Source organism: Streptomyces sp. NPDC050617 (assembly GCF_040654795.1).
GTDB lineage: Bacteria > Actinomycetota > Actinomycetes > Streptomycetales > Streptomycetaceae > Streptomyces.
In genome coordinates this window covers 286,952-344,622 of the sequence record NZ_JBFAIS010000006.1, presented here as the reverse complement: position 1 = coordinate 344,622, position 57,671 = coordinate 286,952, and the positions used below count along the sequence as shown (strand labels likewise).

Genomic DNA, 57,671 nt, shown 5'->3' with positions numbered 1-57,671 from the left:
CTCCGCGAGCCGTCCGGCGGCGTCCGGGTCGCCGCAGACCACCGCGGTCAGCAGCCCGGCCGGGGCCCGCAGACCGCTCGACGGGTCGTACAGATCGCCGGTGAGCCGCTCGCCGTCGAGGCCGGGGCCGTCCGCCCCCTGGTCCCGCCCGGTCGGGTCGGTGTCGCGCTCCAGCGCCAGCACCCGGGCCGCGCGCTGGGCGGACGGCCGGGAGAAGGAGTAGGCCATCGCGATCTCCTCGAACTGCCGCAAGGGGAACAGCAGGAAGGTGACCGTGCCGTAGACCGTGACCAGTTCGCCGACGCTGATGCGCCCGTCCTGGGCGAGCCCGACGCCGTACCAGACCACGCCGATCAGCAGCAGGCCCGGCAGCGCGACCTGTACCGCCGCGATCAGCGCCCACATGCGGGCGCTGCGCACCGCGGCCCTGCGCACCTCCTGGGAGGCGCGGCGGTAGCGGGTCAGGAACAGCTCCTCGCCGCCGATGCCGCGCAGCACCCGGAGCCCGGCGACGGTGTCGGTGGCGAGTTCGGTGGCGTGCCCCGCCTTCTCGCGCTGTTCGTCGGCCCGTCGCGTCGCGCGCGGCAGCAACGGCAGGACGGCCAGCGTCAGCACGGGCACCCCGATCGCCAGGAGCCAGCCGATCTCCGGCTCGTAGATGATCAGCGCCACGCAGACGGCGACCGTGGTGACCAGGGCCGCGGTGAAGCGGGAGAATGCCTCGACGAACCAGCCGATCTTCTCCACGTCGCCCGTGGAGACGGCCACCACCTCGCCCGCCGCGACCTGCCGGGTCAGCGCGGAGCCCAACTGGGCCGCCTTGCGGGCGAGCAGCTGCTGCACCCGCGACGACGCGAGAATCCAGTTGGTAACTGCTACTCGGTGCAACATGGTGTCGCCCAGCGTCGTGAGGACGCCGATCAGCGCCATCAGGCCGCCCGCGAGCGCCAGTCGGGCGCCGGAGCGGTCGGACACCGCCTGCACGGCGACGCCCACGGCGGTGGGGAAGAGGGCTACGGCGATCATGTGCAGCGTTCCCCAGAGGGCCGCCTTGATCTGGCCGCCCAGTTGGTTGCTGCCCAGCCACAGCAGGAAACGCGGACCGGAACGGACGTCCGGTCGGCCGGGATCGGTATAGGGAAGGTCTTTGATCTGCATGGCGTCTCACGGGTAGCGGTGCGCTGGCGGGTGGCCGTGAAAGGTTCGCCGTATTCGCCGTGCGAATTCAACTGGTTATCCGCGGTGAGCGGGACAACGCGCCAAGGTCCCGCCCCCGGCCGTACGGGACCGGGGCCCGGCCGGAGCGACCGGCCGGACCCCGCGCCCTCACTCCTCGGGCTTGTGCGAGTCCATCCCCAGCCGCTTGTTCCGCCACAGGCCGCGGGTGAAGTCGGGGAACTCCTGCGGCGCGCTCTTCGCCTTGATGGAGGCGTTGCTCAGCGGTACGGGCGCCGTCCAGGTCGCCGCGTCGTACACGTCGAAGTCCGGTACCAGGCCCAGCCGCAGGGACTGCATGAGCCGGAAGATGAGGATGTAGTCCATGCCGCCGTGCCCGCCGGGCGGGTTGGCGTGCTCCTTCCACAGCCAGTGGTCCCACTGGGCGTACTTCCCGAAGTCGCCCCACTGGTCGTCGGTGTGGTCCGGCTCGATGTAGATCCGCTCCGGATAGTCCTCGAAGAGCCCCTTCGTGCCGCCGAGGCTGTTGACCCGGCTGTAGGGGTGCGGTGTCGAGACGTCGTGCTCCAGCCGGATCACCCGGCCCTTGGCGGTCTGGATGAGGCTGATGGTCCGGTCCGCCTCGATATACGACTCCTTCCAGCTGGGGTCGCGCGGCGGCATGTGCTCCTTGCGGTAGGCGGCGAGCCCCAGGGAAGGGGAGCCGACGCTGGTGATCCGCACCGCGCGGTCACCCCGGTTGACGTCCAGGTAGTTGGCGACCGGGCCGAGGCCGTGGGTGGAGTAGATATCGCCGCGCAGCCGGGTGTGCCACTGCCGCCGCCACCCGTTCTCGTAGTAGACGGGATCGAACAGCAGGGAGCGCAGATCGTGGTTGTAGGCGCCCGCGGCGTGCAGCAGATCACCGAAGAGACCCGCGTGCGCCATGCGCAGCACCCGCATCTCGTTCCTGCCGTAGCAGCAGTTCTCCAGCTGCATACAGTGCCGCCGGGTGCTCTCGGAGACGTTTACGAGCTCCCAGAGCTGGTGCATCTCCATCGCCAGGGGGCACTCCACGCCGACGTGCTTGCCGCTGAGCATCGCCGTGCGGCACATCTCGAAGTGCCAGTCCCAGGGGGTGGCGGCATAGACGAAGTCCACGTCCCCGCGGTCGCAGAGATTCTCGAAGTCGTCCTCGCCGTTGGTATAGAGCGCCGGTGCGGGCTGGCCCGCTGCGGTCACCTTCGCCGCGGCCCGCGCGGCCTTCTCCTTGACCACGTCGCAGAGGGCGACGACCCGCACCCCCGGCACCGCGAGAAACAGATCGATCATGCTGCCGCCGCGGTTGCCGAGGCCGATGATCCCGACCCGGACCGTGGAGCGGCGCTCGAACGGCACTCCGATCATCGTGGGGCCCCGCCGCCTCGGCTCGGCGGGCAGGCTCTCCGCCGACAGGGCGGCGGGCGCGGGCGCGCCCCGTGCCGCGGATCTGCTGTCGGCGGCGGCGCTCTGGGCACTCAATCCGCCGAGCCCCAGACCGGCGCCCGCGGCGCCCGCCGTCCAGAGCAGGGAGCGGCGGCTGGGACCGGGTCCTTCGCCGTGGTTCTGCGGTGCTGCCTCGTTCATCGACCCTCCAGGGATCTGACGGTGCGTGGCTTGCGCAGGAACATCGGTCAGGACCATGGCGGTTGGGGCGCCCGGTGCGCAAGAGGCCCGACGTGCGGACGAAGCCGTTTCGTCCAGCGGGCGACGGCGAGCGGCGGTCCCCGTCGTATCCTCGGCGGTACACCTTGACGTGTTCACCGCCGGGCGGCAGTCTCCGTCCCAGAACCCCCACGGTGGTCTGGCGCGTGGCTGCCTTCGAGGGCACCCGCCGTGCCCGTACACCGAAGGAGTCCCACGTGTACCTGCGCACCCGCGTCCTCCGCGGCGCCGTGGCCGGGCTGACCGCCGCCGCCTGCCTCGCCGCCATCGCCCCGGACTCCTCACGGGCCGCGCCGGCGGGCGGAAAGAGCGTCACGGCCACCCTCTTCGAGTGGAAGTACGACGCCGTGGCCCGTGCCTGCACCGCATCGCTCGGCCCCGCGGGCTACGGCTACGTCGAGGTGTCGCCCGCCTCCGAACACATCCGGGGCGACCAGTGGTGGACCTCCTACCAGCCCGTCGGCTACCGCGTAGCGGGACGGCTCGGCGACCGGGACGCCTTCGCGCACATGGTCGCGGCCTGCCACGCGGCAGGCGTCAAAGTGATCGCCGACGCCGTCGTCAACCACATGTCGGCGGGGTCCGGCACCGGCACCGGCGGCACGCAGTACTCCAAATACGACTACCCCGGCTACTACCAGATCCAGGACTTCCACGGCTGCCGCAAGGACATCGACGACTACCGCGACCGCGGCGACGTACAGAACTGCCAGCTCGTCGGCCTCGCCGACCTCGACACCGGCAGCGACTACGTACGCACCACCATCGCCCGCTACCTGGACGACCTGCGCTCCCTCGGCGTGGACGGCTTCCGCATCGACGCCGCCAAACACATCGCCGCCGCCGACCTCGCCGCCGTCAAGGGCAAGATGGCCGACCCCGGATTCTGGGTGTCCGAGGCCATCTACGGTGCGGGCGAGGCCGTACAGCCCGACGAATACACCGGCATCGGCGACGTCGACGAGTTCCGCTACGGCACCCACCTCAAGTCCGCTTTCCGCGGCGGCGACCTGACGAGCCTGAGGAACATCGGCGACGCCAAGCTGAGCAGCGACAGCGCCCGTACGTTCGTCGACAACTGGGACACCGAGCGCAACGGCTCCACCCTCACCTACAAGGACGGCGCCGCCTACACCCTCGCCAACATCTTCATGCTCGCCTCGCCCTACGGCTCGCCCAACGTTTACTCCGGGTACGCCTGGACCGACAGGGACGCGGCACCGCCCGACGGCGGCGCGGCGCGCTGCGACAACGGCGCCTGGACCTGCACGCACGCCCGGCAGGACATCACCGGCATGGTCGGCTTCCGCAACGCCACGGCCGGCGCCCCGCTCACCGACTGGTGGGACGACGGCCGCGGCGCCGTCGCCTTCGCCCGCGGCGACAGGGGCTTCGTCGCCCTCAACAACAGCGACACCACCCTGACCAGGACCTTCGCCACCGGACTGCCCGCCGGCACCTACTGCGACGTCGTCGCGGCACGGCCGGACGACTGCGCGGGCAGCACGGTCACCGTCGGGGACGACGGCAAGGCGACCGCCACCGTGGGCGCCGAGAGCGCGCTCGCCCTGCACATCGGCGCCCGGACCTAGCCGCGACGGCCGCGCCCACCCGCCGTCCCTCCGGCGTCAGACGCCGGAGGGACGCGTCGCGCGCTCCAGTTCCAGCAGCACCGAGTAGTAACTGCGGCCGGTGGCGTGGTCCATGCCGATCTCGCACATCCGGTTCGCCGACAGATGGGCGTCGTACGGGCGCGACGTCACCTCCGCCGCCTCCCGCTCCGTCGCCGACTGCGTCAGCTCCTTGTGCAGCATGCCGCGGTCACCGGCGAAGGCGCAGCACCCCGCGTCGTCCGGCACCACCACCTCCCGCGCGCACGCCTCGGCGACCGTCACCAACTGCGCCTCGTCCCCCAGATGCCGCATGGAACAGGTGGGGTGCAGGACGGCCGAATCGACGGTCCGCAGCACCGTCAGATCGGGCAGCAGCTCCTCCGCCGCCCACACCACCGAGTCGACCACGGTCAGCTCCGCGTGCAGCTTCCGGTTGTCCTCGGTCAGATACGGCACCACCTCATGGGCGATCCCCAGCGTGCACGACGTGGCGTCGACGACCAGCGGCAGCCGGCCCCCGGCCGTCCAGCCCCACGCGGCCTCGACGATGCGGTTGGCCATGACCGCGTTCCCCTCGTCGTACCCCTTGGAGTGCCAGATCGTCGCGCAGCACGTGCCCGCCACGTCCCCCGGAATCCACACCGGCTTCCCGGCGCGCGCCGAGACCGCGACCACGGCCTCCGGCAGCGAGGGCCCCGCGTGCCCCGCCGGCTCCCCGAAGATCCGGTTGACGCAGGCCGGGTAGTAGACGGCGACCGCGCCGACCCGCCGCGTGGCGGGCAGCCTGCGGGCCGCCGCCCCCGGGATCTCCGGCAGCCATTCGGGGACCAGATCGGGCCGTACGGCCTTGCGCGCGGCGCCGGTCACCGACTCCAGCAGCCGGTCGCTGATCTGCTGCGCCGCGCCGACCGCGAGCCGCGCGGACTTCTCCACCACCTTGAAGCGCTTGGCGACGAGCGCGGCCGTGCGCTCCTCGCGCGGCGAGTGCCGCTGGTGCCGGAAGTCCTTCATCATCGCGCCGGTGTCGATGCCGACGGGGCAGGCGAGCTTGCAGGTCGAGTCGCCGGCGCAGGTGTCCACGGCGTCGTAGCCGTAGCTCTCCAGCAGGCTGTCGGTGACCGGCGAGCCGGGGGACTGGCGCATCATCTCCCGGCGCAGCACGATCCGCTGGCGCGGCGTCGTCGTCAGGTCGCCGCTGGGGCAGGTCGGTTCGCAGAACCCGCACTCGATGCACGGATCGGCGACCTGCTCGACCCGCGGAATCGTCTTGAGGCCGCGGAGGTGCGCCTTCGGGTCGCGGTCGAGCAGGACGCGCGGGGCGAGGATGGTGTGCGGGTCCAGAAGCTCCTTGATCCGCCACATCAGACCGGTCGCCCGCGGCCCCCACTCCAGCTCCAGGAACGGGGCGATGTTGCGGCCCGTGGCGTGCTCGGCCTTCAGGGACCCGTCGAAGCGCTCCACGGTGAGCGCGCAGAAGTCGTCCATGAAAGCGGCGTACCGGTCGACGTCGGAGGGCTCCGCCGCGTCGAAGGCGAGCAGGAAGTGCAGATTGCCGTGGGCGGCGTGGCCCGCCACGGCGGCGTCGAAGCCGTGCCGCTCCTGGAGCTCCAGCAGCGCCTCGCACGCCTCGGCCAGACGCGACGGCGGCACCGCGAAGTCCTCGGTGATCAGCGTCGTGCCGGACGGGCGGGAGCCGCCCACCGCGGTGACGAACGCCTTACGGGCCTTCCAATAGCCGCTGATGACACCGGGGGCGCGGGTGAAGGCGTTGGTGACCGAGGCGACGGGCGCGGTGAGTTCGAGGCCGCCGATGGCCTCGTTCGCGACCCGCTCGCACTCCGTGAGGGCCGCCTCGTCAGGAGCGCGGAACTCGACCAGCAGGGCTGCCGTCTCCTTCGGCAGCTCCGCCCAGTCGGCCGGCACGCCCGCGACGCTCACGGAGGCGCGCAGGGTATTGCCGTCCATCAGCTCCACGGCGAGCGCGCCCGCCTCGTTGAACAGCGGCACGGCCGCCGCTGCCGCCTGGAGCGTGGGGAAGAAGAGCAGGGCGGTGGAGGTGAGCCGGTGCAGCGGCAGGGCGTCGAAGACCACCTCCGAGATGAAGCCGAGCGTGCCCTCGGAGCCGACCATCAGCCCGCGCAGGATCTCCACGGGCGTCGAACCGTCCAGGAAGGCGTCCAGGCGGTAGCCGTTGGTGTTCTTGATCTCGTACTTCGCGCGGATCCGCGCCGTCAGCGCGGCGTCCGCCTCGATCTCCGCCTTGAGGGCCAGCAGCCCCTCGCACAGCTCCGGCTCGGCGTCCGCCAGGTCCGCGTCGGCCCGCGGATCGCCGGTGTCCACGATGGTCCCGGACGGCAGCACGAGCGTCAGGGAGCGGACCGTGCGGTACGAATTGCGGGTGGTGCCAGCCGTCATGCCGGAGGCGTTGTTCGCGACGACGCCGCCCACGGTGCAGGCGATGGAGCTCGCCGGGTCCGGGCCCAGCACCCTGTCGTGCCGGGCGAGGGCGGCGTTGGCCCGTACGACGGTCGTGCCGGGCTGGATACGGGCCCGCGCGCCGCCGTCCAGGACCTCGACGCCCGCCCAGTGCCGGTGCACGTCGACGAGGATGTCCTCGCCCTGCGCCTGTCCGTTGAGCGACGTGCCCGCGGCCCGGAAGACCACCTCACGGCCCTTGCCGTGGGCGTAGGAGAAGACGGCGGAGATGTCGTCCACGTCCTCGGCGAGGACGACGACCTGCGGCGTGAAGCGGTACGGGCTCGCATCCGACGCGTAGCGCACCAGGTCGGAGACCTTCCACAGCACCTTCTCCGGGCCGAGCAGCGCCTCCAGGTCGCCGCGCAGCGGCTGCGGCGTGCCCTGGGAACGGTCGCTCGCGACGCGGTCGGGGGAGGGGCCCCGCGTCGTGGTCGGCCGGAGTGCGTCGGGGTCGGGCTCCAGCAGCGGCATGGTGCTCTCCTAGTGGTGCGTCTCGGCGTCGGCGACTGGACGCGAGCGTCGTGCGTGGTGTCGAAATGCCGGGTTTCAGTCTCGGGGTCTCGGAATGGTCGGACCAGCTCATGGTGCCGGGTGGCGGAGCCGCGCCCGGTGCCGGGGTGTTCTCCCGGCGCGCGGCGGCAGCGCGACGGGGGTCAGCAGTAGCCGTTCGGCCCGGCCATCAGCTGGGCCAGCAGCCCGCTCAGCACCTCGCGCTGCTCGGCGTCCAAGGGGGCCAGAATGTCCTCCGCGGCCGTCCGGCGCGCGTCGCGCAGCGCGCGGAGCGTCGAGCGGCCGCGGTCTGTGAGCTCGATCCGGATGACGCGGCGATTGACCGGGTCCGGCGCCCGGCGCACCGCCCCGGCCGCCTCCAACGCGTCGACCAGGGTGGTCACCGCGCGCGGCACGACCTCCAGCCGCTCGGCGAGGTCGGCCATCCGGGGCGGTTCGTCGCCGCAGTGCGCGACGGCGCGCAGCAGCCGGGACTGCGCGGGGGTGATGCCCACCGGTTCGAGGAGGCGGCGCTGTGCGCGGTGGAGTCTGCGGTTGAGGCGCAGCAGCTGTTCGGCGAGTTGGCCGGTCGGGTCGGGGGCCGTCATGATCACAGGGTACAGGACTCAGTGCATTGTGAGTATAGGTAACAATGAGCTATGCTCGGCGAGCCTTCGTCTCCATGCCTATGAATCCGCATCCCTGTGAAGGAGCCCATGCCCCGCGACGCCATCGAATGGACGCCCCCGCCCGCAGACCCGGAGCAACCCGCCCAGCTGCGGCGCATCCTCCGGCTCTTCCGCCCCTACCGCGGCCGCCTCGCCCTCGTCGGGCTGCTGGTCGCCGCCTCCTCCCTGGTCTCGGTCGCCTCGCCGTTCCTGCTCCGCGAGGTGCTGGACGTCGCCCTGCCGCACGGCCGTACGGGCCTGCTCAGCCTGCTCGCGCTCGGCATGATCGCCGCCGCCGTCGTCAACAGCATCTTCGGCGTCCTGCAGACCCTCATCTCCACCACCGTCGGCCAGCGCGTCATGCACGACCTGCGCACCGCCGTCTACGCCCAGCTCCAGCGGATGCCGCTGGCGTTCTTCACCCGCACCCGCACCGGCGAGGTCCAGTCCCGGATCGCCAACGACATCGGCGGCATGCAGGCCACCGTCACCTCCACCGCCACCTCGCTGGTCTCCAACCTGACCAGCGTCGTCGCCACTGTGGTGGCCATGCTCGCCCTGGACTGGCGGCTCACCGTCGTCTCACTGCTCCTGCTGCCGCTGTTCGTATGGATCAGCCGCAGGGTCGGCCGCGAGCGCAAGAAGATCACCTCGCAGCGGCAGAAGCAGATGGCCGCCATGTCCGCGATGGTCACCGAATCCCTCTCGGTGAGCGGCATCCTGCTGGGCCGCACCATGGGCCGCGCCGACTCCCTCACCAAGGGCTTCGCCGCCGAGTCCGAGCGCCTCGTCGACCTCGAAGTGCGCTCCAACATGGCCGGCCGGTGGCGGATGTCCACCATCGGGATCGTCATGGCCGCGATGCCCGCCCTCATCTACTGGGCCGCGGGGATGGCGCTCCAGCTCGGCGGGCCGGCCGTCTCCGTCGGCACCCTGGTCGCCTTCGTCTCGCTCCAGCAGGGCCTGCTCCGGCCCACGGTCAGCCTGCTCACGACCGGCGTGCAGATGCAGACCTCGCTCGCGCTCTTCCACCGCATCTTCGAATACCTCGACCTGCCCGTGGACATCGACGAGCCCGCGGACCCCGTCCACCTCCGAACCGTCCGCGGGGACGTCCGATTCGAGAACGTCTCCTTCTCGTACGACGTGAAGGACGCGGACGACCCCGAGGCGTTGAAGGACGCGAAGGACGCGAAGGACGCGAAGGGCGCGAAGGGCGCGAAGGGCCCGGAGAACGCCGACGCCGATGCCGCCGGCAGCGGCACCGACACTGGCAGTGCGGCCACGGCTCTCACGCTCAGCGGGATCGATGTGAGCGTCCCGGCGGGCGGCAGCCTGGCCGTCGTCGGCCCCACCGGCTCCGGCAAGAGCACCCTGAGCTACCTGGTGCCCAGGCTCTACGACGTCACGGGCGGCCGGGTCCTGATCGACGGGGTCGACGTCCGCGACCTCGACTTCGACACGCTGGCCCGTGCGGTGGGCGTGGTCTCGCAGGAGACCTACCTCTTCCACGCCTCGGTGGCCGACAACCTGCGGTTCGCCAAGCCCGACGCCACCGATGACGAGATCGCGGCCGCCGCGAAGGCGGCGCAGATCCACGACCACATCGCCGCGCTGCCCGACGGCTACGACACCATGGTCGGCGAGCGCGGCTACCGCTTCTCCGGCGGCGAGAAGCAGCGCCTGGCCATCGCCCGGACCATCCTGCGCGACCCGCCCGTGCTCATACTCGACGAGGCCACCAGCGCGCTGGACACCCGTACCGAGTCCGCGGTCCAGGAGGCGATGGACGCGCTCTCCGCCGGGCGCACGACCATCACCATCGCGCACCGGCTCTCCACGATCCGCGACGCCGACCAGATAGTCGTGCTCGACGGCGGCCGCATCATGGAGCGCGGCACCCATGACGAACTGCTTGCGCGGAACGGCCGGTACGCGGCCCTCGTACGGCGCGACACACAGCTCGCCCCGGCGGCCTGACCCCTGCGGGCCGCGGCATCCTTGCGGGCCACGCGCGGAGCGCCGTGCGGCTTGAGCGGCGCGCGGCGCGACCGGCGAGCCGGGCCCGAGCGCGCCGCGGCCCGGGCAGGACCGTCATCCCGGTCCTCTCGTCCGCGTTAGCGGACGGGCGCGTCGGGGGAGTAGCGGATCATGACGAGTACCGATCACATAGCGGCCGGGCGCGGCGAGCCCTCCGGCACGCGTCCCGGCTCCGCATTCCGCCAGCTCGCGGCGGCCTCCGTCGGCAACGCCGCCGAGTGGTACGACTGGTACGCGTACTCATTCCTCGCCGTCTTCTTCGCGGACCAGGTCTTCCCCAAGGGCTCCGGAAACTCCCTCGTCCCGCTGCTCTCCACCTTCGCCGTCTTCGCCGTCGGCTTCTTCATGCGGCCCGTGGGCGGCCTGCTCATGGGAGCCGTCGCCGACCGGCACGGCCGCCGCAGCGCGCTCACCGTCACCATCCTGCTCATGGGCGGCGGCAGCCTCCTCGTCGCCCTCACCCCCACCTACGCCGCCGCCGGCGTCCTCGCCCCGGTCGTCCTCGTCATCGCGCGGCTGATCCAAGGGCTGTCGGTGGGCGGCGAGTTCGCGGCGTCCACCACCTTCCTCGTCGAATCGGCGGGGCCGGGCCGGCGCGGGCTGTTCTCCAGCTTCCAGTACGTGTCCACCACCATCGGCCAGCTCCTCGCCTCGGGCGTGGCCGCGCTCCTCACCCATCTGCTCACCGACGGGCAGATGGGGGACTGGGGCTGGCGCATACCGTTCCTGGTCGGAGCGCTCATCAGCCTCGTGGGCTTCTGGGTCCGGCAGGGCGCGCACGAGACGCGCAGCGCGGAGCAGCGGGCCGCCGCCCGCCCCGCCCTCTTCGAGGCGCTGCGCCGCCACCCCCGCGAATCCCTACTGATCTGCGGCATTACCGCGGGCGGCACTATCGCCTACTACACCTGGACCACCTACCTGCCCACCTACGCCGAGGTCAACGCGGGCTTCGACAAGGGCGACGCGCTGCTCGTCGGCACCATCTCGCTCGCCTTCTTCGCGCTGCTCCAGCCGCTCGGCGGAATGCTCTCGGACCGCATCGGCCGCAAGCCGCTGCTCATCACCTTCGCCGTGGGGTTCGCCGCCCTCGCGGTGCCGTTGCTGCACGCGGTCACCGACGCGTTCCTCTCGCTCCTGCTGGTCCAGTGCGCGGGCATGGTCCTGCTCACCGGCTACACCGCGGTGGCCGCCGCCGTGAACGCGGAGGTCTTCCCCGCGCGCGTACGGGCCGCGGGCATCGGCTTCCCGTACTCGCTGACCGTCGCCCTCTTCGGCGGCACCGCCCCCTACGTCGGCACCTGGTTCAAACAGGCCGGCCACGCCGGGGGCTTCCCCTGGTACGTGGCCGGGCTCTGCCTGGTCTCGGCCTGCGTGTACGTCGTCCTGCCGGAGACCGCGAAGCGGCCGATGGAGCGCTGAGCGCCCCGCGCCAGGCCGCCGGCCAGGTCAGTCGAGGCCGTCAGCCGAGGCCGCCGCGGTCGATCAACTGGCGGACGATGACGCCCCGCTGGATCTCGTTGGTACCCTCGCCGACGATCATCAAGGGGGCGTCGCGGAAGTACCGCTCCACATCGAACTCCGTCGAGTAGCCGTAGCCGCCGTGAATGCGCACCGCGTCCAGCGTGATGCGCATCGCGGTCTCCGAGGCGAACAGCTTGGCCATGCCGGCCTCCAGGTCGGCGCGGGCCCCGCTCTCGTACGTACGGGCCGCGTGCAGCACGAGTTGGCGCGCGGCGGTCAGCGAGGTGGCCATGTCCGCGAGGTAGTTGCCGATCGACTGGTGCTTCCAGATCGGCTTTCCGAAGGTCTCGCGCTGCCGCGCGTAGGCCAGGGCGTCCTCGAAGGCCGCCCGGCCCACGCCGACCGCGCGCGCCGCGACCTGGATGCGGCCGATCTCCAGGCCGCGCATCATCTGCCCGAACCCCTCGCCCTCGATGCCGCCGAGCAGCGCGTCGGCCGGTACACGAAAGCCGTCGAAGGCCAACTCGCAGCTCTCGACGCCCTTGTAGCCGAGTTTCGGCAGATCGCGGGAGACCGTGAGGCCGGGGCCGGGCTCGGCGAGCAGGACGCTGATGCCCCGGTGCGCGGGGTCGGCGGCGGGGTCGGTCTTGACGAGCAGGGCGAGGAGCCCGGCCCGGCGGGCGTTGGTGATCCAGGTCTTCGCGCCGTCCACCACGTACGAACCGCCTCGCGCGCCGCCGTCCGGGCCGTCCTCGCGCCGCGCCGTGGTGCGCAGCGCCTGAAGATCGGAGCCGCCGCCCGGCTCGGTGAGCGCCATCGCGGCCCGTACCTCCCCGGTCGCCAGCCGCGGCAGCCACCGCTCGCGCTGCTCCTCGGTCCCGTAGCGCAGGATCAGCGAGCAGACGACGGTGTGGCCGCCCATCGCGCCCGCCAGGCTCATCCAGCCGCGGGCCAGTTCCTCGGTGACGAGTGCGTAGCAAGGGGTGCTCACGCGCGCCGGTCCGTAGGGCTCGGGCACGGCGAGGCCGAAGACGCCGAGGTCCTTCATGCGGTCGATCAGCTGTCCGGGATAGGCGTTCGCATGCTCCAGCTCGCGGGCCACGGGGCGGACATCGCGGTCGACGAAGTCGCGTACGGTCGCGACGATGTCGCGTTCCTCCTGAGAGAGCGTGTCGGTCATGCGTGCAGTGTGCACGGTACGACGCGGCGGCGCCGCACCTCCCTGGGACGGGGAGATGCGGCGCCGCATGGGGGAGAGCGTCCGTCAGACGAGCCAACCCACGAAGTGGACGATGCCGGCGAGCAGGTTGGTGATGATGTTCATGGTGTTGCTTCTCCTTGGTGCAAATGTGGGACCAACATCCGGCTCGTCATGGGGACTTGAGCCGGATGCGCGATAACGGTCTGCAGCCCGTCGCTTGCGCACCGTAAGCATCACGCGTCGCAGAGTGCTTTCGCAATCTCTCCCGGCACGATCACGCGTTCTAGCGAACGTCCGGCCGCCTGTTCGTGTGTTCGTCTTGTTCGGCGGTCCCTGTCGGGTGCTCGTCGGGACCCGGGTCCGCGCCGAGTTCGGTGGCCGCCGGGTCGAGTACGCGCGCGAGGAAGGACCGCGTACGGGCGTGCCGGGGATCGCCCACGACCTGCTCCGGCGTGCCCTCCTCGACGATCACGCCGCCGTCCATGAACACCACCCGGTCCGCGACCTCCCGCGCGAAACTCATCTCGTGCGTGACCACGAGCATCGTCATGCCCTCGTCGGCGAGCGAGCGCATCACCGCGAGCACCTCGCCCACCAGCTCCGGATCGAGCGCCGACGTCGGCTCGTCGAACAGCATCAGCTCGGGGTCCATGGCCAGCGCCCGAGCGATGGCCACCCGCTGCTGCTGGCCGCCGGAGAGCTGCGCCGGATACGAGGACTCCTTGTCCGTGAGCCCCACCCGCCCCAGCCGCTCCCGCGCCACCCGCTCCGCCTCCGCCTTGTCGCGGCGCAGCACCCGCCGCTGGGCGATGGTCAGATTGCCCAGGGCCGACAGATGCGGGAAGAGGTTGAACGACTGGAAGACCATGCCGATGCGCCGCCGCACCCGGTCGATGTCCACCTCCGGATCGGTGATCTCGACGCCGGCCACCGTCACCGACCCGGACGTCGGCTCCTCCAGGAGATTCACGCACCGCAGCAGCGTCGACTTGCCGGACCCGGACGGCCCGATCACGCACACCACCTCGCCGCGCGCCACCCGGAAGTCGATGCCGCGCAGCACCTCCAGATCGCCGAACGACTTGCGCAGCCCCCGGACCTCGATCGCCGTGCCCGCCTCGCCGCTCGCCGTGCCGCTCATGCCACTGCTCTCCACGCCGCTCGCCCCACCGCTTTCCACGCCGCTTGCCATGCCGTTTTCCATGCCGCTCACCTCGCCCTCGCCGTACGGGCTTCGAGCCGCCGCACGAGATGGCCGAGCGGCAGCGTGATGACCAGATAGCAGAGCCCCGCGATCAGGATCGGGGTGAGGCTGCGGTTCTGATTGAGGGCGTCCCGGCCGAACTTGGACAGTTCGTACTGGTCGAGCGAGAGACCCAGCAAATACACCAGCGAGGAATCCTTCGTCAGCAGGATCAGCTCATTGGTCAGCGGCGGCAACACGATCCGGAATGCCTGCGGAATCACGATCGACACCATGGCCCGGCTCTGCGACATGCCCAGCGAACGCGCCGCCTCCGTCTGCCCCTTGGGCACCGCCTGGATCCCCGCCCGTATCGTCTCCGCCATATAGGCCGCGCCGACCAGGCCGAGAGCCAGCATCACCGTCGCGTACTGATTGATGGCCACCTGGAAGGCGAGCGGAACACCGAATCCCAGGGCGATGAAGACCAGCAGTGTGGGAATGCCGCGGAAGAACTCGATATAGGCGACGGCCAGCCAGCGATAGGGCGGCACCTCCGAGAGCCGCATAAGAGCCAGCAGGAGCCCGAGAGCCAGCCCGAAGCCGAAGCCGAGCAGGGTGTAGATGACGGTGTTGACCAGTGCGGTGGTGATGATGTCGGGGAACTGGGCCTTCGCGACCCCGCCGTCGAAGAAGGCGCGCCGGATCTCTCCCCAGTCGGCGGCGAAGACCAGGGTGAGCAGGACGGCGACGAGCACGGCGTACTGGACGGCGCGTATCGCGCGGGACCGCTTTCTGCGGGACATGGCCATGAGGGGAAGTCACCTCACTTCTCGGGGGAGGTGGAGAACCATTTGCGGTAGATCCGGTCGTAGCGACCGCCCGCCCTGGCCTTCTTGAGCACCTTGTTGACCTCCTCGCGCAACGCGTCGTTGCCGGTCTGCACGCCGAAGCCGTACTGCTCGCCCGTACGGAATTCGGCGACCACCGCCAGCTCCGGGTTCTTCTTCGCGTAGTCCAGGAGGACGCCGTTGTCGTGGACCACCGCGTCGAGCTGCCCGGTCTTGAGGTTCGTGAGCAGCAGGGCCAGGTCCTCGAACTGGACCTTGGTGGCCCCCGGCGCGTGCTTCCGCCCGTACACCTCGCCCGTCGTGCCCTGCTGGACGCCCAGCCGCTTTCCCTTGAGATCGCCGAGGCTGCGGTAGGGCGCGCCCTTCTTGGCGAGCAGGGCCTGCGTCGCCTCGAAATAGCTGTCCGTGAAGTCCAGATTCTTCTCGCGCACCGGCGTGATCGTCATTCCGGCCGCGGCGATATCGCACTTCCGGGTATTGAGATCCTCACCGGTCTGAATGCCCTCGAAGGGCGTGTCCACGATCTCCTGCTTCACCTTGAGGTCCTCCGCGACCAGGTCCATCAGATCCACATCGAAGCCCACGATCTTGTTGTTCTTGCGGACCTGGAACGGCTCGTAGGGCAGATGGGTGCAGGTTTTCAGCTTCCCCTTGTCGACCAGGCTCAGCTCCGAGCCGTCCGATCCGGAGACCTTGGTGCTGGTACAGCCCACCAGCAGGGCGAGGGCGGCGGCGGCGGCGAGGGCGGACAGCGCTGAGCGGGTGAACACGACGCCTCCATGCTGCGATCGGCGAACAGTCCCACATGATCAGTGAGTTGTGCCGCATCCTGCCACCGCCCGAAGCCCCTGTCTGTACCCGTGCACACCCCCGTAACCTCGGTGAGCATGAGAAATCCGATGCCGGACACGGACCGGCTCTGCGACCGGATAGAGCGGCTGGACGCGCACGTACGGGCCTTCGTCGCCGAGCCCGGCCGCCGCGAGCGGCTGCGCGCCGAGGCCGCCGAGACGGCCGCGCGCCACCCCGATGGCTCCGCCGAACCTCCGCTGTACGGCGTAGCGGTCGGGGTGAAGGACATCGTCCGCGTCGACGGCCTGCCCACCCGCGCCGGGTCCGAGGTACCCGCCGAGGTCCTGTACGGCCCGCAGGCCGCGGTGGTCGACCGGTTGCGGGCGGCGGGTGCGCTGGTGGCCGGGAAGACGGTGACGGCGGAGTTCGCCGTCACCGCGCCGGGGCCCACCCGCAACCCGCGCAACCTGGAGCACACGCCCGGCGGCTCCAGCAGCGGCTCGGCCGCCGCCGTCGCGGCGGGCATGGTGGAGCTGGCGATCGGCACGCAGACGGTCGGCTCCGTGATCCGCCCCGCGGCCTTCTGCGGAGTGGTCGGCTACAAGCCCACCCACGGCCGCATCCCCACCGCCGGAGTTATCGACAACGCGCCCACGCTGGACGCGGTCGGCGTCTTCGCGCCCGACGTGGCGGGGGCGGCGCGGGCCGCCGCCGTGCTCTGCGACGGCTGGCGGGCGGCGGGCGCGTACGACCGGGGGCCAGCCGATCGACGGCCGGTCGGCCGGGGCGCTGTCGCCCGGGGGTCCGCTGGCCGGCGGCCGGTGCTCGGCGTTCCGGACGGCCCGTACCTCCGGCGCGCCGGCGACGAGGCGCTGACCGCCTTCGCACAGCAGGTGGAGCGGCTGGTCAGTGCCGGATTCCCGGTCCTCCGGGTCCCGTTCATGGAGGATTACGAGGAGATCGTCCGGCAGCAGTTCCTCGTCAACCGCTACGAGGTGGCCCGCGCCCACGCCGACTGGTTCTCGCGCCACGAGCGGTACTACCGCGAGGAGACGGTCGCCGCCATCCGGCAGGGGCATGGCATCGCGCGGGCGGACTACGAGGGCGCGCTGCGGTTCCGGGGGGAGTTCCGCGCCCGCCTGTCCCGCACGATGGAAGAGGCGGGCATCGACCTGTGGATCATGCCCGCGGCTCCCGGACCAGCGCCGCGCGGAATCGCCACCACCGGCAACGCGATCATGAACTTGCCGTGGAGCTACGCCGGAGCGCCTGCCCTGACCGTGCCCGCCGACCGGACCGCCGACGGGCTGCCGCTCGGCCTCCAGACGGCCGCCGCGCCGGGAGCGGACGAGTACCTGATCGCGAGCGGAGCGGGCATCGAGGCGGCTGTCGTCGGCTGACCCGGAAGGCAGGAAGCCCGGGAAACGGAACCGGCCGGCCGAGCACGTCAGCCCTGATCGTCGGCCTCGTCCTCCACGATGATCACTTCGAGGGTGCGCGGCCCGTGCACGCCCTCCACCCGGTCCAGCTCGATGTCGCTCGTCGCCGACGGCCCCGAGATCCAGGTCAGCGGGTGCGCCGGGTCCAGCCGTTCCAGCCCCTGCACCACCGAGTCCACGACGTGCTCCCGCGCCCGTACCACGCAGATGTGGTGGTCGGGCACGAGCGTGATCCGGCGGCGCCCCTGGTCCGGCCCCGCGTCGAGGACGATGGTGCCGGTCTCGGCGATCGCGACCGCGCACCCCGTGACGACGCTGTCCACCGCGTCCAGGTCGCGCGCCGTGTCACCGGCCGCGTCGGGCACGCGCTCGGCGTCCGCCTCCGCGAGCCACTCCGGCGGCAGCCCGGCGGGCACGACGACGCTGCGCGAACCGTGCTCGCCCAGCAGCCGCGCGATCGTCTCCGGCAGCTCGGAGGGCGCGCAGCGGTGCACGTCGGCGCGGTACTCCGCCAGGTTCTCGGCGAGCAGATCGACCCGCTCGGCGTGCGTACGGTCGCCGTGCGTCCGCCGGTAGTCGCGCGCCACCGGATGGTCCTCGGGCCGCTCGTCGCGCGGCACGTCCGCGAGCGCGCGTCGTACGCGCCCCAGCACCCGTTCCCTGCTGCTCACTTCGTGCCCCTCTCGCCGCGCGTACGGGCCCACCAGTCACGGAACGACTCCGCAGGCACCTCGGGCAGCTCGCGCGTGTCCGACCAGGCGCGGCCGGGGCCGGGCAGCCGCTTGGGATGCAGCCGGCGGGTACGGGACGCGAGCCGCTGGCCGCGCCGGAGCGCGCCGGGATGGTCGAGCGCCCAGCGGGAGGCCCGCATCGCGGCCCGTTCGGCGGCGTGGCCCTTCGCCGGTTTGATCACCGCCTTCGAGCCGCGGAGCGTCACCTCGCCGCCCTCGACGACCCGCTCCCGCAGGTGGACCAGCACCTCCGGGATGTCGATGGCGACCGGGCACACCTCGTAGCACGCGCCGCACAGCGAGGACGCGTACGGCAGCGACGCCTCCAGCGAGCCGCTGACGCCGCGCAGTTGCGGGGTGAGGATCGCGCCGATCGGGCCGGGGTACGCCGACCCGTACGCGTGGCCGCCGGCCCGCTCGTAGACCGGGCACACATTGAGACAGGCCGAGCAGCGGATGCAGCGCAGCGCCTGTCGGCCGACCCGGTCGGCGAGCGTGTCGGTACGGCCGTTGTCGAGCAGCACGAGGTGGAAGTTCCGCGGGCCGTCGCCGTCGGCGGTGCCGGTCCAGGTGGAGGTGTAGGGGTTCATCCGCTCGGCCGTCGAGGAGCGGGGCAGCAGTTGGAGGAACACCTCCAGGTCCTGCCACGTCGGCACGGTCTTCTCGATGCCGACCACCGAGATGAGCGTCTCGGGGAGGGTCAGGCACATCCGCCCGTTGCCCTCGGACTCGACGACGACCAGCGTGCCCGTCTCGGCCACCATGAAGTTCGCGCCCGAGATTCCCACCTTGGCGTTCAGGAACTTCTCGCGCAGATGCAGCCGCGCCGCCTCCGCGAGCTCGCGCGGGTCGTCGGTGAGGGCGTCCGGCGCGGGGCGGCCCCAGGCGGCCATCTTCTCGCGGAAGATGTCGCGAATCTCGCCGCGGTTGCGGTGGATCGCCGGGACCAGGATGTGCGACGGCAGGTCGTCGCCGAGCTGCACGATGAGCTCCGCGAGGTCGGTCTCGTACGCGCTGATCCCGGCCTCGGCCAGCGCCTCGTTGAGCCCGATCTCCTGCGTCGCCATCGACTTGACCTTGACGACCTCGCGCTCGCCGGTCTCCCGCACGAGCCGGGTGACGATGCGGTTCGCCTCGTCCGCGTCCGCCGCCCAGTGCACGGTGCCCCCGGCGCGGGTGACGGACTCCTCCAACTGCTCCAGATAGTGGTCGAGGTGACGGAGCGTCCGGTCCTTGACGGCGGCTCCGGCGGCGCGCAGCGCGCCCCAGTCGTCGAGTTCCGCGACGGCCTTGGCGCGCTTGGCGCGGATGGTGTGGGTGGCGTGCCGGAGGTTGCCGCGGAGCTGGGCGTCCTGGGTGGACGCCGCCGCGGCCTCGGGGAACGGCGCGCGGGAGGCGGCGGGGTGGCTGCCGGGCATGCCGAGGTACGTACGGGTCACCGCGGGCTCCTTTCGGCGGCGGGAGCGGCGGACGGCGGGGAGCCCTCCGCGGTGTCTTCCGCGGCGCCTTCTGTGGCGGCCAGGATCTCGGCGATGTGTACGGGCCGGGCCGCCGCGCCCTGCCGGGCCAGGGTGCCGCCGATGTGCATGAGGCAGGAGTTGTCGACGGTGCAGATGGCCTCGGCCCCGGTGTCCACGATGGCGCGCGCCTTGTCGGCCCCCATCGCGGCCGAGACGGCGGCGTTCTTGACGGCGAACGTGCCGCCGAAGCCGCAGCACTCGTCCGCGCCCGCCAGCTCGCGCAGCTCGATGCCCTTGACGTGCTCCAGCAGCCGCCGCGGCCGGTCGCCGAGGCCGAGCATCCGCAGCCCGTGGCAGGTCGGGTGGTAGGTGACGGTGTGCGGGTAGTACGCGCCGACGTCCGTCACACCCAGCACGTCCACGAGGAACTCCGTCAGCTCGTACGTCTTCGGCACCGCGCTGGCCGCGGCCTCGGTCAGCTCCTCGCCCCGCCCCTCGGCGGACGCCTTCGCGCCGATCCGCGGGTAGTTGTCGCGGACCATCGCGGCGCACGAACCGGACGGCGTGACCACGTAGTCGTACTCCCGGAAGGCCGCGGCATAGCGGCGCACCAGCGGCTCGGTCTCGTGCCGGTACCCCGTGTTGAACTGCGGCTGCCCGCAGCACGTCTGCGCGGGCGGAAAGTCCACCTCGACGCCGAGCCGCTCCAGCAGGGTGACGACGGCCTGCCCGGTGTGCGGATAGAGAGTGTCGTTGACGCAGGTGACAAAGAGCGCGACGCGCACGGAACCTCCTTCGAGCCTGCGGCCATACTGCCCCAGGGGCCTATGGCTGTGAAGGATTCATCCGATGTCTGTCACGCCTTGCTCATAGTGTCGGGAGGCGTCTGACCGGCGACTGGGGGACGGTGCGAGCCGTCGACTTGGGGACGGAACGCACCCTCCACCGGGGTCGGTACGAGCCGTCCGCCAGGCGGTTCAGGCGGTGGCGGCCATCGTCGCCGTAGCCGTATTAGCCGTCGCAGTCGCCACCGTGGCTGTCGCCGTCGCCGGTTCGCGCGAGAGCAGTTCGCGGATGTCGCGTACGGCCATTCGGCCCGCCCGGTTCGCCCCGATCGTGCTCGCCGACGGGCCATACCCCACCAGATGCACACGCGCGTCGCGCACCGCGCGGGTCCCCTCGACCCTGATCCCGCCGCCGCTCTCGCGCAGCTTGAGGGGGGCGAGGTGGTCGATGGCGGGGCGGAACCCGGTGGCCCAGACGATGACGTCGACGTCCACGGTCCGGGGCGCTCGCCCTCGCGCGCCGTCGTCCCAGGCCACCCCGGTCGGCGTGATGCGGTCGAACATCGGCTGCCGGTCCAGTACGCCCTGTTCCCGGGCTCGCCGCACCGCGTCCGTCAGGGGCAGACCGGTCACCGAGACGACGCTCCGCGGCGGCAGCCCCTGCCGTACGCGCTCCTCGACGAGCGCCACCGCTTCCCGGCCGGCTTGCTCGTCGAACGGCCCCTCACGGAAGACGGGCTCTCGCCGCGTCACCCACGTCGTACTGGCCGCCACCTCCGCGATCTCCATCAGATGCTGTGTCCCGGACGCCCCGCCGCCCACGACGAGCACGCGCTGACCTGCGAACTCCTGCGGCCCCGGATAGTTCGCAGTGTGCAGCTGACGCCCCCGGAACGTCTCCTGACCGGGATAGCGCGGCCAGAAGGGCCGGTCCCAGGTGCCGGTCGCGTTGATCAGGGCACGCGCCGACCAGTCGCCGTCCGAAGCCCGTACGAGCAACCGCCCGCCCTCGCCGTCGTGCACCTCCGCCACGTCCACCGGCCGGTGAACCCGCAGGGCGAAGGCGCGCTCATACGCCGTGAAGTACTCCCCGATCACCTCGGAGGACGGCCGCGAGGGATCGGCCCCGGTCAGTTCCATACCGGGCAGCGCGTACATTCCGTGCACTTTGCCGTACGTGAGCGAGGGCCACCGGAACTGCCAGGCGCCGCCGGGGTGCGGCGCGTGATCCAGCACGACGAAGCCGTGGCCGGGCCGGTAGCCGGCGCGTCGCAGGTGGTAGGCGCTGGACAGGCCGGCCTGGCCGGCGCCTATGACGACGACGTCGACTTCGCGCGCCTCGGGGTTGTTCATGTTTCTACTAACGGTGGAGGGGGTCGATTCCTTCCCGGCGTGACGCGCCCGGCCCGAGCTCGGTCGTGGGGGTGGTCAGGCGAGCGCTGGTGCGGGAGCGGGCAGGTAGGGGGTGATGTTGCGCCAGGCGCGCTCGACGTACTCCTCCTTCTCGCCGACCGGGGCGACATAGTGCAGCGCGCCTTCGGCTGCGTCATTGCCCTCAAGGCGGGCGATGATCCAGGCAGCGAGGTAGTGCGAGGCCAGGCAGCCGCCTGCGGTGGCGATGTTGTCCTCGGCGTAGAAGGGCTGGTTGAGGACCTCGACGCCCGCGGCGACGACCCAGGGCTTCGTGGTCAGGTCGGTGCACGCGGGGACGGAGTCGAGCAGGCCGAGCCTGGCCAGTACGAGCGCGCCGGAGCACTGCGCCGCGATGAGCTGGCGCGAGGGGTCCAGGCCGCGCAGGACGTTCATGATCGCCGGGTCTTCGGTGACCTCGCGGGTGGCGATGCCGCTGCCGACGATGACGGCGTCAGCGGCGCACGCCTCCTCAAGGGTGGACATCTGCTCGATGACCACCCCGTTCATCGACGTCACCTTGGGGCTGGGCGTCGCGATGGTGACGCGCCAGTCATCGGTCTTGACGCGGTTGAGCACACCGAGCGCGATCAGGGAGTCGAGCTCGTTGTAGCCCTCGAAGGTGAGGATGGCGATGTGCATGACGGCTGTCCTTTCCGGGTGAGTGGGGCTTGCTGATGGCGAGTAGGGCTCGGCGGTGGCGAGTTGGGCTCGGAGGTGAGGCGCGGTGCTCGGCGGTGGCGAGTAGGGCTCGGAGGTGAGGAGCGGGGCTCGGCGGTGACGAGTTGGGCTCGAAGGCGAGGCGCGGGGCTCGACGGGGGAGGAGCAGGGCTCGACGGTAAGGACCCGGGAACAGGACAGTCAAAGAATTGTCATGGATACAATCCGGCGCATGGCAGCCTCGCGATATAAGAAGCTGGTCGACGCGCTCGCGTCCGACATCCGGGCCGGGCGACTCGCCGCAGGTGCGCGGCTGCCGACGCACCGCGCTCTCGCCGCCCGCGAGGGCATCGCCGTGGTGACCGCGACCCGGGTGTACGCCGAACTGGAAGCGATGGGCCTGGTGAGCCGGGAGCAGGGCCGCGGCACGTTCGTGCGGGACATCGCGGTCCCCGCCGGTCACGGCATCGACCAGCAGGCCGTCGCCGCGGACGCGGTCGACCTCAACTTCAACTACCCGTCGCTGCCCGGTCAGGCCGATCTCCTGCGGCAGGCCCTGCGGGAGGTGGCCACCTCCGGCGATCTCGACTCGCTGCTGCGCTACCAGCCGCATCGAGGCCGTCCGCAGGACAGGGCGTCCATCGCGCGACACCTCGGACGCCGGGGAATCACCGCCGACGCGGAACGGATCCTCATCGCCAACGGCGCCCAGCACGGCCTGGCCATCACCATCATGGCCACGCTGAACGTCGGCGACGTCGTCGCGGTCGACGCGCTCACCTACCCGGGTTTCAAGGTGCTCGCGCACGCCTTCCATCTCGACCTGGAGCCCATCCCCACCACCGCCGACGGGCCGGATCTCGATGCCCTGGAGCACCTGTGCGCGACCCGCCCGGTGCGTGCGATCTACACCATGCCCACCCTGCACAACCCGCTGGGCTGGGTCATGCCGACAACCGACCGCGCCCGCCTGATCGGGATCGCTCGACAGCACGGTCTGCTCATCATCGAGGACGCCTCATACGCCTACCTGGCCGAGGACCCGCCACCGCCTCTGGCCGCCACCGCGCCGGACATCACCGTCTACGTCTCGGGACTGTCCAAGAGCATCGCCACCGGCCTGCGGGTCGGCTTCGTCCTCGCCCCGCCGCCCGCGGTGCCCGCGTTCGAACGCGCCATCCGGGCGACCACTTGGAACACCCCGGCCCTCACCACGGCCATCGCCTGCCGCTGGCTCGACGACGGCACGGTGAACCACTTGGAAGCGCGGAAACGGGACGACGCCAAGGCGCGCCAGACAGTCGTAAGAGAGGAGTTGGCGGGCCTCCCGCTCATCGGCCACCCCTCGTCGTACTTCACCTGGCTGCCACTGCCCGACGACGCGCGCGCCGACCGCCTGACCGCCACCCTCGCGCGCCGGCACATCTCGGTCTCCACGGCGGAGCCGTTCACCACCTCGGCGCACACGCCGCAGGCGCTCCGCCTCGCTCTGGGCTCGACCGATCTGGACAGCCTCCGGTCAACGCTGCGCACGGTGCGCCGAGTCGCCGTCGAGGACGCCTACGCCTGAGCCCGCCGGGCGGAGCGCACTTGGCCGACGAGTCCCTTCCAGTGAATAGTGGATCCGCCAAGGTCTAATTTAACTATCTGGTAAGTTAAAATAATGCAGCGGAAAACGACCTCACGCGCTCGTCTGCTGGCCGCCGCCGAGCAGGTCTTCTACGAGCAGGGCATCACCGGGACGAACATCGACACCGTCGCCCGAGCGGCCAAGGCGACCAAGCCGACCGTGTACGCGCATTTCGCCTCCAAGTCGGCGCTCGCGGTCGGCGCGTTGGAGGCGCGACAGCAGCGCATCGCGGCCGACCTCGCCGTACGCCTGGCGGACGAGGAGCCCGGAACGCCGCGCCTGACCGCCCTGTTCGACTGGCTCGCGTCCTCGTACGAGCACGGCAACGGCCGGGGCTGCGCCTTCCTCAACGCCGCCGCCGAGTCCGCCGCGGACGACGCGGTGACCGCCGCCGTACGGACCGAGAAGCAGTGGCTGCTGCACGTGCTGCGGGAACTGTGCGTGGAGGCCGGGTACGACCGCCCGGACGAACTCGCCTCGCAACTGCTGCTGCTGATCGACGGAGTCGCCGCGCGGGTCCTCGTACACGGCCCCGGCGAGGCGAGCGCGGCCACGACCGCGGCGGCGCGCGCCGCCGATGCGCTCCTGGCGTCTGCCGCTCACGGCCATGGCGCGTCTTGACGACCGTCCCGGGCAGCGCTCGCTGCGGATAGCGGTGGGTCTGGCGCTGTACGGGATGAGCCAGGCGGTGCTGGTGAAAGCCCGCCTCGGCACCGATCCGTGGACCGTGTTCTCGCAAGGTCTCGCGCGGGTCACCGGGTTCACGCTGGGCCAGACCACCGTCGCCGTCTCGCTGGCCCTGCTGGCGCTGTGGGTGCCGCTGCGCCAGCGGCCCGGACTGGGCACGGCCGCGAACGCGCTGATGGTGGGCCCGTTCGTAGACCTGGGCATCGACTGGATCCCCGCGCCTGAACACTGGGGCGTGCGCGTCGCGTTCGTGGTCCTGGCCGTGACCGGCATCGCCGTCGCCACGGGACTGTATGTCGGAGCCGGATGGGGACCCGGTCCTCGCGACGGGCTGATGACCGGGCTCGCGCGCCGCGGCATCCCGCTGATCGCGGCCCGCGCCGGGATAGAGGCGAGCGTGCTCGCCGTCGGCTGGCTGCTGGGCGGCAGCGTGGGCGTGGCCACCGTCCTCTTCGCCGCCGGCATAGGGCCGCTGGTCGGCTACACCCTGCCCAGACTGACACTGCCTCCCGCCCGGCAAGGCGACGGCGGCCACAACGGCGCCCAACCCGCCCCCGACGCCCCACTGTGACATCGGCAAGCCGAACCCGCCTCCGGGCGCCCGTACACACACGCCCTCCCCGTACGCACCAGCCCCCTGTACGCACCAGCCCCCCCATACGCGCACGTCCCGCCGTACGCGCGCGTCCCGCCGTACGCGCGCGGGCCCGGCCGGCAGCGCGCCCTGCCTGAGACTGCGAGCGTGAGGGCGATTCCGGCGGACGCGTAGGTCAGGGCGGGGGCCTGCGCTCAGACCTTGGTCGAGACGGAGGCGACGGCTTTCTCGGCCAGTTCGGTGCCGTGCGTGAAGGACACGGACCGCAGGCGTCGTTCGCCGCTCCGGGGGAGGGCCGGCAGCCCGCCGGCGGTGGTGGGCCGGCCGTGGGGGGCCACCGTGCGGTACACGATCCGGCGGGCGAGCCGGTACGGGCAGTGCCGTCGACCATGCGGCGGCGCGGCCACTTAAGGTGTCGGCATGTCACTGAGCTGCATAGCCTTCTCGTCCGGACGTTCGGTGGAACTCACCGACCTGCGCATGACCTCGACCTACGGAGGGATGCTGGAGGGCTACCCGTGCAAGCTCGTCAACAACATGGTGGTCGGGAGCCTCCAGCGGCAGGCTGAACGTGCGTTTCCCACCACGCCGATCCATCTGGTTCCCCCTTCCCTTGAGTACCCGGACAGGACTGCCGGCCACTTCGGCCCCGTTGAGGTACTCCCTCCCGTGGCCTGCGTCGGCGCCTTCCGCTCGACGGCGATCGCCCCTGAACTCGACCCGGTGCTGCACCGTTCCGCTCTCACCGTGATCTGGTTCCAGACCGGCTTGGACGTTCCGTCGGGCGACGACGCCGACCTTGTGCTGCGCGGCCTTCCCTGGGAGGAGCTGGCCCGGGACCACGAGCTCTAGCGACGGGCACGCCGGCACCGGCCCGGCCGGGCCGCCAGGTGCCCGCCCGTCCCTACCGCCCGCCCGAGAGCAGCAGCGGCGCGCCCCCAGGAGCCGAGGCCGGACGGCCATTGGCTGCGGGGACGCCTGCCAGGGGCGACGCCGGGAGCCGTGGCAGGAGGCCGCGGGCCGCCAGTTCCGGGGTCACGCCCTCGCCGAACCAGTACGCCTCTTCCAGGTGCGGGTAGCCCGAGAGCACGAAGTGCTCGATACCCAGCGCGTGGTACTCCTCGATCCGGTCCGCGACCTCGGCGTGGGAGCCGACCAGGGCCGTGCCCGCGCCGCCCCGTACCAGGCCGATGCCCGCCCACAGGTTCGGCGAGATCTCCAGCTTGTCGCGCTCGCCGCCGTGCAGCGCCAGCATCCGCTGCTGCCCCACCGACTCGCTCTTGCCCAGGGCCTGCTGCGCGGCGCGCACCGTGTCGTCGTCGAGGTCGTCCAGCAGCCGGTCGGCCGTCGCCCATGCCTCGCGCGAGGAGTCCCGCGAGATCACGTGCAGTCTGATGCCGAAGCGCACCGTACGGCCTTCGCGCTCCGCGAGTCCGCCGATCCAGTCGATCTTCCGCTTCACCTGCTCCGGCGGTTCGCCCCACGTCAGATAGACATCGGCGTGCCGGGCGGCGACCGGGCCCGCCGCGGCCGAGGACCCGCCGAAGAAGATCTCCGGCAGCGGATCGGGCGGCAGCGCCGTGAGGCCCCCGCTGACCTGGTAGTGCTCACCGTCGAAGTCGAAGGGCGTACCGCCCCACACCCCGCGTACGACCTCCAGGAACTCGGCGGTCCGCGCGTAGCGCCGGTCGTGGTCCACGTGGTCGCCGAAGCGCCGCTGCTCGGTGGAGTCGCCGCCCGTCACCACGTTCAGCAGCAGCCTGCCGCGCGTGATGCGCTGATACGTGGCCGCCATCTGCGCCGCCAGCACCGGCGAGATCACCCCCGGCCGGAACGCCACCAGGAACTTCAGCCGCTCCGTGTGCTGCGAGAGCGCCACCGTCGTCAGCCACGCGTCCTCGCACCACGTGCCCGTCGGCGTCAGCACCGCCTCGAACCCCAGCTGCTCGGCCGCCTTGGCGATCTGCGTCAGATAGTCGATGTCGGGCGCGCGCACCCCGCTCACCGGCGTGATGCGCGAGCGCTTGATGCCGCCGTCCGTATAGGCGTGGCGGTCCACGAGCGTACGGCCGTCGCCGCCCGTCGGCAGGAACCAGTGCAGGTGTACGGACATCAGGAAGCCTTTCCATAGGTGCGCGGCGCGGTGGTGGACGGCGGCAGGGAACCGTTGAACCCGCGGTCCACGAAGTCCGCGAAGCGGTACGCGCGGGGGATGAGCCCGAGCCGCGCGAAGGTGTCGACGATCTTCTGTTCGGCGGCGACGGCCGCATCGTCCACGGCCACCGGAACCCGCGTGCCCGCGCTGCGCCGCACGGCGTCCAGCGCCACGTCGTACGGCAGCCCGGTGTCCTTCGCCCACACCTCGGCCCAATCCTCCGGGTGCCGGTGCACCCAGTCCTGCGCCCGGCGCAGCCGCTCGACATAGTCCTTGACCGCCGCCGACTTCTTGCCGTCCGCGAGCGCGCCCGGCGCGGCGACCTGGAAGCTCAGGCCGTTGACCACGCCTTGCCCGGTCGTGAGCGTACGGGCGCCGGCGTTGCGCAGCGCCTGCGAGGTGTACGGGTCCCAGACCGCCCAGGCGTCCACCTTGCCGCGGCTGAACGCGGCCAGCGCGTCGGCCGGCTGGAGCAGGCTCAGCCGTACGTCCTTCGGCGACAGCCCGGCCTTCGCCAGCGACACCACGAGCTGGTAGTGCGCGGAACTGCCCTGCGCCACCGCGATGGACCTGCCCCGCAGGTCAGCGGTCCGCTTCAGCGGCGAGTCCGAGCGGACCAGGATCGCGTCGGCCGCCGCCGACCCGTGCGTGGCCGCCACGATCTTGATCTTCGACTTCGCGGCGGCGGCGAAGACGGGCGGCGTGTTGCCGACCCCGCCGACGTCCACCGCCCCGGCGTTGACCGACTCCAGCAGCGGCGGCCCGGACGTGAACGTCGACCACTTGATCTTGTACGTCAGGCCGTCCAGCTCCCCGGCGGCCCGCAGCACAGCCTCCGAACCGCCCCTCTGGTCACCGACGTTCAGCGTCATCGGCCCCTTGCCGTCGGTCCGGCCGCCCACGTCGGCGGCGGAGGAACCGCCGCAGGCGGTCAGGGCGAGCGCCAGGAGGGGAAGCAGGAGGAAGGGCAGAGGGGAGGGGCGCGGGGGCCGTCTCATGTCGCAGGTCCGATCGTCGTTGTATTTCGTGGGGGAGGCGGGGCAGCCGCTGTCGCCGTCACGCGGATACGGGCGCGGGCACCGGGCCGGGAGCGGTGTGGGGCGGGCCGGGTGAGTCGCCGGGGGACGGATCGACCGGTGTACCGGGAGCGTTGGGAGCATCCCGCGTGTCCCGCGCGTCCGGCGTATTCGACCTGTTCGGCGTGTCCGGCGCGTTCGACGTGTTCGGCGTGTCGCGGGAGCCCTCTCCCGTCCCCGCCACGCCCAGCCGCCCGAGGAGTTCGGTGCGCAGGGTGGCGAAGGCCGGGCCGGCGACGTCGCGCGGGCGCTCCAGCTCGACCGTCCGCTCGTACGCGATCACGCCCCGGTCCATCACCAGCACCCGGTCGGCGAGCAGCAGCGCCTCCTCGACGTCGTGCGTGACCAGCAGCACCGCGCAGCCGCGCCGCTGCCACAACTCCGCCACCAGCCGCTGCGCCGTGATGCGGGTCAGCGCGTCCAGGGCGCCGAACGGCTCGTCGAGGAGGAGCAGATCGGGCTCCCGTACGAGCGCCCGCGCGAGGGAGGCGCGCTGTGCCTCGCCGCCGGAGAGCGTCGCGGGCCAGGCGTCGGTCCGGTGGCCGAGGCCGACCTCCGTCAGGGCCTGCTCGGCGCGCTCGCGGTCCGGCCGGCCGGGCAGCCCCAGCAGCACATTGCGCCACACCCGCTTCCACGGCATCAGCCGGGGTGCCTGAAAGGCGACGGCCCTGCGGTGCGGTACGAGCACCTCGCCCTCGATCTCCCGGTCCAGCCCGGCCAGCACCCGCAGCAGCGTCGACTTGCCGCAGCCGCTGCGGCCGAGCAGTGCGACGAACTCGCCCTTCTCGATGGACAGTTCAAGCTGGTCGATGACGGCGCGGTCGCCGAAGGACCGGGTCAGCCCCGATACCCGGACGGCCGCGGGGCCGTCGGCGGAACCGACGCCGGGCGCGCCGTCGGCGGAAGGGCTCACTGGCCCGTGAAGGTCGGTCGCCATTGCAGCAGCAGCCTTTCGAGGAAGCGGACGATGACATCGGCGACGAGGCCGAGCACGGCGTAGACCACGAGACACACCACGATCACGTCGGTGCGCAGAAACTCCCGCGCCTGGTTCATCAGGAACCCGATGCCGTCGTCGGCGTTGATCTGCTCGCCGAAGACCAGCGCCAGCCAGGCGGTGGCGAGCGCGTAGCGCAGTCCGGTCATGGCCCCTGGCAGCGCGCCCGGCAGCACGACATGCCGGATCAGCCCCCACCGGCCGAGCCCCAGCGAACCGCCCGCCTCCACGAGGTGCGGATCGACCCCACGAATCCCCGCGTAGACGTTGAGATAGAGGTGGAAGGCGACCCCGAGCGCGATCAGCGCGACCTTCGGCGCCTCGCCGATGCCCAGCCAGATGATGAACAGCGGGATCGCCCCGACCCACGGAATGCTCCGCAGCATCTGCACGGTCGCGTCCAGCAGATCCTCGCCGAGCCGAGACAGCCCGGACACGAGCGCGAGCCCGGTCCCGACGACGACGCCGAGCACCAGCCCGACGGCCACGCGCTGCACCGAGACCAGCATCGCGGACGGCAGCGTCCCGTCCGCGAGCATGTCGCGTGCGGTCGAGGCCATCGCCCCCGGCGACCCGAGCGCGTCGGGCCGCAGCAGCCCGGTGGAACTGGCCGCCTGCCATGCCGCGAGCAGCAGTACGGGCCCCCAGGCGCGCCGCAGCCGGCGCGGCGACCGCGAGCGGCGCGAGCCGAGGGGAGTGATGCGTTCAAGGGGCGGCGGGATCTCCGGCGGGGCATGGCTGACGCTCATGAGGGCTCCGGGGCAGCGGCGGGGTACGCGTCAGCGGCCCTGCCCGGGGCCGGGCACGGCGGCGCACGAGACGCGAGGGGGAGTACGTAAGGCAGAGGGGGAGAAATGCGGAAGAAGAGTCAGCGGGCGCGACGACACGCGGCGGAGGCCACCCGCAACAGGTCGATGTGACCGCGCGTGATGAGCCGGGCTGACGTAGACATGCCGAGAACGTAGCGATCCGCGTGCCGCCGGGGCAATGGCCGTCTCAGTGGGCGGACCTTTGTTGCGGCAGTCTTACGGGCGTACGTACGGGGGGCGGGGCACGCGCGCGGGCGCCGTCGCATGCGCGAGCACCGGCGCATGCACGAGGATGGGGCCATGGCAGACGCTTTTCGGACCAGCATCCTGGACATCACCACCGGCTCCACGCAGACGGTGTACGACCTGACCGGCGACTGCGAGGCGTTCCTCCGCGACGAGGCCCCCGACCGCGACGGTCTCCTCAACATCTTCGTGCCGCATGCCACCGCCGGCGTCGCGATCCTCGAAACCGGCGCGGGCAGCGACGACGACCTCATCGAGCTCCTGCGCGACCTGCTCCCCGCCGACGACCGCTGGCACCACCGCCACGGCACCCCGGGCCACGGCCGCGACCATGTGCTCCCCGCCCTGGTCGCACCGCACGCGACCCTCCCGGTCCTGGCGGGCAGGCTGGAACTGGGCACCTGGCAGTCCGTCTGCCTCGTCGACACGAACGTGGACAACCCGCGGCGCCAGGTGCGGCTGAGTTTCCTGGGCTGACCCAAGTTCGTCCTGTGGCCGCCAAATCTCCGTACTCTTCCTGGCCGAAAACGGAGGAGCGGTGCGTGGTGTGCATATGGATGTGGTGGAACCGCCCTGGGACGGCTGCGGGAAGTGCCTGGTCGGCGCTGGGGCACATCTGCGCCGGGCTGCGCTTTGCGGTCACAATCGTGCGTTAAGCGATCTGGTTCGATTGCGAGAACTGGCGGGAGACCGTGTGGCAGCCACTCGGTACGCACTCGAAGTTGCCGATCAGGGTGACTCCGGTTTCCTCAGCGTCTTGGTGGAGCGGAGGGGACCGGCAGCCCGTGGTTGTGGCTCTGGCGATATGGCCTGACCGCAGATGGTTATAGCGGCCGACTTTGGTGACGTTGCGAGCTGCGGGGCCAGAGACAGTACGCAGCGTCTTGGGCCACCCCATATGCCATTTCTGGCATATGGGGCAACGGGAAGGTTGTCGGAGCCACCAGTGCGGATTTGCCTTGCGAACGTGTGTCGGATGTCGCGAAGATCTAACGCGTAGTCGAGATCGATTCGGGGTGGCGGCATGCGGGCGTGGGTGGTCAGAGCGGGGCGGCGGGGCGAGCGTGAGGCGGAGGCGCTGGAGCGCGGGCTGGTGATCGCCGGCTGGCCCGGCACCGAGGATCTGTCCAGCAGTGCCGGTCGCAGCGCGATACGCCATGTCGTTGATGCTGCATATCCGGGTGAAAACGCGTACACACGCGGCAATTGGACGGGCCAGCTCTTCCGCTTCCGGCATGAGATGGCCGTGGGGGACCTCGTCGTGCTGCCCCGAGCCGACGGCGCGTACGCGATCGGGTTTGTGACCGGTGAATACGCATTCTGGCCGGGCGAGCCGGACGGAATGCGTCATGTGCGTCGCGTCGACTGGAGGATCAGGGAACTGCCGCGTGACACCTTCCGGCCGGATCTGTTGCAATCGTTGGGCTCGTTGCAGACCGTCTTCGAGCTGCGCCGTTATGACGCGGCGAGACGTCTCGCAGAGGTGGTTCAGGGAAATGCCGACCCCGGCAGGCCGGACGACGGAGAGCCTGGCGCGAGCCTGGTCGCCCGACGTCAGTTGATCGAGAGGGTTCGGGACGAGGACCGTCAAGCGGCTGAACCCACCCGGCTCACCGTTCGCAAGCTCCTGGAACTGTGGGATGCGGAGCGACGTTCCCCGACTGCCGTGGCACGGATCCAGCGCGACCTCGACGACGCGGGCCTGCTGTCGATTCCCCCCTTCACGGAAGGCACGCTCGACAGCGTCATCGCCGTGGTGGCGGCGGGTGAAGAGCCGGTCGTAGACGGAGCCACCCTGCTCACACGGCTTGCTCGCGCCGAGGCGGTGGGCGAGCCTGCCGGCGCGCCGTCCCACGGGGAGAGCACGCCGGAGGCTCGTGACATGTCCGGAGTGGTCCAGCGGGTCGTCGGAGCGACGCGCACGGATCTTCCGCGGCAGCGAGCGGGCGATGCCGACGTAGATGCGGGGGCGATTCCGGTAGGAGCGCCGACCGTCGATGCGGACGAGATCGGCGAGGCGGACGCGGACGGGGGCATGGGACATCCATCTGTCGCCTATCTCGTCGGCAACCTCCCCTCGGCGAATGCCCCCGTCGACTTCGTCACGCCCGCGGACACGCTGGCGAACGCGCAGACGCGGATGATGCTGAAGGAGTTCAGCCAGCTGCCCGTCCTCGACGACAACGGTCGGATGCTCGGCGCTGTCAGCTGGACATCCATCGGCGGTGCGCTGATGTTCAGTCCCGACGCGACTCTCGCCGACGCCACCGTCACCGCTCCGGAAGTCCCTGCGACCGAACATCTCCTCGACTGCATCAGTCTGATCGAGAAGCACGGCTTCGTACTGGTCAGGAACGACGCGCACCGGGTGTGCGGGATCGTCACTCCGTCCGACATCGCGGGCGAGTTCCGCAGTCGCGTCAGCCCGTTCGTACTGATCGAAGAGGTTGAGCAACGACTCCGGCGGATCGTCGACCGGCGTCTCGACATCGAGCACATCCGTGCGTGCATTGCGAAGAGGAACAAGAAGAAGGCGTCCCTGGCCGAAGACGCTACGGCGCTCACCCTGGGCAACTACCCCCACCTCTTCAGGGACCCGGCCGCCTGGGAACACGCCGGGCTCCCTCTCGACCAGAACCACTTCACCGGTGCCCTCGAACAATGCGCCGAGCTGCGCAACGACCTGATGCACTTCAGTCCGGACCCGATCGGTCAGGCGCAGATCGACTTCCTCAACGGTCTGCTCGGTCTGCTGCGGAAACTGGATGCGTCAGGATGATGCGTCTCACTGCGGCGCGGCCGTGGGCACCACGAACCGGCGAGGGCCGAAGGTCCCGGTCGTGCGTCCCAGGTCCGCGAGACTGCTCCCGGCCGCCGAGCGGTGATCAGTATGCTGACGTTGTAATGCGTCCGTGCTGGCTCTCTCCGTCCAATGCTTGCGCCAAGGTGAGCACGTATGCACCGGGGGAGGCCGCACTGTCCGAGCGGCCGGCGGGGGGAGTCAGATGAGCGGTTCGAGTCATCCGGAGCGGATCGGGCCCTACGCCGTCGAGCGCAGCCTCGGCGCCGGCGGAATGGGGCAGGTCTACCTCGCGTACTCGGTGGCGGGTGACCCGGTCGCGGTGAAGATGATCCGCCCCGAGCGCACGAACGCACACAGCCGGGCACGTTTCGAACGGGAAGCCGCCATCGCGCGCACCCTGACCGGCACGGGGCGGGTCGCTCGCTTCATCGACGCCGACCCGACCGCCGACCTGCCCTGGCTGGCCACGGACTACATCCCCGGCCGCTCCGTGTACGACACCGTGGACCACCGCGGTCCGCTGTCCGTACCGCATGTGGCCAGCCTGGGCGCACTCCTGGCCGAAGGGCTGGCGGCGGTGCACGCCGTGGGCCTGGTACATCGCGACCTCACGGCCAAGAACGTCATGATGGGCGACTTCGGCCCGGTGATCATCGACTTCGGGCTCGGCGCGTTCGTCGGGGCAGAGAAGGGCTCGATGTCCCAGGACGGCACCATCCTGGGCACGGTGGCCTATATTCCGCCCGAGCAGGCACTCGGCGTGACCGATGTGACACCGGCGGCCGACGTCTACGGCCTGGGCACGGTGCTGCTCTACGCGGCCACCGGCCACGCCCCGTACAGCGGAGCATCGTGGCCCGCCGTCGCCGCCCAGGTGGCCAACCCTGAGGTCACGCCGGACCTGTCAGGACTCCCCGAGGAGCTGGCTGCCGTCGTCACATCCATGCTGGCCCACCAGCCGGGCAGCCGCCCCTCCCTTGCACACGTGACGCGCCAGTGCGCCGACCTTCTGCGCAGCATGGGGACGAGCCCGGCCCGTGCCCGTCGCTCCTTGATCGAGCAGACGACGCCCAAGGACCATCCCACGATGGTGCTGCCGCAGCCCGACGCGCATATGCTCGATCGCCTCGACGAACTGGACCGGCAGCTGCGCGAGGAGTCGGAACCGGAGCCGCCCGTGGTGGAGAAGCCGGCTGTGTCGGTCCCGGAGCCCCCGAGCAGAGGGCGACCTCCAGCCTCACGCCGGGTCGCCAGTGAGCTTCGCGAGCGCTATGCGGCGCGCCGAGAGCTGGCCTGGTCGAGCCGCTGACACGACCGTGATGTCACGGCGGCTGCCGACCGGCGCAGCCCGGCGGTACACATGAGTACGGCACCACCAGCGTCATATTCGACGCGTATCCACAGCCCCAGAGGAGCAGTACGTGACCACGGCGAAGCAGCCCGAGACGCCCGAGGCGCACGACGCCGCCCCGGCGGCCTCGCCGGGGACGAAGGCGGCGTTCGCGCCCGGCGCCCAGGTGCGTGTGCGTGACGAGCAGTGGTTGGTCAAGTCCGTCGACGAGTCCCGTGACGGGTTGATGCTCGAGGTCAGCGGCGTCTCCCCGTTCGTACGAGGCACCGACGCGGTGTTCTACGAGGGCCTCGACCAGATCGACGTCCTCGACCCGCGGCGCACCCGGCTGGTGCCCGATGACACCTCCAAGCACGCAAAGGCGCGCCTCTACCTGGAGGCGGTCATCCGCAAGACCGCTCTCCCGCAGACCGAGCATGGTCTTGCACTGTCCGGCTCGCACCTCATGGACCGGCAGGAGCACCAGCTGCGCCCCGCCGAGCTGGCACTCTCCATGTGCAACCCGCAGCCCCGCCTCCTGATCGCCGACGTGGTGGGCCTCGGCAAGACCCTCGAGATCGGCATCGCCCTGGCCGAGCTGATCCGGCGGGGCCGTGGCGAGCGCATCCTCGTCATCACTCCCGCGCACGTGCTGGAGCAGTTCCAGCGCGAGCTGTGGACCCGCTTCTCGCTGCCCCTCGTACGGCTCGACTCCACCGGCATCCAGCGCATCCAGCAGGAGATCCCGGCCGGGCGGAACCCCTTCGCGCACTTCAAGCGGGTCATCGTCTCGGTCGACACGCTCAAGTCGGCCACGTACGCGCACCACCTGGAGAACATCTCCTGGGACGCGGTGGTCATCGACGAGTCGCACAACCTCGTCAACAAGGGGACACGCAACAACCGCCTGGCCCGCCGCCTGGCCGAGCGCACCGACGCGCTGATCCTGGCCTCCGCAACCCCGCACAACGGCGACGCGGAGTCGTTCGCCGAGTTGATCAGCATGCTCGACCCGGCAGCGATCGCCGACCCGAAGAACTACAAGGTCGCCGACCTCGACCACCTCTACATCCGGCGCACGAAGACCGACCGTGAGGTGCGCGACGGGCTCAAGGACAAGCCATGGGCCGAGCGCGGGCCCTCGCTTCCGGTCCCGGCACCGGCGACCCCCAAGGAGGTCGCCGTCCTGGAGAAGCTCGCCGCCGAATGGACCCCGGGCGAGACGGACCGGTCCTCGGTGTGCGCCGACCCGCTGGTCGCCTACAACTTCCTCAAGGCGTTCCTCTCCTCGCACAAGGCCCTGCAGCAGTCCGTCACCAACCGCCGCGCTTACCTGGACGACCCCAAGCGCAAGGCCGACTCCGACGAACGCCGCGCCGACCTCGCGGCCGAGGGCACCGCACTCACGCAACTCGAGGCGTTGCTCGCCGACTTCACCGACACCGACTCCGCCAAACTCGACGCCCTCGTACGCACCCTGAAGGACCTTGGCGTCGGCCCGCGCTCCGAGCGACGCGTCGTCGTCTTCTCGGAGCGGATCGCCACCCTGACCTGGCTCGCCCAGGAGGTACCCGCCCGACTCGGTTTCAAGGAGAAGGAGGCCGACGCCGATGAGTCCCGCCCTTGGAAGGTGTACCGCGGCAGCGTCGAGGTCATGCACGGCGATACGACCAACGACCAGCAGCAGCGCGAGATCATCGACCGCTTCGGCCGTGCCGACGAACCCGTGCGACTGCTCTTCACCGGCGACATCGCCTCCGAGGGCGTCAACCTGCACCACCAGTGCCACGACCTGATCCACTACGACCTGCCCTGGTCCCTGATCCGCATCGAACAGCGCAACGGCCGCATCGACCGCTACGGACAGGCCATCAGCCCTGAGTTCCGCGCCCTCACCCTCACCGCCGACGTGCCCTGGCGGCGCGACGAGGAGACCGGCGAGCAACTCACCCTCGACGACCGGCTCGTCGGCACCCGCCTGTTGCGCCGCGAGGCCCAGGCGCACGAGATCGAGAGCGGCGAGGGAAGCGCGGAGGCGGTCACGGGCCTGTACGACGACAAGAAGGAAGAAGACCGCCTCACCCGCGATCTCATCAAAGGCAGCACGGTCGACCGGTCCATCAAGCAGTCCCAGGAAAGCGCCGGCGGAGTGCTCGCCGATCTCCTGGCCAACGCCAATGCCCGCCTCACCGATCCCATGGCAACGCGGGCGGTCAGCGTCACGGCACCGGTGCGCGAGGCCGACGTACCGCACGTCTTCGCCGACACCCGGACCTACTTCCACGCCGCGATGGACCTGATCTATCCGGAAGCCGAGCGCGACGCTCTGGACTGGCGGCCGGAAACGGCGGGCGGCCGCATCGAGTTCACGCCGCCCGACGACCTGCAGTACCGATTCCGCGAGCTGCCCAAGTCGTACCTCGTACAGGAGAGGATCCTCACCACCCCCCGCTACGACGGCACCCTGAAGATCACCTTCGACAAGGCGTACGCCGCCCAGCGTCTGGAGGCGGCCCGCAACGCCAAGCAGGGCAAGGGCGACGAGCCCACCTCGCAGTGGCCCAACGTCAGCTACGTCGGCGACATCCACCCGGTCCTGGACTGGGTGACGGACAAGGTCCTCGCCAAGCTCAAGTACGACGAGGCGTTCGTCCTCGCCTACCGGGCCGACGCGGCCAAGGCCGCGGCCATCGATCCCGGCCTTCCGGCCGCGCTGACCGGGCCGGTCTTCCTCCTCCAGGGCGTCTACTCCAACGCGGCGGGCCGCCCGACGGTGGTCGAATGGATGGCCGTCACCGGACTCGCCGAGGACGACCCTCGCGTGTGGCGCATGGACTCCGCGTTCTTGGCCGCCTGCGGCGTCGGCCCCGAGATGCCGGGCCGTGACAAGCCCTCCGCGCCTGAACTCCTGCAGTCGCTGGTGTCCCCGGCCGTCGACGCCGCCGAGGCACATCTGCGCGAGCGCCGCGCCGACTACGACCGGCAGGTCGACGCCTACCTCGCCCCGTACGAGGACAAGGTGCGCGACTGGGAACAGGACGCCCTCTTCGCGGTCGGCACCAGCAAGCGGAAGCAGGAGGTGTCCGAGACCGCCGAGCGGCGCCGTGATCTCGTACGACGCCTGCGTACCGCGGGAGACCCGATGCTGCGGGTCCTCGGCGTACTCGAACCCCTTCACCCGACCACGCACCACGAGGAGTCCGCCCGATGAGCTACACCTACGACTCCTTCGCCAACCGTGGTGAATACCTGGCAGCCCACTACTTCAGCGAGGAACTGGAGAACACCCTCAAGCGCAGCAAGGCGGGCGAGGCGGGCCTGTTCAGTCTCTGGACAAACCGCGAGACCGACCCGCACGACTCCCGACTCACCCCGCGCGAACTGTTGCCGAAGCTGCGTGGCGAGTACACCGCCACCGTACGGCCGCGGCTCGCGGGCGCGAGTGAGGGCCTGGGCGGTGAGTGGGCCGAGCGGGTCGCCGCCTGGCACGCGGACGTCCTCGCGGCCCTGGGATACGAGGAGCCGACCGGCCGGACGCTCACCGTGCACAACACCGGCAGGGAGTATGAGCTCCGAGTCGCCTGGCACGGCGACGGCATCGTCGCGCTCGACTGCGGCTGGACCGACAGCCTGGATGACGCCCTCGATGCCGACGGGCCGGGGGCGGTCCTGCACCCGCTCAAGACCGCCGAGGGCACGCTCACGGCCGGGGAGAAGCTGGCCGGCTGGCTGTTCCAGAGCGAACTGCACGAGGCGGGCGGCGAGCCGCCGCGCATCGTGATCCTGCTGTGCGGCGGAGTCCTTGTGCTCGCCGACCGTACGGCCTGGGCCGAAGGCCGCTACATCGCCGCGAGCCTGGACGCGGCCCTGGGCCGCAACGACACCTCGAAGTCCGGCGAGCTCGCACTGCTCGCAGCACTCTTCTCCCACGACATGCTCGCCCCGCGAGCGGACGGCAAGGGCCGCCGCATCGACGACCTGCTCAAGGCGTCGCGCGACAACGCCGTCGGAGTCAACTCCGACCTGCGCAAGGGGCTTCAACGCTCCGTGGAGATCATCGCCAACGAGGTCCTGGAGCGGCTGCGAGAGGCGGGCGTCGAACCGATCGAGATCGAGGACCCGCAGCAGGGCCCCTTCGCCAAGCAACTCACCCGCGAGTCGCTGCGCTACCTCTACCGCATCCTGTTCCTGCTGTACGCAGAGGCCCGCCCCGAGCTCGGCATCCTGCCCGCCGACGACTCCACCTACGAGGCGGGCTACTCGGTCGCCCGGCTGCGGGAGCTGGTGGCGCGCGAGCGCAAGCTGGTCGATGAGGAGAGCCGGGGCGGCTTCCATCTGTACGCGTCGCTCGACGTCCTCTTCAACAAGGTCAATTTCGGCCACCGCCCGCACGGTACCGAGCGTGATGATCACCTGGACGCCGATGAGCGCAGTGAACTTCGCGGGCTGCGCTTCGAGGCGCTGCGCAGCGAACTCTTCGACCCGAAGGCCATCACGCTCATCGGCCGCAACGTCCTCCACCCTGAGTGCGACGAGGAGACGCAGCCGCAATGGCTCGACCTGCGGCTGCGCAACGAGGCCCTGCACCAGGTACTGCGCCTGCTCACCATGAAGGAGGCGGGAGCGAAGGGCCGGCAGGGCGGCTTCATCTCGTACCGAAATCTGGGAATCAACCAACTCGGTGCGGTCTACGAGGGGTTGATGTCCTACACCGGCAGGATCGCGGAAGAGGAGCTCGCCGAGGTCGCCAAGCCGGGCAACAAGAGCGGCGGCAAGCAGTACGGCGACCCCGAGAAGGGCTCGTGGCTCGTCCCCGCACACCGGCTGAGCGACTACCCGGAGAACACGCACGTCGTGTATTCCGCGCAGGACGCCGAGCAGTACGGTCTGCGCGGTCCGAAGAAGTACGGCAAGGGGACGTTCGTCTACCGGCTCGCGGGACGCGACCGCGAGACGTCCGCGTCGTACTACACGCCCGAATCCTTGACCAAGGTCACAGTGGAGCTGGCGCTCAAGCACCGCATCACGGACGAGACGCGGGCGAGCGACCTGCTGAAGTTCACGATCTGCGAGCCGGCGCTCGGGTCGGGCGCGTTCCTCAACGAGGCCATCAACCAGGTCGCCGAGGAGTATCTGAAGCGGCGGCAGGAAGAGCTGGGCGTCAGCCTGGACACGTCGAAGGCGCTGGACGCGAAACAGAAGGTCAAGGCGTACATCGCGCTGCACAACGCGTACGGGATCGACCTGAACTCGACCGGCGTCGAGCTGGCTGAGGTGTCCCTGTGGCTGAACACCATGCACCCCGGCATGCGCGCACCGTGGTTCGGGCTGCACCTGCGGCGCGGCAACTCCCTGATCGGGGCGCGGCGTTGGGTGTACGAAGCGGACCAGGTGAAGAAGGAGCGGACGATCGGGGCGGTTACGCCGACGAAGCTGCCGTTCCGGTCCCGGGAGGACGACGGGGCGGAGCAGCCGCTGCCGGATGGTGCTGTGCACCAGTTCCTGCTGCCGACGCCTGGGTGGGGCGCGGTCGCGGGCGCGAGCGGGGACGCGAAGAAGCTCGTCGAGAAGCTGGCCGGGGAGCAGGTGCGGCAGCTGAAGGCCTGGAAGTCGGCCATCGGCAAGAAGCCGAAGGCGACGGGCGGGAAGAGGAGTGAAATCGCCCGTCTGCAGGCGGTGGCGCGGCGCGTCGAGTTCCTGTGGCAGCTCGTCGCCAAGCGGATGGAGCTCAGCGAGCGGGAGATCGCGCGCACGGTCGACGTGTGGGGCGCCACGGGGGAGGAGTACGGCTTCCTGAGGCGCGACAAGGGGAACGCGGATGACGGTGCACTGCCCCTGACCAAGGAGCAGGTCTTCGCAGACCTCTTCGAGGCCGAGGGCTCGCCGTACTGGCGGCTCAAGCAGGTCATGGATGCTTGGTGCGCGCTGTGGTTCTGGCCGCTGGGTCAGGTGGGGCTGCTGAACGGGACGGACCCGGAGTACGCGGCGGCGCCGGTCGTCGCGGCCGGGGAGGGTGTCGACCTGGACGGGCTGCTGGCTTCGGTGGCGGGAGCGCCGGCGCCTCGGTACGTCGAGCAGATGGCCTTCGGGGTCGAGGCTGAGGGCGAGGTCGTCGAGCAGCAGGAGATCAAGGGGAAGCGGGCGGCTTCGGGGGCGAAGAAGAAGAGGAACGGCCTGGTCCCTCGTCGCGCGATCGTCCCGTTGACGAATCTGGCGGACTGGCTCGACTTCCTGGAGTCCATGGTCGGCAGGAGGGACGTGAAGGAGGGCACGATCGTGTCCTCTGTCGACTCCCTGGAGGAGCTGAAGCACCTCGAAGAGGTCATCCAGACCCAGCCTGAGATGGATATGGACGAGGCCCGGAAGGCGGTCGAGCAGCGGTATCCGTGGATGCGGGTGGTGCGGGACATCGCTCATGAACAGGGTTTTCTGCACTGGGAGTTGGACTTCACGGGGGTTTTCGCGGGGGAGGGCGGAGGGTTTGACCTGCAGGTGGGGAATCCGCCTTGGGTGCGGCCGACGTGGAAGGAAGACCCCGTCGTTGCGGAGTACGAACCTTGGTTCATGCTCACGGAGAAGCCGAAGGCGGAGGAGAAGAACCGGCGGCGGGAGGCGGAGCTCTCGCGCGGCGAGGTGCAGGCGTACCTGCTTGGCGAGGTGAGCAACACGGTGACGACGGCCGACTATTTGTCGTCCGCGCCGGTGTATCCGCTCATCGCGGGGAGCCAGCCTGATCTGTACCGGGCGTTCATGTGCGAGGTGTGGGACCACGCGGCGGGTAATGGAACGGCTGGCATGGTACATCCGGATACGCACTTTGCGGGGGACACGGAGGCAGAACTCCGGGCGGCTGCGTATCGGCGGCTGTGCGTGCATGGTGGCTTCGTGAACCAGCGGCGGATCTTTCCAGAACCTGTGGGGCACGCGACTGAATTCGGTGTCCACGTCTACGGTGCACCGGGAGAGATCGACTTCTCGAATCTGTCCTCGTTGTTCGCGGCAGACGTACTTCGACTGTCCTTCAACGCGGACTGTGAAGGCGCTGACCCTGGGGTGAAGTTTAAGGGAGTCTGGGATGAGCGTCCGCACCGAAAGCGCGTCGTCCGCGTGACGACCGACACTCTTAAGCGCTGGCAGCGGCTCGCGGGCGACGAAGGCCAGGCGGAGCACACCCGGCTGCTCACGCCGGTGAGCACAGCAGAAGACCCGGCGATCGATGCGCTGGGCTTTTACCCGCTGCGGCTCGGCGCTTTGGAACCGGACATTTCCGCTGGCTACCACGAAAGTGGTTCTAAGAAGGCCCAGTTCGGCCCCAACAAGGACCAGCGCCTCATCGACTACAACACCGGCATCGACGGCCAGGACGACTACCATGCCGAGTCGTGGGGCGAAGTCATCTTCAAGGGACCGCAGATCGGCGTGGCCAACCCGCTGTTCAAGCAGCCGAGCCAGGGCGCTGGCGAGGCGCGCGGTCTCGACCCGCAGGCGTTCGCGGATGACGCGGTGCCGGAGTCGGAATACCGGCGGGTGACCTCGGAGGAAGTGTTCCTCGGGGCGCAGGACCGGTGGACTGACCGGGATGCGTACGAGGCGCTGCTCGCGGCGGACGAGGAGCGAGAGATGGCGCGGCTGAAGGTTGCCGAGAAGCGGAAGGCGTTGCCGGAGGACGTCGAGGACGCAGAGATCGAGGCGTTTCTGTGGATGAAGGCTGGTACGCCGTACAGCGAACGGTACCGCATTGCTTGGCGAAAGATGATCGCTCCGGACACTGAGCGAGCGTTGTACGCTGCGCTCCTGCCGCCCGGTGCCGTGCACATCGACAGCATGCGGTCCTTGGCCCTTAAGGAGCGCAGGGCGACTGTCTTGACCAGCGGATTCATTGCAGCGCTTCCGCTCGACTACATGCTTCGGACCATCGCCACGGCAAACCTGGACGTGGCCCAGGCTCGCAAATTTCCAGCGCCGCAGCCGGACCACCCCCTCGCCCCCGCCCTTCTCCTCCGCGCCCTCCGCCTCAACTGCCTGACCACCGCGTACGCCGAACTCTGGGAAGATCTCCACGACCCCAAGTGGCAGGCCTACGAGCCCTGGGCGATCACCTGGCCCGGCATGCGGACCGAGTTGCACGCCGTCACTCCCACCTGGCAGCGCGGCACACCACTCCGTACTGAATACGCCCGTCGCGCCGCGCTCGTCGAGATCGATGCACTGGTCGCCGTCTGGCTCAGTATCGACGCGGACACGCTCATCGCTATGTACAGGGCCCGGTTCCCGGTGTTGCAGGGCTACGACCAGGTGACGTGGTTCGACGCCACTGAGCGGAAGATTGCCGGGGCCCGGAACACCTACGGCTTCGACCAGACCAAGGACCACTGGACCCAGTTCGAAGCCTTCCGCGAGGCTGCGGGCGACCTCAGCCCCGAAGGCGTACTCCCCGCCGCCCCCTCCACCCCCCTCCCCGACGGTTACACCGCCCCCTTCTACAAGGCCGACCGCGAGCGCGAAATGCGCGCGGCCCACGCCTACTTCACCCGGCGCCTTAACGAGGCCATCGCCCAGGGTCTGTGGGACCCCGTCAAGATGGAGGTTCCGAAGCCGTGAGGCCGACGCTCGAAGCGCAGGGGCTGAAGGAGAGCCTGCTCCAGTACCTGTCCACCACGTACGGGCTCGCCGACGAGGGTGTGCGGAAGGCGTTGCACGCGTTTCTCGGGGACGAGACGGATGGGATGTTCCGGGGGCCGTACCTCCGCCTCCGGACCCCCTTCACCCGCGCCGACGACGGCTGGCAGGAGCACCTGGACTGGCGCCGTGCTGACGGCTGGGCGCCGTACGCGCACCAAGCCCGTGCTTTCGAGCGCCTCACCACGCGCAACGGTCACACCCCCGAACCCACCCTGGTCACCACCGGCACCGGCTCCGGTAAGACGGAGTCGTTCCTCTACCCGGTCCTCGACCACTGCGCCCGCGAGCGCGCCACAGGTCGCAACGGTGTCAAGGCCGTCTTCCTCTATCCCATGAACGCCCTGGCCACCGACCAGGCCGGCCGTATCAACGAGCTGCTCACCGAGCACGACGCGCTGAACCGCGTCCGTGCCGGCCTGTACATCGGGGACAAGGCGGCGACCGAGTACGACCGCGTCTACACCCGTCGCCAGGACATGCAGCTGTCCCCGCCGGATATCCTGATCACCAACTACAAGATGCTCGACCTACTCCTCCAGCGTTCCGCCGATGCGCCGCTCTGGCAGGACTGCGACATCCGGTATGTCGTCGTGGACGAATTCCACACCTACGACGGCGCGCAGGGCACCGACGTCGCCATGCTCCTGCGGCGTCTTGCCTCCGCCGTCGGGGCCACGCGCCCCGACCGGCCGTTGGGCACGATCACGCCTGTAGCGACTTCCGCGACCCTCGCCTCCGGCACGGACGCCGACGGCGTACGCGACCTGCTGACGGTTGCCACGAACGTCTTCGGCACCGCCTTCACCGAGGACGCGATCGTCGGCGAAGACCGGCAGACCGTGGACGCGTTCATCCCCGAGGCGAAGTTCCTGCCTGGTGAGGTCCCGTTCCCCGAGGCGATCACGACCCTGCCCGATCCGGCGTCGGGCCCCGACGCGCTGGCCGCACTCGCCGAGGTCGTCACCGGGACGCGGATCACCGACCCCGTCGAGCTGGGCCGGTCGCTCAAACGCAACCGGCTCACATACGCCGTCCTCAAGGCTTTCGACGGCAACGTCCGTACATACGACGAGATCCTCGATGTGATGCGCCGCAGCGGAGCGAAGCGCTGGGAAGAGGCGATCACCACCCGCCCGCACCTCGCCGCGCTCGCCCTCGCCCGGTTCGTCGCCCTGCTCTCCGTGGCGCGCGATCCGGACGCGTCCGCCGGTCTCGCCCGTCCTCTCGTGCAGGTGGAGCTGCATCAGTGGGCGCGGTCCGTCACACGCATGCTGCGGGGTGTGCTGCCGTGGCCGCGGGCCGAGTTCGCATGGGACGGTGACGGGGCGCCGACGCCGTCACGGGCTACGCCCGACACCACGGCCTCGCGTGATACCGATCTGTTCCTGCCTGCCGTGTACTGCCGGGAGTGCGGGCGTTCCGGGTGGTCCGTTCTTGCGCCCGAGTCGGACATGGAGGAGCTGACCCTCAAGCCCCACAAGATCCGCCGGGCCTCCGTGACGGCGGACAAGGCCAAGGTGCGCACGCTGGTGGCGGCCACCGACAACGAGGCCCGCGAGGGCAACGGCCGGACGAAGATCGACCGCGTGGCGCAGAAGGCGCTGACCACCGGTGGTGCCGGGGTTCTCATGATCCTCGACGGTGCGGCGGGCCGTCTTCGCCTGCCCGACCCGGTCGAGGACTACGACGGCGAGGGCAACCCGCGCCCCGCGACTGCCGATTCGGCCTTCGTGCTCGTCCTTCTCGGCGACACCGCGGAGCGGGCCGCCAAGGACGACTGGTGCCCGGCCTGCGGCACCCACAACGCGATCCGCTTCCTCGGTACCGGCTCGGCAGCCCTTGCGGCCGCATCCGTCACCCAGCTGTTCACCGGCGGGGAGATGGACAAGGCACAGCGTGAGACGAAGACGCTGATGTTCAACGACTCGGTGCAGGACGCCGCACACCGGGCCGGGTTCGTCGCGTCGCGCTCGTACACCTTCTCCCTGCGGGCCCTGTTCGCCAAGCACCTCAGCGAGCAGCGGCCCAGCGCCCTCAACGACCTGATCGCCGACGTCGTCGAAGCCACCACCGACCGTGAGACGCTCGCCGCCGTCGTACCGCCGGATCTGCACGACGACGCGGGCGTGGGCCGGCTGCTCTCGGGCAAGGGGCGCGGCGGGGACAAGCGGACGTGGGACCTCATCGGGGAGCGTTTCGCGTTCGAGGCGGTGATGGAGTTCGGCCACCGCTCCCGCAACGGACGCACGCTGGAGCTGACCCGTACCGCCGCCTCCTGGGTGGACATCCCCGACGTGCCGGCGGCTATCGCCCTCGCGCGCGCCGCGCACGAAGAGGCCGCGCAGCGCGGGCTGCAGATCACCGAGCACGACGACGCGCGCTATCTCGCCTTCCTGCGCGGGGCGTTGGACCGGCTTCGCACGCGTGGCGCGGTCGGACACCGATGGCTCGCCAAATTCCTGGACGAAGCGGGGACCAGCCGCTTCTACATCTGGGGCGGCCGGCCGCGTGGCATGAAGGCCTTCCCGAGCGGAGTCTCCGCGCCGACGTTCCTCCTTGCCCGGCCCAAGGAGAAGAGCGAGTTCGACTTCGCGGCCGGGCGCCTGTCCTGGTTCCAGACGTGGGCGCAGCGCTGCCTGAACATGACCCGCGAGCAGGCCGACGACTTCTGGGTGCGCCTCCTGCCCCGCCTCGCCGACGCAGGCCTTCTCTCGGCGCGCACTCCGCGCGACACGACGGCCCGCCTGTACGGGCTCCAGCCCGGTGCGCTGCGACTGCAACTGCTGGCCGACAAGGAGGTCAACGAGGCCTACGTGCGCTGCCGCAAGTGCTTCTGGGAGCAGACCGTGCACCCCACACTGCTCGACCAGTACCACCAGCAGCCCTGCCCCGCGTACCGCTGCTCGACCGGACGGCTCATCGCCGGAGACCGGTGGCGGGAAACCGTGGACCGGCACGATCGGGACCGCGACTACCGCGAGGACTACTACCGCAGCCTGTACCGGCGGGCCGGGACGTACCAGGTCATCACCGCCGAGCACACCGGCCTGCTCTCCCGGGCCCGGCGCGAGCGCGTCGAGGAGGCATTCCGTAAGGGAGAGGGGTTCAACGACCCGAACGTGCTGTCCTGCACGCCCACGCTGGAGATGGGCATCGACATCGGCGACCTGTCCGCCGTGGTGCTCGGCGCGCTGCCGCGCCGGCCGGCGAACTACGCGCAGCAGGCGGGGCGCGCGGGGCGGCGTACGGGCAATGCGTTCCTCCTTACGATCCCGGACCGTTCGCGGCGTGACCAGTACTTTCTGGAGCAGCCGCGCGAGATGATCGACGGGCTGATCGCGCCGCCCGGCTCATACCTCTCGGCGATCGAAATCCTGCGCCGCCAGTACACCGCGCATCTGCTCGACCTGGCGGCGCGCGGACGGCTGTCGCGGGAGGACGGCAAGCCGCTGGCCGCGCTGTCACGCAGGGTGGACGAACTGTTCGGGCCCTCCGGCTACCTCGCCGACTTCACCGATGCCGCCCTCGCGCAGGGAAAGGAGCTCGTTGCAGGTTTCCTGGCGCTCTTCCCGACCGGGGTGAGCCGGACCGCCGCCGAGGAGCTCAAGCGGTACGCGACGCGCGGCATCCGCAGCGCCGTGGAGAAGGCCGAGCGGGAGTGGGAGCGCGAGAACAACAAGCTGCGCACCCGCATCCGCACCATCCGGGCGGCGATCGACGAACTGCAGGACGGCGACGAGGAACAGGAGCGCACGAAGGCCGAGTTGGAGGCCGAGTGGCACGCCCTGTCCAAGGCGGGCGGGGCTCGGCAGCGGCAGCCGTCCCAGACCGTGCTGTGCGACCTGGGGCTGCTGCCGAACTACGCGCTGGCCGACGCCACGACGACCTTGGACGCCACCGTCTACTGGCCTGAACCCGCACCGGCCGACCAGAAGCCGCGCTACAAGTCGAAGACGTACCCCTACGAGCGGCCGCGCGCCTACGCGCTGTCCGAACTCGCCCCAGGGAACACCTTCTACGCCGAGGGCTACAAGCACCGCATCACCGGCATCGACATCGTCACCGGCAAGGAGCAGGACTGGCGCGCCTGGCGGTTCTGTCCCTCCTGCGGGTACGTGCGCACTGAGCGCGCCGAGAGCGACATAGCACCCTGCCCGCGCTGCGGCGACGATGGCATCGCCGACTCCGGCAGCCTGTGGCAGATCGTGCAGCCCACCGTCGTCACCGCCCGCGCCAAGCGCGACGACGCGCGGATCGGCGACGAGAGCGACGACCGTGACCGGTGCTTCTACACCGTGATCGACATGGTGGACATCGCACCTGAGCACTTCGCGGCCGGAAAGTCCTGGCGGCACAAGCGTGAGATCTTCGGCGTCGACTACACCCGCAGGGCCGTGATCCGTAAGATCAACGCCGGGCCGCTGCGTATCGGGGCTCAGGAGAACGACCAGCTCGCGGGCAAGGACGTACGCATCGCGCCGTTCCAGGTGTGCACCTCCTGCGGGGCCGCCAGCGCGGATGGGCGGCCGGTCTTCGACGACGACCGGGACGCCGTCGACAATTCCGCCAACCGTCAGAGCGACGTCAAGCATCACACCCCTTGGTGTCCGGTACGACGCGGAACGAAGGGTGTCCCGCAGGAACAGGTCCTGCTCGCGCACGAGCTGGAGACGGAGGCTCTGCGCATCCTGCTGCCTGCCGCAACCGTCCTGGTCGAGGAGAAGATCCACTCCTTCCAGGCAGCCCTACGCCTCGGCGTGGACCACGCCTTCGGCGGCGACCCGCAACACCTGGACACCACGCTCGCCTCCATGCCCGACCAGGCCACCGGAGAGAGGCGCAACTTCCTGGTCCTGTATGACAAGCTGCCGCACGGCACCGGCTACCTCGACCGGCTCACTGCCCCGGCCGACTTCCGGCAGGTCCTCGAGGACGCTCGCAGCATCCTGATCGACTGCCCCTGCAACGACGAAAGCAGGGCGGCATGCCACCGATGCATGCTGCGTTATGCCGAGGACCGGCACGCCGAGTACGTCTCGCGCCAGGCCGCTCTGGAGATCCTCGACGAACTACTGGGCACCGACACCGACGCCTGGGACACCGAACAGGTCGGCAACACCGACCAGATCGGCCTGGACGGGCAGGTCGAGTCCGACCTCGAGGCCCGGTTCCTCAAGGCCCTGCGCGGCTGGGCCGCCAAGCGCGACGACACCGTTCTCGACGAGAGCGGCGACAACAGCGGATACCTGCGCCTGGACGAGGCAGGCACGGTGCACGGCTGGCGGCTCACCACTCAGCGCAACGAGGGCTTCACGCGTACCGACTTCACCTTCGAACGCACCGATGGGCCTAAGCAGAAGATCACTGTCTATCTGGACGGGCACCGCTACCACGCCACGCGCAAGCACAATCGGCTCGCGGGCGACGCCGACAAGCGCAACCGGCTGCGCGCAGATGGCCGGATCGTGTTCCAGCTGACGTGGGACGACCTCGATGCCTTCGAGCAGAAGGCTTCGAGTTCTGGTGCGGGTGCGGCCGCGGGGGAGACAGCCGAGGCCGTGTGGCCGCCGTACCCGCACAGCGCTCGCGATGTCGCCAAGCAGCTGTACGGCGGCGGAGACGACCTCGCCGACACCGCCTTCGCCGACCCGATGAGCATGCTGCTCTCCTACCTGCGCGGACCGGACAACGTGGTCTGGGGCAAGCGGGCGACCGCCGTGGTCGGAGGCCTCCTGGGAGGCGACAAGGAACTGCTCGTCGGTAACGGCACCCCCGAGCAGGCGCGCGAGCGGCTCGGCCTGGTGCTTCAGGCCTGGGGCGGCATCGGCGGCATCGCCCCTTCACCCGTCACGGGATCCGGCACCCTCAACCTCTTCCAGGCGTGCGACGCCTCCAGCCTGCCCGTCGCACTCCTCGTCGACGGGGCCACACAGCGCTTCACCGCGCTGGCTTGTCTCGACGACACCGACCCGGTCCAGCTCGGCACGCCGGAGCACAAGACGCGCTGGCGCGCCTGGCTCCAGTGGTCCAACATCCTGCAGTTCCTCGCGTACGACGGCGGCGACGGGGCCCAGCTGACCACCTCCGCGGCCGGCGATTTCGACCCGTCCGTATTCAAGGCGCTCGGCGGCGTCGGCGAACTCGAATCCCTCGTCATGCGTCACGGCGGCGCGGCGGCGGGAGCCGGCCTGATCGCGCGTGAACCCGCGGGTGATTCTCGCGTCGAGGCCGCCTTGCGCGACCTGCTCTGGGATCGGGAGATCCTCGAACTCCTCGACGAGGACGGCCCCGACGCCCCGCTCACCCGCCTCGCGCACCTCCTCGCCGACCGGGGGAAGAAGGCACCCGCGTACGGCTACGAGCTCGGCGAACGAGGCTGGCTCGCCGACTTCGCCTGGCCCGACGCCGAGTACAAGCTCGCTGTCATGGTCGACCTGTACGACGAAGAGGACGAGGAGAGCGTCAAGACCTGGGCGGCCTACCGCGACGCGGGATACACCGTCCGCACCGCCGAGGAGTGGCTCGCCGACCTCGACGCGCTCCTCGCCGCACTGCCCGACTCCGACGAACAGAGTGCCGCACGATGACAGCCCGCCTGAGCCTGTACCAGAAGGCTGAGAACGAGCTCTACAAGATGGACTCGTCGGTCAAGACGAAGTTCTACGACTTCTGCCACCTCTTCCGGCAGAACCCCGAGCACCCGAGTCTCGACCTCAAGCCGCTCAAGGGGGACGGCCGCATCTACCGGGCCAGGATCAACCCCAAGTACCGGGCGCTGTTGGCCCGTGCCGGGGTCGGTGCCGACGGTGTCCGGCAGTGGCTGGTCGTGGCCGTCCGGCACCGTAAGGACGTCTACGAAGAGCTGTCCGTCGCGATCAACAGGATCACCGGTGAGATCGAGTTCGTCGATCTTGGTGTGGTCGGCCAGAGCGTGCTGCGGCGCGCGGGTCTTCAGCTGACGCCGGCCGCGGACGAGGCGGAGGCCGAGATCGCGCCTGAGGCTCCACTGCCTGTTGTACCGGTCGTGGAGCCCTCGGCTTCGGGCTCGGCGGCACAGCCCCGTGCCTCGGCCCCGGACGAGAAGGCGGCCGTCCCCACCCCCGCTTCCGCCGCGGCCGCACGACCGGTGATCGGCGACTGCACCGCCGAAGATCTGCGCCGCCTCGGAGTGGCCGAAGCCCTCGTCGACCTCGCGCTCACGGTGACTACCGAGGAAGAGCTCGATCAGCTCATCGCCGGTGCTCCGCGGCTGACCGCCGAGGTTCTCACCGGACTCGGCTCCGGCATGGACATCCAAGAGGTCGAGGACGAGATCACCCAGCCCGCTTCCGTCAAACTCGAGCCCGGCTTCGAGAACGACATGGTCGCGGCCCTGTCCCGCACCGCGGTCACCACCGTCGACGACGACATTCGCAACGTACTGGCCGAAGGCGACTTCCGCGCCTGGAAGGTCTACCTCCACCCCACCCAGCGCAAGGCCGTCGAGAGGCACTACAACGGTCCCGCGCGCGTCAGCGGAGGACCCGGCACGGGCAAGACCATCGTCGCGCTGCACCGCGTAGCACGCCTCGCGTCCCAGCTACCCGCCGGCCACGGCAAGCCGATCCTGCTCACCACCTACACCAAGAACCTCACCGCTGACCTGCGCTCACGCCTCACCTCCCTGGTGGGACCCGAACTGCTGGAACGCGTCGACATCAAGCACATCGACCAGCTCGCTCAGGGCGTCCTCAACGAGAACACCGCCCCCGGCTCCCAGCGCTCCCTCACCACCGACGACAAGGCCCTGGAAGTCCTGCGCGAGATCCTCTTCGAGTACGACGAGAAGCGCTGGGAGGCCGAATTCCTCCTCGACGAGTGGGAACAGATCGTCCTCGGCCAGTCCCTCGCCACCCGCCAGGACTACTTCAAGGCCCGCCGGGCCGGCATGGGAAAGGCACTGACCCGCCCCGAACGTGCCGCCATCTGGAAGATCCTCGACCAGCTCACCCTGCGCCTGAACGGCATCAACCGCGAGACCTGGGCCCAGGCCGCCGAGCGCGCGGCACGCTATGAGATGGAACGCGCCCGCAAGATCCAGATCCGTGCCGAGCGCAAGGAAGAGGTCGGCGGCGGCGATCTGATCCACCTCGACGCCAAGAGCTCGGGCATGCGATACCTGCGCCACCGCTACCGGCACGTCGTCGTCGACGAGGCCCAGGACCTCAGCCCGGCCCACTGGAAGATGCTGCGCGCGATGGTGGCCCAGGAGCCCGACGACCTGTTCATCGCGGGCGACACCCACCAGCGCATCTACGACCGCCAAGTCACCCTGTCCACCGTCGGCATCAACATCCGAGGCCGCGCCTCGAAGCTGACCCTCAGCTACCGCACTACCCAGGAGATCCTCGACAAGGCTGCCAGAGTCGTCGGCGACGGCACGTACGACGATCTTGACGACGGCACCGACAATCTGGACGGCTACCACTCCCTGTTGCGCGGACCCGACCCCGAACTGGTCTCCTGCACCGACTGGGACGACGAGATCACCCAGCTCGCCGCGGCGCTGAAGAGCTGGCGCGAGGAGATCGTCCAGCCGACCGAGGACGGCACCGTGCGCGACCCCAGCGGTGCCATGGCCGTCTGCGTCGCCGATGGAGACATGGCCGGAAGGGTCGCCGCCGACCTGGAGATGAAGCACGGCATCACCACTGCCACCCTCACCAAGGACGGCCCGCAGGGCGGCGGCGAGGTCCACATCGGAACCATGCATCGCTTCAAGGGGCTTGAGTACCAGAAACTCGCCGTGGTCGGCGCGAGCGACGGCGTCCTGCCGCGCACCACGATCGTCGAGAAGTATGAGAAGAGGGACCCCAAGCGCTACGAACGTGAACTGAAGAAGAGCCGCAACCAGCTCTTCGTCGCCACCACCCGCGCCCGCGACGTTCTGCGCATCTCTTGGCACGGAGCGCCGAGCCCGTTCCTGCCGATGTAGACGGAGCCGCGTGCCCGGGGAGTGCCCGGCGCGGCCTCCGCTCGCGGTTTCTGCGGGTCGGCGCCGTGGGTATCGGGTTCGGCCGATTCTTAACCGTTTCGTGCGACGCCCGGTGAAGGTGTTGGTCTGAGAAGGAATCGCGGAATCCGCAAGCGCAGTCGACTCTGTCAGTCGTCCGGGGCGTCCGCCGGGCGCGGTGCGGGGGTGTGGCGAGGGGTGAGGCGGGCGTTGGGGAGGGTGGGGGCCGGGAGGCGGGGGGTGGGGCCCTCGTAGCCTTCGACTCGGCCGAAGCGGTCGGATTCTCGTTGCCATTCCTCGCGGAAGCGGACGATGTCGTCGTGGCCGCGTCCGACGAAGTTCCACCACATGACGATCTCTTCGCCGAACGGTTCGCCGCCGAGCAGGATGAGGCGGGCCGGGCCGACGCCGTCGTTCGTCAGGGTGAGGTGCGGGCGGCCGGGGGACAGGTAGCCGAGTTCGGCCTGGCGCAGGGGCGTGCCCTCGGCGGTGACCGTACCGCTGTCGACGAGGACGCCGTGCTCGAAGGAGGGGTAGGTGTCCAGGGAGACGCGGGCCCCGGCCGGCAAGGTGATCTCCGCTCCCAGCAGAGGCGTGAAGACCCGTACCGGAGAGGACTGGCCGCACAGGTCGCCCAGGAAGACCCGTACGGTCGCCTCCCCGTGCGCGACGAGGGCCGGGACATGGTGCTGGAAGTCGCGGGGCGCGTCGCGGTGGGCATCGGGCAGCGCGAGCCACAGCTGTACCCCGTGCAGGACGGTGGTCTGCGGGGTCGAGACCTCCGAATGGCAGATGCCCCGGCCGCCCGTCATCAGATTCAGTTCGCCGGGGCGTACCGTCGCGTGCGTGCCCAGGCTGTCCCGGTGTTCGATCTCGCCGGTGAACAGCCAGCTCACGGTCTGGAGGCCGGTGTGCGGGTGAGGTGCGACGTCCATGCCTGCGGTGACGGCGACGTCGTCGGGGCCGTAGTGGTCCGCGAAGCACCAGGCGCCGATCAGCGAGCGGGCGCGCTGCGGGAGGGTGCGGCGCACGGTCATGGCGCGCGGGCCGCCGAGGGGTACGGCGCGTGGCGTGAGGACCTCGACGCCCGAAGGCCGTCGGTCGGTCGTCGCCTCCTGGGCGCACCGGATCTCGGCAGGGCGGGTCTCGGCGTTGCTCATCGGCTGTCCATTCGCTCTCTGCCGTGGGGCGGTTGCCACCATCCGTCCGTGACCACCCATGATGGTTCTACCATCAACCATCATGCGGTGTGGCTCGGCGCACGGCCATGCTCAGCGCAGCGGGTCGTACGCCGCCAGGTCGATCCCCGGGTCGGTCCGGCGCGCGAGCCGCGCCGCGACCACACCCGCGTAGGGGCCGATCGTCAGGCCCGACGCCCCCAGGCCGTTGGCCACGACCAGCCCGGGGACCTGCGGCACGGGCCCGAGCAGCGGCAGGACGTCGGGGCCCATCGGACGGAACCCGATGCGGGTCTCCACGTGCGTGGCGCCCGCCAGCCCGGGGGCCGCCGACAGCGCCTCGCCGAGCACCTCCGCCATGCCGGCCGCGGTCACCCGGTGGTCGAATCCGGCGTGGTCCTCGCGGGTCGCACCGACCACGACCCGCGAGTCGTCGAAGGCCAAGAGGTAGTGCGGCGTACGCGTCAGCACGACCGGCCAGTCCGCGGTGTCCACACCGGGCAGCCGCAGATGCATGATCTGGCCGCGCTGCGGCGCGACGCGCACCCGGACGCCGATCGGTTCGAGCAGCCGCGGCGACCAGGCGCCCGCCGCCGCGATCACGGCGTCCGCGCCGAGGAGCTCGCCGTCGACCCGCACCCCGCGGACGGCGCCGTCGGCGACGATCGCGGCCGTGCCGTCGACGATCCGGGCGCCCCGCCGGACCGCAGCGCGGCGCAGCGCGTCGCGGACCGCGCGGCCGTCCAGGCGCGCTGCCCCCGGCACGTGGATGGCCGGGCCCTCGTGCGCGAGGGGCGGGAAGAGTTCGCGGGCCCGGCGGGCGGTGATCAGCTCGGGCTCCCCGGCCGTCGGGGACTCCGTGGCGCGCTCGGCCACGCGCCGCAGCGCCTCGTCGGACTCGGCCTCGGAGACCAGCCGCAGCGAGCCGACTCGCCGGTAGCCGAGCTCGGTCTCCCCGTCGGCGGACAGCGACGCCAGCAGTCCCTGGTAGTGCTCCGCCCCGGTGACCGCTATCCGGTGCCAGTCCGGGTCCTCCACCCGCGAGGACCACGGGCAGATGATGCCCGCGCCGGCCGATGTCGCTCGGCCCGGGGTCAGCGAGTCCACCAGGACCACGTCCACTCCGGTCCGGGCCAGCTCGTAGCCGGCCGACGCACCGACGATGCCGCTGCCGACGATCACCACTCGCATGTCTCGCTCCTCCTGGTTCGGATCTGATGCGACTGTTCTCTTCACCGTGCGGCGCTGTCTCTCACCGCTCGCCGCCCGTGCGCCGCTGAATCCATGGGGATATCAGGTGCATGACAATGCTGGTCGCCATCGCCGCCGCACCCACCCCGGCGAAATAGGCGACCTCGGTCGTCGGGCGGTAGAGCTGGACCAACTGCCCGTTGATGCCTCCTGCCGCGGCGGGGCCAGGAACCACAGGCTCATCATCTGGGCCAGGAAGGCCCGCGGCGCGAGCCTGTCGCCACGCCCGTCCTGGCCCTGGCTTTGCCTGGCTGTGGCTCGCGCTCGCCCATCACCACGCGCAGGGCGTCCGGGGCGTCGCGCCGGGTGATCGCGTACGCCTGCGGGCTCCCGCGGCCGGCCGCGCCCAGCAGCTCGACCGCGCCCACGTCCAGCGCGCTCGCCAGCGCGAACAACGAGGTCAGGGAGATGGAGTTGATGCCGAGTTCGGCCAGTGAGAGGAAGTCCGCCGACAGCCCGCAGTGTTCCGCCAGGCCCCGCAGGGTCAAGCCGCGCTCGGTGCGGATCCGCTTGATCTCCGCCCCCACCAGCCGGGCCGGAGCGGGCGGTGTCGACCACGTTCCCGTCCCTTCCCTTCCCTCGGGTACCGGGATTTTAGTCACGCCAAACAGAAGCGTTTAATGCTTAACGCTCGATCATTCCGCCCGTCCGCCCGTCCGCCCGTACGCGAACACGCCCGGCCAGTGGCCGGGCGTGCTGGTGGTGCGGATGGCCGCATCAACGTACGGCCGTATCAACGTGCGGCCGGGCGGGCCGGGGTCAGTTCTGCTGTTCCTCGCGCTCCGCCCGCTTGGCCTTGATGCGCACGTTCTCCTTGCGGACCTCGGCCTGGGTGGCGCGCTCCTTCTGGAGCCATTCGGGCAGTTCCTGCTTCAGCGCGTCGATCTGCTCGGTGGTGAGCGGCTCCGTGATCCCGCCGCGGGCGAGACCCGAGATGGAGACGCCCAGCTTCGCCGCGACCACCGGCCGGGGGTGCGGGCCGTCGCGCCGCAGGTCCAGCAGCCACTGGGGCGGGTCGGCCTGCAGGGCGTTCAGCTCGGTGCGCGAGACGACACCCTCCTGGAACTCGGCGGGGGTGGCCTCGAGGTACACACCCAGCTTCTTCGCCGCGGTCGCGGGCTTCATGGTCTGGGTGGTCTGGTGCGACGTCATGGTGTCAAGGGTATCGATCGTGTGCGCTACCGCCGACCAGGAGCCGGTAGCCTGACCCGGTGACCGGCTCCCAGACACCTCCGTCCTTCCAGCTCGCGTACGTACCGGGGGTGACGCCCACGAAGTGGGTGCGGATCTGGCACGAGCGGCTGCCGGACGTACCGCTGACCCTGGTCCAGGTGACCGCCGCCGAGGCGTGCGGGGTGCTGCGGGACGGCGGCGCGGACGCGGGGTTCGTACGGCTGCCGGTCGACGGCGCGGACCTCAGCGCCATCCCCCTCTACACCGAGACGACCGTGGTCGTGGTCCCGAAGGACCATGTGGTCGCGGCGGTCGACGAGGTGTCCGCCGGGGAGCTGGCCGACGAGATCGTGCTGCACCCCCTCGACGAGACCCTCGACTGGGAGCACCGGCCGGGGCAGCCCGCCAAGGACCGCCCCGCCACGACGGCGGACGCCGTCGAGCTGGTGGCGGCCGGGGTGGGGGTGCTCGTCGTGCCGCAGTCGCTCGCCCGGCTGCACCACCGCAAGGACCTGACCTACCGGCCGCTCACGGACGCGCCGGAGTCGCGGGTCGCGCTGTCGTGGCCGCAGGAGAAGACCACGGATCTGGTGGAGGACTTCATCGGGATCGTCCGCGGCCGGACCGTCAACAGCACCCGCGGCCGGGCCCAGGCCGCGGCCCGGCAGCCGAAGAAGGCCACGGGTCCCGAAGGCGAGGGCGCGCGCCGTAAGCCCGCGGGCGGCAAGCCGGCGGCCAGGTCGGCGGCGGGCGGGCCGAGGGGCGGCAGCGGCGGGAGGCCCGGGAAGGGCGGCAAGCCCGCGAAGGGGAACAAGGGGAGCAAGGGCGGCAGGCCCCGTCGGCGGTCGTAGCCGTCACGGCCGGGTCGCGCCGCTTCGTTCACCGTCCGGGCGCTCCAGCCCGCAGTCCGTCCATGACCAGGTCCAGGAGCCGGGTCGCGCGCGTCCGCCAGTCCCCGTGCGGATCGATGTGCCACAGGCCGGAGATGGCGAGCATGAAGTCCTCGGGGGTGACCCCCGGGCGGATGGTGCCCGCCTCGTGGTTCGCCCGCAGCAGGAGCGTGACGGCCGAGGTCAGCGGGCCGTAGCCCAGCCCGGCGAGGGTGCCGGCCCCGCTGGTGGCCTTGCGCAGCGCGTCGGCCAGGCCGGCCTTGACCATGGCGTACTCGGCGAGCCGGTCCATCCACTCGCGCAGCGCGCGGTCCGGGGCGTGGGCCGCCAGCAGCTGCGCGGCGGAGTCGGAGACCTGCTTGACCCCGTACTGGTAGACCTCCAGCACGAGTGACTGGCGGTTGGGGAAGTTGCGGTAGAACGTGCCCTGCCCGACGCCCGCCTTCTTCGCGATCGCGCTCAGCGGGACGTCGCCGGACCGTGTCAGCTCGGCCAGCGCCACCGTCAGGATGCGTTCGCGATTCTGCTGCGCGTCCGAGCGCAGCGGCGCGTCTCTCTTCTCCTGCACTCGTCCTCCTCCCGGAGCCACGGCTTCCCGTTCCGGCGGCTTCCGTTTCCACGGCTCCCGTTCGCACGGCTTCCGGTTCCGCGGTTTCCGTCCGCGGCGCCTGCCGGATTTACGGCTTCCCGGAATCGCGGCTGGAACCGCCTTGTTAAGCGGACAACTGTCCGTTAGGTTGAAGCCCAACGGACAAGTGTCCACTTAGGTCCACCTTAGCGGCATCCACGGCCGGTGGCGATCGTGACCGGTCGTCCTGTCACCGGTCGCGCCGCAGGTGGCTGGGGCGGCAGCGGCCGTCCGGCCGCCCGCTCGACCACGCCGGGGCAAGGGGCCGCACCCCGACACCCCGCCGCGTACCGCATACGCGAAAGAAGGCTGATCATGGCCCTACCGACGTCCAGTGCCATCACTTTGAACATCAACGGCGAGAAGCACAGCCTGCCCGTCGACCACCGCACGACCCTGCTCGATGCCCTGCGCGAGCGCCTCGATCTG

Annotated in this window: 41 protein-coding genes (2 of these 41 running past the window's edge); 17 read left to right on the top strand and 24 right to left on the bottom strand. The window is 70.6% G+C overall.

Annotation, left to right across the window (positions count from 1 at the left end):
- Together AB0I49_RS11610 and AB0I49_RS11605 are read right to left on the bottom strand one after the other, a co-directional pair.
- Window positions 1–1,158: the 5' portion of an ABC transporter ATP-binding protein gene (locus tag AB0I49_RS11610; protein ID WP_363226688.1), read on the bottom strand. Its footprint begins 693 nt before the window's first position; only the first 1,158 of its 1,851 coding nucleotides appear in the window; the start codon lies at window positions 1,156–1,158; its stop codon lies beyond the left edge, outside the window.
- Between the two features lie 168 nt (window positions 1,159–1,326).
- Window positions 1,327–2,781, bottom strand: coding sequence for a Gfo/Idh/MocA family oxidoreductase (locus AB0I49_RS11605; RefSeq protein WP_363226687.1), 1,455 nt, complete (start codon window positions 2,779–2,781; stop codon window positions 1,327–1,329).
- Between the two features lie 275 nt (window positions 2,782–3,056).
- On the opposite strand from AB0I49_RS11605, the gene AB0I49_RS11600 reads away from it, so the two are divergent.
- Entirely contained in the window at window positions 3,057–4,451 is a 1,395-nt protein-coding gene (locus AB0I49_RS11600) for an alpha-amylase family protein (protein ID WP_363226686.1), read from the top strand.
- Between the two features lie 36 nt (window positions 4,452–4,487).
- On the opposite strand, the gene AB0I49_RS11595 is transcribed toward AB0I49_RS11600, so the two are convergent.
- Together AB0I49_RS11595 and AB0I49_RS11590 are read right to left on the bottom strand one after the other, a co-directional pair.
- Window positions 4,488–7,421, bottom strand: coding sequence for an FAD-binding and (Fe-S)-binding domain-containing protein (locus AB0I49_RS11595; protein ID WP_363226685.1), 2,934 nt, complete (start codon window positions 7,419–7,421; stop codon window positions 4,488–4,490).
- Between the two features lie 182 nt (window positions 7,422–7,603).
- The gene (locus AB0I49_RS11590; RefSeq protein ID WP_363226684.1) at window positions 7,604–8,047 is read right to left on the bottom strand and encodes a MarR family transcriptional regulator; all 444 of its coding nucleotides are present in this window, start codon (window positions 8,045–8,047) and stop codon (window positions 7,604–7,606) included.
- 108 nt (window positions 8,048–8,155) lie between these two features.
- Between AB0I49_RS11590 and AB0I49_RS11585 the strand changes: the two genes are divergently transcribed.
- On the top strand, window positions 8,156–10,087 hold the full coding sequence (locus AB0I49_RS11585; protein ID WP_363226683.1) for an ABC transporter ATP-binding protein: 1,932 nt from the start codon (window positions 8,156–8,158) through the stop codon (window positions 10,085–10,087).
- A gap of 171 nt (window positions 10,088–10,258) precedes the next feature.
- Window positions 10,259–11,566, top strand: coding sequence for an MFS transporter (locus AB0I49_RS11580; RefSeq protein ID WP_363226682.1), 1,308 nt, complete (start codon window positions 10,259–10,261; stop codon window positions 11,564–11,566).
- A gap of 40 nt (window positions 11,567–11,606) precedes the next feature.
- On the opposite strand, the gene AB0I49_RS11575 is transcribed toward AB0I49_RS11580, so the two are convergent.
- The 4 genes from AB0I49_RS11575 to AB0I49_RS11560 all read right to left on the bottom strand — a co-directional run bounded on the left by AB0I49_RS11575 (window position 11,607) and on the right by AB0I49_RS11560 (window position 15,613).
- The gene (locus tag AB0I49_RS11575; RefSeq protein WP_363226681.1) at window positions 11,607–12,788 is read right to left on the bottom strand and encodes an acyl-CoA dehydrogenase family protein; all 1,182 of its coding nucleotides are present in this window, start codon (window positions 12,786–12,788) and stop codon (window positions 11,607–11,609) included.
- 304 nt (window positions 12,789–13,092) lie between these two features.
- On the bottom strand, window positions 13,093–13,950 hold the full coding sequence (locus AB0I49_RS11570) for an amino acid ABC transporter ATP-binding protein (RefSeq protein WP_363226722.1): 858 nt from the start codon (window positions 13,948–13,950) through the stop codon (window positions 13,093–13,095).
- A 68-nt stretch (window positions 13,951–14,018) separates the two neighbouring features.
- Window positions 14,019–14,804, bottom strand: a complete 786-nt coding sequence (locus tag AB0I49_RS11565) for an amino acid ABC transporter permease (RefSeq protein ID WP_363226680.1) — start codon at window positions 14,802–14,804, stop codon at window positions 14,019–14,021.
- Between the two features lie 14 nt (window positions 14,805–14,818).
- Window positions 14,819–15,613, bottom strand: coding sequence for an ABC transporter substrate-binding protein (locus tag AB0I49_RS11560; protein ID WP_363226679.1), 795 nt, complete (start codon window positions 15,611–15,613; stop codon window positions 14,819–14,821).
- Between the two features lie 117 nt (window positions 15,614–15,730).
- Here AB0I49_RS11560 and AB0I49_RS11555 point away from each other — a divergent pair, with 117 nt between their 5' ends.
- Complete coding sequence (locus tag AB0I49_RS11555) at window positions 15,731–17,035, top strand: amidase (RefSeq protein ID WP_363226678.1); 1,305 nt, start codon at window positions 15,731–15,733, stop codon at window positions 17,033–17,035.
- Window positions 17,036–17,082: 47 nt separating this feature from the next.
- Here AB0I49_RS11555 and AB0I49_RS11550 read toward each other — a convergent pair whose 3' ends face one another.
- The 5 genes from AB0I49_RS11550 to AB0I49_RS11530 all read right to left on the bottom strand — a co-directional run bounded on the left by AB0I49_RS11550 (window position 17,083) and on the right by AB0I49_RS11530 (window position 22,102).
- Window positions 17,083–17,745, bottom strand: coding sequence for a lactate utilization protein C (locus AB0I49_RS11550; protein WP_363226677.1), 663 nt, complete (start codon window positions 17,743–17,745; stop codon window positions 17,083–17,085).
- The gene (locus AB0I49_RS11545; protein WP_363226721.1) at window positions 17,742–19,223 is read right to left on the bottom strand and encodes a LutB/LldF family L-lactate oxidation iron-sulfur protein; all 1,482 of its coding nucleotides are present in this window, start codon (window positions 19,221–19,223) and stop codon (window positions 17,742–17,744) included. The genes AB0I49_RS11550 and AB0I49_RS11545 overlap by 4 nt, the downstream gene beginning before the upstream one ends.
- Window positions 19,224–19,240: 17 nt before the next feature.
- Entirely contained in the window at window positions 19,241–20,050 is an 810-nt protein-coding gene (locus AB0I49_RS11540) for a (Fe-S)-binding protein (RefSeq protein WP_363226676.1), read from the bottom strand.
- Between the two features lie 192 nt (window positions 20,051–20,242).
- Window positions 20,243–21,403, bottom strand: a complete 1,161-nt coding sequence (locus AB0I49_RS11535; RefSeq protein WP_363226675.1) for an NAD(P)-binding domain-containing protein — start codon at window positions 21,401–21,403, stop codon at window positions 20,243–20,245.
- A 75-nt stretch (window positions 21,404–21,478) separates the two neighbouring features.
- Window positions 21,479–22,102: a DJ-1/PfpI family protein gene (locus tag AB0I49_RS11530; RefSeq protein ID WP_363226674.1), complete on the bottom strand. Its 624-nt coding sequence runs from the start codon at window positions 22,100–22,102 to the stop codon at window positions 21,479–21,481.
- A 250-nt stretch (window positions 22,103–22,352) separates the two neighbouring features.
- Between AB0I49_RS11530 and AB0I49_RS11525 the strand changes: the two genes are divergently transcribed.
- From AB0I49_RS11525 to AB0I49_RS11515, 3 genes are all read left to right on the top strand, one after another.
- Complete coding sequence (locus tag AB0I49_RS11525) at window positions 22,353–23,690, top strand: PLP-dependent aminotransferase family protein (RefSeq protein WP_363226673.1); 1,338 nt, start codon at window positions 22,353–22,355, stop codon at window positions 23,688–23,690.
- 93 nt (window positions 23,691–23,783) lie between these two features.
- Window positions 23,784–24,371, top strand: a complete 588-nt coding sequence (locus AB0I49_RS11520) for a TetR/AcrR family transcriptional regulator (protein WP_363226672.1) — start codon at window positions 23,784–23,786, stop codon at window positions 24,369–24,371.
- The gene (locus AB0I49_RS11515) at window positions 24,358–25,008 is read left to right on the top strand and encodes a hypothetical protein (protein WP_363226671.1); all 651 of its coding nucleotides are present in this window, start codon (window positions 24,358–24,360) and stop codon (window positions 25,006–25,008) included. The genes AB0I49_RS11520 and AB0I49_RS11515 overlap by 14 nt, the downstream gene beginning before the upstream one ends.
- A gap of 218 nt (window positions 25,009–25,226) precedes the next feature.
- Here the strand turns inward: AB0I49_RS11515 and AB0I49_RS11510 are convergent, their stop codons facing one another.
- Entirely contained in the window at window positions 25,227–25,439 is a 213-nt protein-coding gene (locus AB0I49_RS11510; protein WP_363226669.1) for a hypothetical protein, read from the bottom strand.
- Between the two features lie 13 nt (window positions 25,440–25,452).
- Between AB0I49_RS11510 and AB0I49_RS11505 the strand changes: the two genes are divergently transcribed.
- Window positions 25,453–25,884, top strand: coding sequence for a hypothetical protein (locus AB0I49_RS11505; RefSeq protein WP_363226668.1), 432 nt, complete (start codon window positions 25,453–25,455; stop codon window positions 25,882–25,884).
- A gap of 52 nt (window positions 25,885–25,936) precedes the next feature.
- Here AB0I49_RS11505 and AB0I49_RS11500 read toward each other — a convergent pair whose 3' ends face one another.
- The 4 genes from AB0I49_RS11500 to AB0I49_RS11485 are packed head-to-tail and all read right to left on the bottom strand — an operon-like array spanning window position 25,937 to window position 30,009.
- Complete coding sequence (locus tag AB0I49_RS11500) at window positions 25,937–27,145, bottom strand: LLM class flavin-dependent oxidoreductase (RefSeq protein WP_363226667.1); 1,209 nt, start codon at window positions 27,143–27,145, stop codon at window positions 25,937–25,939.
- The gene (locus tag AB0I49_RS11495; protein ID WP_363226666.1) at window positions 27,145–28,185 is read right to left on the bottom strand and encodes an ABC transporter substrate-binding protein; all 1,041 of its coding nucleotides are present in this window, start codon (window positions 28,183–28,185) and stop codon (window positions 27,145–27,147) included. Before AB0I49_RS11495 ends, AB0I49_RS11500 begins: the two co-directional genes overlap by 1 nt.
- Window positions 28,186–28,243: 58 nt before the next feature.
- On the bottom strand, window positions 28,244–29,200 hold the full coding sequence (locus tag AB0I49_RS11490) for an ABC transporter ATP-binding protein (RefSeq protein WP_363226665.1): 957 nt from the start codon (window positions 29,198–29,200) through the stop codon (window positions 28,244–28,246).
- Window positions 29,173–30,009, bottom strand: a complete 837-nt coding sequence (locus tag AB0I49_RS11485) for an ABC transporter permease (RefSeq protein ID WP_363226664.1) — start codon at window positions 30,007–30,009, stop codon at window positions 29,173–29,175. The genes AB0I49_RS11490 and AB0I49_RS11485 overlap by 28 nt, the downstream gene beginning before the upstream one ends.
- Window positions 30,010–30,369: 360 nt before the next feature.
- Between AB0I49_RS11485 and AB0I49_RS11480 the strand changes: the two genes are divergently transcribed.
- The 7 genes from AB0I49_RS11480 (at window position 30,370) to AB0I49_RS11450 (ending at window position 52,104) form a co-directional block, all read left to right on the top strand.
- On the top strand, window positions 30,370–30,792 hold the full coding sequence (locus tag AB0I49_RS11480) for a YjbQ family protein (protein ID WP_363226663.1): 423 nt from the start codon (window positions 30,370–30,372) through the stop codon (window positions 30,790–30,792).
- Between the two features lie 547 nt (window positions 30,793–31,339).
- A complete protein-coding gene (locus tag AB0I49_RS11475) occupies window positions 31,340–33,094 on the top strand; it encodes a CBS domain-containing protein (protein WP_363226662.1) in 1,755 nt (584 codons plus the stop codon).
- A gap of 226 nt (window positions 33,095–33,320) precedes the next feature.
- Window positions 33,321–34,427, top strand: a complete 1,107-nt coding sequence (locus AB0I49_RS11470; RefSeq protein ID WP_363226661.1) for a serine/threonine-protein kinase — start codon at window positions 33,321–33,323, stop codon at window positions 34,425–34,427.
- A gap of 112 nt (window positions 34,428–34,539) precedes the next feature.
- Window positions 34,540–37,659 (top strand): DEAD/DEAH box helicase, encoded by a 3,120-nt coding sequence (locus AB0I49_RS11465; RefSeq protein ID WP_363226660.1) that lies wholly within the window; start codon window positions 34,540–34,542, stop codon window positions 37,657–37,659.
- Complete coding sequence (locus AB0I49_RS11460; RefSeq protein ID WP_363226659.1) at window positions 37,656–43,049, top strand: hypothetical protein; 5,394 nt, start codon at window positions 37,656–37,658, stop codon at window positions 43,047–43,049. The genes AB0I49_RS11465 and AB0I49_RS11460 overlap by 4 nt, the downstream gene beginning before the upstream one ends.
- Window positions 43,046–49,717, top strand: coding sequence for a DEAD/DEAH box helicase (locus AB0I49_RS11455; protein ID WP_363226658.1), 6,672 nt, complete (start codon window positions 43,046–43,048; stop codon window positions 49,715–49,717). Before AB0I49_RS11460 ends, AB0I49_RS11455 begins: the two co-directional genes overlap by 4 nt.
- Window positions 49,714–52,104, top strand: coding sequence for a UvrD-helicase domain-containing protein (locus AB0I49_RS11450; RefSeq protein ID WP_363226657.1), 2,391 nt, complete (start codon window positions 49,714–49,716; stop codon window positions 52,102–52,104). The genes AB0I49_RS11455 and AB0I49_RS11450 overlap by 4 nt, the downstream gene beginning before the upstream one ends.
- 167 nt (window positions 52,105–52,271) lie before the next feature.
- Here AB0I49_RS11450 and AB0I49_RS11445 read toward each other — a convergent pair whose 3' ends face one another.
- From AB0I49_RS11445 to AB0I49_RS11425, 5 genes are all read right to left on the bottom strand, one after another.
- The gene (locus AB0I49_RS11445; protein WP_363226656.1) at window positions 52,272–53,282 is read right to left on the bottom strand and encodes a pirin family protein; all 1,011 of its coding nucleotides are present in this window, start codon (window positions 53,280–53,282) and stop codon (window positions 52,272–52,274) included.
- 111 nt (window positions 53,283–53,393) lie between these two features.
- Window positions 53,394–54,491 (bottom strand): FAD-dependent oxidoreductase, encoded by a 1,098-nt coding sequence (locus tag AB0I49_RS11440; RefSeq protein WP_363226655.1) that lies wholly within the window; start codon window positions 54,489–54,491, stop codon window positions 53,394–53,396.
- Window positions 54,492–54,552: 61 nt separating this feature from the next.
- Window positions 54,553–54,726, bottom strand: a complete 174-nt coding sequence (locus tag AB0I49_RS11435) for a hypothetical protein (protein ID WP_363226654.1) — start codon at window positions 54,724–54,726, stop codon at window positions 54,553–54,555.
- 7 nt (window positions 54,727–54,733) lie between these two features.
- The gene (locus tag AB0I49_RS11430) at window positions 54,734–55,153 is read right to left on the bottom strand and encodes a helix-turn-helix transcriptional regulator (protein ID WP_363226653.1); all 420 of its coding nucleotides are present in this window, start codon (window positions 55,151–55,153) and stop codon (window positions 54,734–54,736) included.
- 157 nt (window positions 55,154–55,310) lie between these two features.
- On the bottom strand, window positions 55,311–55,703 hold the full coding sequence (locus tag AB0I49_RS11425) for a DUF5997 family protein (RefSeq protein ID WP_363226652.1): 393 nt from the start codon (window positions 55,701–55,703) through the stop codon (window positions 55,311–55,313).
- A gap of 59 nt (window positions 55,704–55,762) precedes the next feature.
- On the opposite strand from AB0I49_RS11425, the gene AB0I49_RS11420 reads away from it, so the two are divergent.
- Window positions 55,763–56,575, top strand: a complete 813-nt coding sequence (locus AB0I49_RS11420; RefSeq protein WP_363226651.1) for a LysR substrate-binding domain-containing protein — start codon at window positions 55,763–55,765, stop codon at window positions 56,573–56,575.
- 28 nt (window positions 56,576–56,603) lie between these two features.
- On the opposite strand, the gene AB0I49_RS11415 is transcribed toward AB0I49_RS11420, so the two are convergent.
- On the bottom strand, window positions 56,604–57,182 hold the full coding sequence (locus AB0I49_RS11415; RefSeq protein ID WP_363226650.1) for a TetR/AcrR family transcriptional regulator: 579 nt from the start codon (window positions 57,180–57,182) through the stop codon (window positions 56,604–56,606).
- 375 nt (window positions 57,183–57,557) lie between these two features.
- On the opposite strand from AB0I49_RS11415, the gene AB0I49_RS11410 reads away from it, so the two are divergent.
- Window positions 57,558–57,671 carry the 5' portion of a 2Fe-2S iron-sulfur cluster-binding protein gene (locus AB0I49_RS11410; protein ID WP_363226649.1) on the top strand. Its footprint extends 480 nt past the window's final position, so only the first 114 of its 594 coding nucleotides appear in the window; its start codon is at window positions 57,558–57,560; its stop codon lies off the right edge, out of view.

Bases quoted from the DNA above. Each gene is read 5' to 3' on its own strand.
- AB0I49_RS11545 (WP_363226721.1), bottom strand. From the start codon at position 19,223: ATGCCCGGCAGCCACCCCGCCGCCTCCCGCGCGCCGTTCCCCGAGGCC.
- AB0I49_RS11530 (WP_363226674.1), bottom strand. From the start codon at position 22,102: ATGCACATCGCCATCCTCACCTTCGAGGGCTACAACGAGCTCGACTCC.
- AB0I49_RS11450 (WP_363226657.1), top strand. From the start codon at position 49,714: ATGACAGCCCGCCTGAGCCTGTACCAGAAGGCTGAGAACGAGCTCTAC.
- AB0I49_RS11565 (WP_363226680.1), bottom strand. From the start codon at position 14,804: ATGGCCATGTCCCGCAGAAAGCGGTCCCGCGCGATACGCGCCGTCCAG.
- AB0I49_RS11515 (WP_363226671.1), top strand. From the start codon at position 24,358: ATGGCGCGTCTTGACGACCGTCCCGGGCAGCGCTCGCTGCGGATAGCG.
- AB0I49_RS11595 (WP_363226685.1), bottom strand. From the start codon at position 7,421: ATGCCGCTGCTGGAGCCCGACCCCGACGCACTCCGGCCGACCACGACG.
- AB0I49_RS11590 (WP_363226684.1), bottom strand. From the start codon at position 8,047: ATGACGGCCCCCGACCCGACCGGCCAACTCGCCGAACAGCTGCTGCGC.
- AB0I49_RS11570 (WP_363226722.1), bottom strand. From the start codon at position 13,950: ATGAGCGGCACGGCGAGCGGCGAGGCGGGCACGGCGATCGAGGTCCGG.
- AB0I49_RS11480 (WP_363226663.1), top strand. From the start codon at position 30,370: ATGGCAGACGCTTTTCGGACCAGCATCCTGGACATCACCACCGGCTCC.
- AB0I49_RS11475 (WP_363226662.1), top strand. From the start codon at position 31,340: ATGCGGGCGTGGGTGGTCAGAGCGGGGCGGCGGGGCGAGCGTGAGGCG.
- AB0I49_RS11460 (WP_363226659.1), top strand. From the start codon at position 37,656: ATGAGCTACACCTACGACTCCTTCGCCAACCGTGGTGAATACCTGGCA.
- AB0I49_RS11535 (WP_363226675.1), bottom strand. From the start codon at position 21,403: ATGAACAACCCCGAGGCGCGCGAAGTCGACGTCGTCGTCATAGGCGCC.
- AB0I49_RS11505 (WP_363226668.1), top strand. From the start codon at position 25,453: ATGTCACTGAGCTGCATAGCCTTCTCGTCCGGACGTTCGGTGGAACTC.
- AB0I49_RS11520 (WP_363226672.1), top strand. From the start codon at position 23,784: ATGCAGCGGAAAACGACCTCACGCGCTCGTCTGCTGGCCGCCGCCGAG.
- AB0I49_RS11525 (WP_363226673.1), top strand. From the start codon at position 22,353: ATGGCAGCCTCGCGATATAAGAAGCTGGTCGACGCGCTCGCGTCCGAC.
- AB0I49_RS11580 (WP_363226682.1), top strand. From the start codon at position 10,259: ATGACGAGTACCGATCACATAGCGGCCGGGCGCGGCGAGCCCTCCGGC.
- AB0I49_RS11470 (WP_363226661.1), top strand. From the start codon at position 33,321: ATGAGCGGTTCGAGTCATCCGGAGCGGATCGGGCCCTACGCCGTCGAG.
- AB0I49_RS11490 (WP_363226665.1), bottom strand. From the start codon at position 29,200: ATGGCGACCGACCTTCACGGGCCAGTGAGCCCTTCCGCCGACGGCGCG.
- AB0I49_RS11485 (WP_363226664.1), bottom strand. From the start codon at position 30,009: ATGAGCGTCAGCCATGCCCCGCCGGAGATCCCGCCGCCCCTTGAACGC.
- AB0I49_RS11425 (WP_363226652.1), bottom strand. From the start codon at position 55,703: ATGACGTCGCACCAGACCACCCAGACCATGAAGCCCGCGACCGCGGCG.
- AB0I49_RS11555 (WP_363226678.1), top strand. From the start codon at position 15,731: ATGAGAAATCCGATGCCGGACACGGACCGGCTCTGCGACCGGATAGAG.
- AB0I49_RS11585 (WP_363226683.1), top strand. From the start codon at position 8,156: ATGCCCCGCGACGCCATCGAATGGACGCCCCCGCCCGCAGACCCGGAG.
- AB0I49_RS11440 (WP_363226655.1), bottom strand. From the start codon at position 54,491: ATGCGAGTGGTGATCGTCGGCAGCGGCATCGTCGGTGCGTCGGCCGGC.
- AB0I49_RS11575 (WP_363226681.1), bottom strand. From the start codon at position 12,788: ATGACCGACACGCTCTCTCAGGAGGAACGCGACATCGTCGCGACCGTA.
- AB0I49_RS11500 (WP_363226667.1), bottom strand. From the start codon at position 27,145: ATGTCCGTACACCTGCACTGGTTCCTGCCGACGGGCGGCGACGGCCGT.
- AB0I49_RS11605 (WP_363226687.1), bottom strand. From the start codon at position 2,781: ATGAACGAGGCAGCACCGCAGAACCACGGCGAAGGACCCGGTCCCAGC.
- AB0I49_RS11495 (WP_363226666.1), bottom strand. From the start codon at position 28,185: ATGAGACGGCCCCCGCGCCCCTCCCCTCTGCCCTTCCTCCTGCTTCCC.
- AB0I49_RS11445 (WP_363226656.1), bottom strand. From the start codon at position 53,282: ATGAGCAACGCCGAGACCCGCCCTGCCGAGATCCGGTGCGCCCAGGAG.